Source organism: Saccharopolyspora sp. 6V (genome assembly GCF_020176785.1).
Lineage (GTDB): Bacteria > Actinomycetota > Actinomycetes > Mycobacteriales > Pseudonocardiaceae > Saccharopolyspora_C > Saccharopolyspora_C gregorii.
Genome location: NZ_JAIUKB010000069.1, coordinates 1 through 56,402, shown reverse-complemented (window position 1 = coordinate 56,402; position 56,402 = coordinate 1). Strand labels below are relative to the sequence as shown.

Here is a 56,402-nt window from a genome sequence, read left to right as displayed (position 1 = left end):
CTGAACCGGCTCACCGGTGAGCAGCGCGCGGTCGTCGACGACGTCGCGGGCACCACGGTGGACCCGGTGGACTCGCTGGTGCAGCTGGACGGCGAGGTGTGGCGGTTCGTCGATACCGCCGGGCTGCGCAAGCGGGTCCGCACCGCCAGCGGCACCGAGTACTACGCGTCGCTGCGCACCAAGGCCGCGATCGAGGCGGCGGAGGTGGCGGTCGTGCTGATCGACGCCTCGGAGCCGCTGACCGAGCAGGACCTGCGGGTGATCGGCATGGTCATCGAGGCAGGCCGGGCGCTGGTGCTGGTGTGCAACAAGTGGGACCTGGTCGACGAGGACCGCAGGCATCGGCTGGACAAGGAGCTGGACCGCGAGATGGTGCGCGCCCGCTGGGCGGAGCGCGTGAACGTCTCGGCGGAGACGGGGCGTTCGGTGGCGAAGCTGGCGCCGGCGCTGCGCACGGCGCTGGAGTCCTGGGACACCCGGATCCCGACCGGGCGGCTCAACTCGTGGCTGTCGGACCTGGTGGCGGCGAGCCCGCCGCCGGTGCGCGGTGGCAAGCAGCCGAAGATCCTGTTCGCGACGCAGGCGCACCCGCGCCCGCCGACACTGGTGCTGTTCACCACCGGCTTCCTGGAGGCCGGTTACCGCCGGTTCGTGGAGCGCAGGTTCCGCGAGGAGTTCGGGTTCACCGGCAGTCCCGTCCGGATCTCGGTGCGGGTGCGCGAGCGCAAGGACGGGCGCAAGGCACGCGGCTGATCGGACCAACGGCCGGGTACTGCACGCAGACCAAGATTGCCTTGCCGATAACCTTCGGTCGGCCCTTTGTACAGGGGGAGGTGACCCAGGGTGCGTGCTGACTCCGCTGCGGAAGGTTCCGCGGTGCGGCCGATCCGCTTGGTCTTGGCCGATGACGAGGTGATGCTGCGGCGCGGCCTGCGGGTCCTGCTGGAGCACGACGGCCTGATCCGGGTCGTCGCCGAGGCCGGTACCGGTGAGGAGCTGCTGTCGGTGGTGCGCACGCACCAGCCGGACGTGGCGCTGATCGACGTGCAGATGCCGGGCAAGGACGGGCTGGCGGCGTTGCGGGAGCTGCGTGGCCTGCCCCGTCCTCCGGTGTGTGCGATGTTGACCACCTTCGACCTGGACGACTACGTGTCGGAGGCGTTGCGCCTGGGGGCGCACGGGTTCCTGCTCAAGGACGCGGAACCGGGCGCGCTGGTGCGGGCGGTGCAGGACCTGGCCGCGGGTGGTGCGGTGCTGGATCCGCGGATCGTGGTGCGGTTGCTGCCGCGGTTCCGCTCGATGGGCGATTCGACGCACGAGGTGCGGTTGGTGCGAAGCCTGTCCGCGCGGGAGCGGCAGGTGCTGGAGCTGCTCGGCGCCGGTCGGTCCAACGCGCACATCGGTGACCGGCTGGGGTTGACCGAGGCGACGGTGAAGAGCTACGTCTCGACGGTGTTGAGCAAGCTGGGTGCGGAGAACCGGGTGCAGGCGGCGTTGATCGCGCAGCGCGTCGCGGGGACGGGTGAGGGCGAGCTGCGTTGAGCGGGCCGGCCGGGTTCGGTCGCGAGCGCCTGCTGCTGGACGTGCTCGCGGTGCTGGTGCCGGTGGTGGTGGTGCTGCTGTCGGAGACCGACCAGGCGTGGGCCCTGCCCGCGGCGCTGGTCGCGTGCGCCGGTCTGGTGCTGCGGCACCGGTGTCCGCTGTTGTCGTTGCTGCTGTGCCTGCCCGGGTTGGTCGGTGGGCTCGCGTGGGCGCCGACGTGCGTGGCGCTGTTCCGGTTGGGCCGGGCGTGGTCGAACACGTGGTGGCTGCTCTGCTGGGCGCTGCTGGCGGCGTCGTCCGCGTTCCTGCCGGTGGCGGTCCAGCAGTGGCGGCTGTTGTCCGCGGCGAGCCTGACGATGGCGGCGGTGACGGCGCTGGTCTGCGCGGGCGTGCCGACGGCGATGGGCACGCTGCTGGCGACGCGGGCGCAGTTGACGGCGAGCCTGGACCGGTTGCGGGCGGCGACCGAGTCGGAGCTGCTCGCGAAGGAGGGTGCTGCGCGCGCGGAGGAGCGGTCCCGGATCGCCCGCGAGATCCACGATGCGGTCGGGCACCACGTCACGTTGATCGCGGTGGAGGCGGCGGCGCTGCACGCGAGCAGCGAGCAGGCCGAGGTTCGCGCCTCGGCGACCCGGGTGCGGGAGCTGGCGAAGGAGGCGTTGGGCGAGATGCGTTCGACGCTGGGCCTGGCGGCCGATCAGCGGGACTCGACGAGCGCGCGGGCCATTCCGGAGCTGGTGGCGCGGGCCCGGCGGTCGGGGATCCGGGTGACGCTCAGCGATGAGTGCTCGCAGGCGGTGCAGTTGTCGCCCGGGGCGAGCCGGGCCGTGTACCGGGTGGTGCAGGAGGCGCTGACGAACGTCTCGAAGCACGCGCCGGGCGCGGCGGTCGTGGTGGAGCTGACCGGGGACGACGAGCTGCTGCGGGTCGTGGTGCGCAACGGTGCTCCGGTGCTGGGGGCTCGCGCGGGGGTGCTGGGCGCTCGCGCGGGGGCGGTGGGCGACGCGCCGGACGTGGGGTGCGGCGGTTCGGGGCTGGCCGGGTTGTCGGAGCGGGTGCGGATGCTGGGCGGCACGCTGGACGCGGTGCCTTCGGACGAGGGGTTCGAACTGCGGGCGGAGATTCCGCTCTCGCCGGCGGCGTGAGCTGCTCCGGTTCGACGTCCGGAGCTCGTGGTGCCGCGTCGTTCCGCCCGTTGCGGGGCCGCCGGCGGGCGGTCGTCGTCGTGGGAGGAGCGCTGCGGACGCGCCGGTGATCATGTGCCCGGGCGGGTCCGGCTCGTCGCGTTCCGGTTGGTCGTGCCGGGATCGTTCAATTCTTGCGCGCTCGCGATTCGATCGCGCTGGGGAACCGGATCAGCGCCGCGGTGGAACGGTCGCCCCCGTGATCCAGCTCCCGGGTTTCGACGAGCTGTGCGCCCGGCATCAGTGCGAGGTAGTCGTCGGCGGAACGCAGTCGGGACCATTCGCTGACCGGGATCGCCGCCTCCGCGTATTCCACGAGCACGAAGTAGTGGCAGGATCGCGAGATCGATCGGCAGATCCGGGCCAGCGCCTCTTCGTCGAGCACGTGCATGAGAACCCACACGGAAACGGCGACGTCGAACTTCCGGCCGTTCCACGGGAGGTTCTCGGCCCGGGCCAGCTCGAAATCCACGTTGGTCAGATCGGCGCACGATTCGCGTGCCGCCTCCAGCATTCCGGGGGTCATGTCGAGCGCGGTGATGTGGTCCGCGTGCGCGGCCAACGTCGGGGTCAGGCGGCCGATGCCGCAGCCGACCTCCAATGCGGTGGCGAGCGGGCGGCTCAGCTCTCGGGCCGCGGTCCGCAGGCCCTCCGCCACCGCTTTCCGGGTCCGTTCCGTCGTGTCCGCGTTGTGCTCGGCGGGCTGGGAGGCGCGCATGACGCGGGCCAGCCCGTCCCGGCGGGCCCGCTGCCGCCACTCCTCCGTCACTTCGTCGGTGGAAGCGATGTGCGTGTTGTTCTGCACGGGAGGATCCCCTCGGGGTCGGAGTTCGCCGCGGATTCCGCTTCGGCCCGGCGCACGGCCGGCGGGCGTGCGGTGCCGAATGGTGGAGTGCGGTGCCGGTGGTCGCGATGGAGTGCGACCCGATTCGTGGCCGGGACTCTAACCGGGGAGGGAACGGGAGCGGAAGTCATCGATAATCGGGGAGGATCATGTTCACTCATTCTGATGAAGCGTGAAATGGTGCCGTTCGTCGGCGGTGGTCGAGAACCGGATCCGCGACGGAAACCAATTCGTCGGCAGCCGGAAGCGGCAACGCGGAAGAATTGTTGAGTTCGCAAAAAGGGCCTTCGCGGGGCAGCCCGCGAAGGCCCTTTCCGGACGACCGGTTCGGGGTCAGGGTTGGGCGCGGCGATCTCCGCCGAGAGCGGCGCGGAGGAATTCGACCTGGATGAGCAGCAGGTTCTCCGAGGTGGTCTCGTCGGTCGGCATGTGGCTGACGCCGGGCAGCGACAGCATGGTGTGCGGTCGGGCCGCTGCCTGCAGCGCCGCGGACAGCCGCAGCGAGTGCGCGGGGAACACGTTGTCGTCGACGGTGCCGTGCAGCAGCAGCAGGGGCCTGCGCAGGCCGGCGGCGTCGTCGGCGAGCGAGCTCGCCGCGTAGGCCTCCGGGTTGCGCGCCGGGTCGCCGAGGTACCGCTCGGTGTAGTGGGTGTCGTACAACCGCCAGTCGGTGACGGGTGCGCCGGCGATGGCGGCGTGGAACACGTCGGGGCGGCGGAGCACCGCGAGCGCGGCGAGGTAGCCGCCGAAGGACCAGCCGCGGATCGCGACGCGGCCCAGGTCGATCTCGGGGTGCTGCTCGGCGAGCGCGTGCAGCGCGTCCACCTGGTCCTGCAGCGGTGGCTCGGCGAGGTCGCCGCTGATCGCGCGGTCCCAGGACGGGCCGCGGCCGGTCATGCCGCGGCCGTCGACGACGACCACCGCGTACCCCTGGTCGGCGAACCACTGCGAGGTGAGGAAGCCCTGGCGCCGGGCGAGGACGCGCTGCGCCTGCGGGCCGCCGTAGGGGTCGAGCAGCACCGGCAGCGGGCCGTCGTCGGGGGTGTGGTCGCGGGGGAGCAGCAGCGCGGTGCGCAACCGGCGTTCGCCGAGCCGCAGCAGCCGCACGTTCGGCACGATCGACGGGTCCTCCGGGTGGGAGGAGATCTCGCCGAGGGCGCGGTGGCCGTCGGTGACCTGGAACCGGGTGTGCTGGGAGTCGAGTCCGGAGTGCGCGTGCAGCAGGGTGCCGCCGGCGCGGGTGGCGCCGTGCACGCCGGGTTCGGTGCTGAGGCGTTCGGCGCCGTCGGCGTCGCACCGGTAGAGGTGGATCTCGGCGGGGTCGTCGGCGGAGGCGGTGATGAGCACGTCCTCGCCGATGTCGACGATGGAACGCACCTGCAGGCCCTCGGGGGTCCACGGGGCGTCGCCGACGAACAGCCGGTAGCTGTCGCCGTCGACGCCGATGCGCACCAGGTCGCCGCCGGGGTGCCAGGCGGGCCAGCCGGGCTTGATCTCGATCCAGTGCTCGTCGGTGTCGCGGTGCACTTCGCGGGTGCCGCCGGTGGCGGGGTCGACGGCGAGCACCAGCTGTTCGCGCTGGTCCCGGCTCTGCACCGCGATCAGCGGCGGACCGTGGTGCGTCCAGTGCGCGGTGACCAGGTAGGGGTGGCTGCCGCGGTCCCACCGGACTTCGACGGGTGCGGTGTCGACGCCGAGCACGGCGAGCCCGACCTCGGCGTTCGCGGTGCCCGCGGCGGGGTAGCGCAGTTCGCGCGGTGGTCTCGCCGGGTCGGCGGGGTCGGCGAGGTACCAGTGCTGAACGGGTTCTTCGTCGACGTGGGCGGCGAGCACGGCGGTGCCTTCGGGCGACCACCAGTAGCCGCGGTAGCGGGCCATCTCCTCGGCGGCGATGAATTCGGCGGCGCCCCAGGTGGTGGTGGCGTTGCCGGGTTCGGCGAGCGCCCGGTCCCCGCTGCCGTCGGTACCGATCAGCCGCAGCGCGCCGCCGGAGAGGTAGGCGATCCAGCGCCCGTGCGGGTCGGGTCGCGGGTCGGCGGCGGGTTCGCGCGCGGGCAGCTGCTGGACGGCGCCGGTGCCGAGGTCGGCGTGGAAGAGCTTGCCGGAGAGGGTGAACGCGAGGTGGGTGCCGGTGGCGTCGGTGGCGTAGCCGGTGATGCCGGTGGCGCGTTCCCGGGACCGCTCCCGCCGGGCCTGCTCCTCGTCGGAGACCTCGTCGTCGACCAGCAGCGCGCCCGGGTCGGCGACCTGGGTCTCGGCGCCGGTCGTGACGTCCCAGCGCCACAGGGCGTTGCTGCGGTCGGTTCCGCTGGCGGAACGCAGGAACAGCACGGTCCGGCCATCGGGGGTGATGGTGAACGTGCGCGGCACGCCGAGGGTGAAGCCCTGGGTGCGCGCGCTGTGGCGGGGGAACGAGGGAACGGTGGGCATACCTGCACTTTGCCAGCTTTCGGGGCGTGCTCGGCAGCCAGGTGGTGCGGGCGTGTCGGCCCTTGACAACTCGTGTTGATCAGGGGAAGTGTCACCGCTGGTGCCCGGCTGGGTTCGGTGCGTGACGAGGAGGACCGAGTGTCGGTCAGGTGGTCGCGAGTGCGCGGGGTCCTGTTCGCGTTGCCGATCCTGCTGGCGTCGGCAGCGCACGGCGCGGTCGCCCAGCCGCGCCCGGTGAGCGACGCGACCTACTTCAACGATGCGGCGTTGCCTGCGGCCGATCCGTTCGTGCTGCGCGATCCGGGCAGCGGCGACTACTTCGCCTACTCCACCGACGGCGCCGACCCGGGGTACGCGTTCGCGATCTACCGCTCGCCGGATCTCGTGACGTGGCAGCGGATTCCGGGCGGGGCGCTGGACATGGGCGACGGGACGCAGTGGGGCCGGGACTGGTTCTGGGCGCCGGAGGTCTACCACAACCCGGCGACGGGCCGGTACTTCCTGTTCTACTCGGCGCGGTTGCGGGACGGGATCGCCGAGCAGTTCGGGTACGCGGACTTCGAGGAACCGAGCAAGGTCGGGGTGGCGGTGTCGGATTCGCCCGCCGGGCCGTTCCGCAACATCGAACCGGGTCCGATCGACTACCACCCGTACGACCCGGACTACCACGACGTGAACCTGCTGATGGACCCCGAGCAGAAGAAGCCGCCGGAGACGTTGGAGGAGGGGATGACGGCGCCGCTGGGCACCTACATCCCGTTCATCGATCCGAACGTGTTCTTCGACGACGGGCGGATCGTCCTGTACTTCTCCCGCAACGCCTACCGGAACTGGGTGTGGGACCACGGCCTCGGCAAGTACGTGGAGGAGTCGAACGTCCTCGCGGTGGAGCTGACCTCGGAGTGGTGGGACGACCCGGCGGGAGCCACGATGCCGCGGATCGCGCCGGAGCACGTCGACGCCAACCGGGATCCGGCCGATCCGCCGGGGGTGCGCAAGGACGGCTACGTCCCGATCATCGATTACGCCTCCGACCCGCAGCAGTGGGAGAACGCGCACGTAGACGACTACGCGGAGACCGGTGGCGCGGAGAAGGACCGGCGGTGGTCGGAGGGGTCGACGGTGGTGCGCGCGACGGCCCGGGACGGTCGGGCGCGGTACTTCCTGACGTACTCGGCGAACAACTTCGCGAACTCGTTCTACGGGGTCGGTTACGCGGTGGCGGACGATCCGCTGGGGCCGTGGCGCAAGAGCCCGGCGAACCCGGTGCTCGCGCAGGACGCGGGGCAGGGGTTGTACTCGACCGGGCACGGCAGCGTGATCGCGTCGCCGGATTCGACCGAGCTGTACTACGTGCACCACGGGCGGCCGTCGGCGGAGGTCGACCGCAGGCTCTACACCTCGCGGCTGCGCATCGACCCGGACCGGGACGAGCTGCGCATCGACGGGACCACCGAGGACCGGCCGGTGCCGTCCGGGGTGGCGCCGTACGCGGTGCGCGCGGACCGGCCGGTGGTGGAGGTGCGCGACGGCGAGGGGGAGGTCGGCTGGCGGGTCGGCACCGCGTCGGGTTCGCCGATGCCGTTGGGGAATCCGCTGAACCGGGTGCTGCCGCGGCTGGATCCGGGCAGCGCGCTGGAGGTGGTGGCTGCCGCCGACGGCGCGGTGCTGCGCGGGACGCCGCGCGGGGTGGAGGCGCTGCGGCTGACCTACCAGCGGGCGCGTTCCGGCGGGGGCCAGGTGGACGTGCACCAGGGCGGTGCTCCGGTGGAGGTGGTGCTGCCGGTGGCGGCGTGCGGTTCCGCGGTGACGGGGCGGCACGACGAGCTGGTGGTGCCGGAGGGCGTGACCTGCCTGCGGGGCGCGGAGGTGCGCGGTTCGGTGCGGGTCGAGCCCGGGGCCTCGCTGCTGGTGCTGGATTCGACCGTCGGGGGTTCGGTGCTGGCGGACTCGCCGGGTTCGGTGTGGGTGTCCGGCGGCCGGATCGGCGGTTCGGTGCGGGTGCGCGGCGCGACCGGTCCGGTGCGGCTGGACGGGACCGAGGCCGGCGCGTCGGTGGTGCTGGTCGACGGCGCGGCGCCGGTGGTGGCGGGGCCGTCGCTCGGTGGCGGGGTGCGGTGCCGGGGGAACGCGTCGGCGCCGGTGGACGAGGGGCGGCCGAACTCGGTCGCCGGGTCGCGGGCGGGGGAGTGCGGCGCGGTGTAGCCCAGGTCGGCAGCACCGGTGTTATCAGCTCTGGTGTTAAACCGACCAGGGAGCGTGTGATGCCCGCCGGGGTGGTCAGCCGACCGGGACCAGCCGCACCTCGGAGTGCTCCCGCATGGAGTCGACGAGCGCGGCGTCGAGCTCTCCGGCCAGCAGCGCGTGGTCGAAGTCGGCGACCGGGGCCAGCCGGTGCAGCGCGGCGCGCCCGACCTTGCTGGCGTCCATCATGAGCACCCGGGTCGTCGCGCAGCGGATCATCGCGCGCTTCACCAGCACGATCTCCTGCTCCTGGTGGAAGGTCATCTGCGCGTTCATCGCCGAGGTGGACAGGAACATCAGGTCCACCGACAGCCCGCTGATCATCTCCTGGCAGGGCAGGCCGATGTAGGAGTCGTGGGTGCGGGAGTACTCGCCGCCGATGCTGATCAGCCGCACGTCCGGCGCCTCGCGCAGCACCTCGTGCACCTGCCGGTAGTTGCTGACCACGGTCAGCGGTCCGACGTCGGGCAGCAGCCGGGCGAGGGCGAGCGCGGTGGTCGAGTCGTCGAGCAGCACCGACATGCCGGGGCTGATCAGCGGCAGCGCGGCGGCGGCCAGCGCCTCCTTCTCCCGGGTGTGGGTGTGCAGCCGGAAGTCGGAGCTGCTCTCGAACACTGTGGACGGTTGTGCGGAGACGCCGCCGTGGAACTTGCGCAGCAGTCCGCGCCCGGCGAGGTCGTCGATGTCGCGGTGCACCGTCATGAGGCTGACGCCGGTGAGCGTGGCGAGTTCCGCTGCGCTGGCGAAGCCGCCCTGCACGACGTGGTCGATGATCCGCTGCTGGCGCAGGAGCCGGGGGGACTGCTTCTTCGGTGCGGACGCCATGGCCGACATCTTGCCTCCTGGAGGTGCGCGCCCGAGCGCGGCGGGGCCGGAACGGAGCACTTCATATCACCGCGCTGGTGACATTTAACTATCTCACTGTTAATTTGAACGTCAACGTTGAGCGGGTGGGAGGTAGGCCGATGACGCAGCCCGACGGTTCGCCGGGGGTGCACCGCGCCGTCGTGTTCGACATGGACGGGGTCCTGGTCGAGAGCGAACACCTGTGGGAGCGGATGTGGGCGCGGTTCGCGGCCGCCCGCGGCCGCGGCTGGACCGCGGCGGAGACCGCCCAGGTGCAGGGCATGAGCGCCCCCGAGTGGGCCGCGTTCCTCGCCGCGCACACCGGCGGCCCGGAACCGGTCGCCGAGGTCGAGCGGATCGTCGTCGACGACATGATCGCCGCCCTCGACGCGGACGAGGTCGCGATGCTGCCCGGCGCCGAGCGGATGGTGCTGGAGGTCTCGGCCCGCGCCCCCATCGCGCTGGCCTCCTCCGCGCCGCGCCGGGTCATCGACGCCGTGCTCGACCGGCACGCGCTCGTCGAGCACTTCTCCGCCACCGTCTCCAGCGCCGAGGTGCCGCGCGGCAAGCCCGGCCCGGACGTGTACCTGGCGGCAGCGCGCGGGCTGGCGGTCGACCCGGTGGCCTGCCTGGCGGTGGAGGACTCCAGCAACGGCCTGCGCGCCGCGGCGGCCGCCGGGATGACCGTGCTGGCCATCCCCAGCCCCGACTACCCGCCGGCCGCGGACGCGCTGGCCGCGGCGTCCTTCGTGGCATCGGACCTCGACGAGGTGCGGGTCCGGCTGCTCGAATCGTTGACGACGCCCGTAGCGGGCTGATCGCATCGGACAAAGGAGTCTGCAGCAATGACCGAGGTCCTGGCCGCGGGGGACCGCTTCGTCGGCCCGCAGCTGTTCGTCGACGCGCTGACCGAGCAGGCGCCCGGGCACGAGTTGAGCTTCCGGACCCTGGCCACCGGCTGGCCGGTGGAACCGTTCGGCCCGGTCGGCGGGGTGCGGGAGGCCAGCGGGACCGAGCAGCAGCTGCTCGACGCCCTCGGCGGCGCCGAGGTCCTGCTGACCCAGATGGCGCCGGTGACGGCCGGCGTGCTGGCGAAGAGCCCCGGCCTGCGGTTCGTCGGCGTCGCCCGCGGCGGCCCGGTGAACGTCGACTTGGCCGCCGCGACCGAGGCCGAGGTGGTCGTCGGCTTCACCCCGGCCCGCAACGCGGCCGCCGCCGCCGAGTTCGCCGTCGGGCTGGTCCTGGCTTCGCTGCGCCGCATCGTCGACTCGGACGCCGAGCTGAAGGGCGGCCACTGGCGCGGCGACTACTACGCCCACGAGAACGCGGGGCTCGAACTGGAGGGGGCGACCGCGGGCCTGGTCGGCTACGGCGCGATCGGGCGCAGGGTGGCGCGGGTGCTGTCCGCGTTCGGCGCGGAGGTGCTGGTCGCCGATCCGTTCGCGGACCCGGAGCAGGTGGCCGCGGACGGCGTGCGGCTCGTCGAGCTCGACGAGCTGCTGCGCGCCAGCTCGGTGGTGAGCCTGCACGCCCGGCTCACCCCGGAGACCGAGCACCTGCTCAACGCGGAGAACCTGGCGCTGCTGCCGAAGGGCGCGGTGCTGGTGAACTCGGCGCGCGGCGGGTTGCTGGACTACGCGCCGCTGCCGGAGATGCTGCGCTCGGGGCACCTGGGCGGACTGGCGCTGGACGTCTACGACGTGGAGCCGCCGCCGCGCGACTGGCCGCTGTTCGACGCCCCCAACGTGATCACCACGCCGCACCTGGCCGGGGCGACCCGGCAGACCGCGGACCGCGCGGCGGCGATCGTGGCCGCCGACGCGGCGCGCTACCTCGCGGGCAGGCGGCCGCGGCACGTGGCGAACCCGGAGGTGCTGGGGCGGCTGGAGGACCTGCGACCATGATCGTCGGAGTCGATGTCGGCACCTCGGTGACGAAGGCGTCGCTGCTGGGCCGGGACGGCTCCGCGCGAGTCACCCGCAGCACGCGCAGCACCCTGCACCGCTCGCCCGGCGGGCGGGTGGAGCAGGACCTCGACGAGGTCGTGGATTCGGTGATCAGCGTGGTGCGCTCGGTCGCCGCCGAAGCGGACGTCCCGGTGCAAGCGCTGGCGATCACCGGGCAGGGCGACGGGTTGTGGCTGCGCGACGCGGCCGGGCGGCAGGTCGGGCCGGGACTGTCCTGGTTGGACGCGCGGGCGGCGCCGGTGCTGGACCGCTGGGAAGCGCGGGGCGTGCTGCGCGAGGTGCACGCCCTGACCGGTTCGGGCATGTTCCCGGGTTCGGCGGCGCCGCTGCTGGCGCACGTGGCCGAGCACGAGCCGGAGCGGCTGGCCCGCGCGGAGGTCGCCGGCTACTGCGTGGACGCGATAGTGCAACGGCTCACCGGGCGGATCACGGTGGACGCCTCGGACGCTTCGCAACCGTTCTTGGACGTGCCGACCCGCACCTACAGCACGGCGGCGCTGCGGGCGTGCGGCCTCGCCGAGTTCCGCGGGCTGCTGGCCGAACCGGCGCCGCCGGGTGAGCTGTTCGCGCTGGACGCGCGCAGCGCCGCGCAGCTCGGCCTGCCCGCGGGCCTGCCGGTGTCGGCGGGCCCGTTCGACCTGCCCGCCTGCGCCTTCGGGTCCGGCACGCGCGACCTGGGCGACGGGGCGCTGGTGATCGGCACGACGCTGGGCTGCCAGGTGCTGGGCGACCAGGTCACGATCGACCCGGCCGGGGACGCCGCGGGCATGTGGCTCGCCACGCCCAGCCCGGACCGGGTGCTGCGGGTGATGCCGGCGATGGTGGGCACCGCGAACCTGGACTGGGGGCTGCGGATGGTCGGGGCGAGCGTCGCCGACCTGGAGGGCCTGCTGGCGGCGAGCCCGCCGGGTGCCGGTGGGGTCGCCGCGCTGTCCTTCCTGTCGTCCTCCGGCGAGCGGGCCCCGTTCGTGGAGCCGCGGGCCAGCGGCCAGTTCACCGGGCTGTCGCTGGACACCTCGCCCGCGGACCTGGTGCGGGCGCTGTGCGAGGCGGTGGCCTACGCGGCGCGGCACAACCTGGAGGCGGCCGGGCTGACCGGTGAGGTCGCGGCCTGCGGCGGCGGGGCGCGGTCGGCGTCCTGGAGCCGGATCTTCGCGAGCGTGCTCGGCAGGCCGCTGCACGTCCCGAAGGAGGAGGGCGTCGGCGCGCGGGGCGCGGCGATGACGGCGTGGGATTCGCTGGGCGAACCGGTGGATCGCGAGGAGTGGGCCACCGCCCGGCACGTGGTCGAGCCGGATCCGGCGGTGGCGGAGTTCTACGAGCGCGGATATCGCGCATACCTGGAATCGATAGAGCGGGCCCGGCCGGTGTGGCGGTCGGGGGGAGGAGTGACCCGATGACTCGTCTGTACGACGATCCGGCGACGTTCACCGAGGACGCGGTGGCGGGGTTCGTCGCCGCGAACCCCGGTTACGTGCGCGAGGTGCGCGGCGGGGTGGTGCGGGCGCGCCGGGCTCGCCGCGGCAAGGTCGCGGTGGTCACCGGTGGCGGATCCGGGCATTACCCGGCGTTCTGCGGCGTGGTGGGGCCGGGTTTCGCCGACGGCGCGGTGGTGGGCAACATCTTCACCTCGCCGTCCGCCGAGGACGCCTACTCGGTGGCGAAGGCCGCCGACACCGGTGCCGGTGTGGTGTTCTCGTTCGGCAACTACGCCGGGGACAACATGAACTTCGGCCTGGCCGTGGAGCGGCTGCGGCGGGAGGGGATCTCGGCGCACAACGTGGTGGTCACCGATGACGTGGCCAGCGCCCCGGCCGACGAGGCGGGAAAGCGGCGCGGGGTGGTGGGCGACTTCGTGGTGTTCAAGGTCGCCTCGGCCGCCGCGGAGGAGGGCTACTCGTTCGACGAGGTGGTGCGGGTCGCCGAGCACGCCAACGCCCGCACCCGCAGCCTCGGGGTGGCCTTCGCGGGCTGCACACTGCCGGGCAGCGGACAGCCGCTGTTCGAGGTGCCCGCGGGCCGGATGGGCCTGGGGCTGGGCATCCACGGCGAACCGGGTGTGTCCGAAGTGGACATGCCCTCGGCGTCGGAGCTGGCGCGCGAGCTCGTCGAGGGCGTGCTCGCCGAAGCTCCCGAGTCGACCGGGGAGAAGCCGCGGGTCGCGGCGATCCTCAACGGGCTCGGCGCCACCAAGTACGAAGAGCTGTTCGTGGTGTGGAAGACCGCGTCCCGGCTGCTGGCCGAGGCTGGCGTGGAGGTCGTGGAGCCGGAGGTCGGTGAACTGGTCACCAGCCTCGACATGGCCGGGTGCTCGCTCACCCTGACCTGGCTGGACCCGGAGCTGGAGCGGCTCTGGCACGCCCCGGCCGATTCCCCCGCCTACCGCAAGGGAAGCATCGTCGAGTCCGATGTGGACGACGACGTCGTGGCCGAGGCGACCGAGGTCGTCGAAGCGGCGACCGCGGTCGCCCCGCAGGCCGGGCAGGACACCGCGGCGCTCGTGGTGCGGGGGCTGCGCGCGATCAGCGACCTGCTGCACGAGCACGAGGACGAGCTGGGCAGGCTCGACGCGGTGGCCGGCGACGGCGACCACGGCCGCGGCATGTCCCGGGGCAGCGGGGCCGCGATCGAGGCGGCGGAACGGGTCGCCGCCGACGGCGCCGGACCGGCCGCGGTGCTGGTCGCCGCCGGGGACGAGTGGGCGGCGAAGGCCGGGGGCACCTCCGGCGCGCTGTGGGGCGCGGGCCTGCGCTCCTTCGGTGACCTGCTGCCCGACGACCGGGAGCCCACCGCGGAGGACCTGCTGGCGGGTGCCCGCGCCGCCCTCGACTCGGTGCAGCGCTTGGGCCGCGCCGAAGCGGGCGACAAGACGCTGGTGGACGCGCTGATCCCGTTCGTCGACGAATTCGCGGCGGCGGTCGGCGACGGTGCCGGCCCCGCCGACGCGGTGGGCCGCGCGGCCCGGGAGGCCACGGCCGCCGCCGCGCGCACCGCCGAGCTGACCCCGCGGACCGGGCGGGCGCGCCCGCTGGCCGAGCGCAGCGTCGGCACCCCCGACCCGGGGGCGACCTCGCTGGCGATGGCGCTGAACAGGGCGCTGGAAGTCCTCAGTGGACGTGAAGTGGAACTCGACGCGACAGAGGTGAAGTGACGATGACCGAGAACGCGACCGGCTGGCGCATCGTCGTCGGTTCCGACGACGCAGGGCTGGACTACAAGGACGTGCTCAAGGCCGACCTGGAGCAGGACCCGCGGGTCGCCTCCGTGGTCGACGTCGGGGTCGGGTCCGACGAGCACACCGACTACCCGCACGTGGCGGTGAACGCGGCCCGCAAGGTCGCCGCGGGCGAGGCGGACCGGGCGCTGCTGGTGTGCGGCACCGGGCTCGGCGTGGCGATCAGTGCGAACAAGGTGCCGGGCGTGCGGGCGGTGACCGCGCATGACAGCTACTCGGTGCAGCGGTCGGTGCTGAGCAACGACGCGCAGGTGCTGTGCTTCGGGCAGCGCGTCGTCGGGCTGGAGCTGGCGCGGCTGCTGGCCGGGCAGTGGCTCGACCTGCGCTTCGACGAGACCTCGGCGTCGGCGAAGAAGGTCGCCGCCATCGGGGAGTACGAGTCCGGGACGGCGTGTTGAGCCCTGTCCTCGAAGCGGAGCGCGCGGAGGTCATCCGCATCGCGCGGAAGATGGTCGACGACGGTCTGGTCGTGGGTACCTCGGGCAACGTGTCGCTGCGCAGCGGTGAGCTGGTCGCGGTGACACCGTCCGGAGTGGACTACGACGTGCTGACCGTCGCCGACGTCCCGGTGGTGCGGCTGGACGGTGCGGTCGTGGACGGCGAACGGGCTCCGAGCTCCGAGCTGCCCATGCACCTGACCGCCTACGCCGATCACGGCGCCGACGCGGTGGTGCACACGCACTCGTTGCACGCCACCGCGTTGTCGCTGCTGCGCGACGACGTGCCCGCGGTGCACTACCAGCTCGCCGAGATGGGCGGGGCGGTGCGCGTCGCCGAGTACGCGACGTTCGGCACCGACCGGCTGGCCGCGAACATGTCGGCCGCGCTGGAAGGGCGCGGGGCGTGCGTGCTGCGCAACCACGGGACGGTCGCGATCGGCTCGACGCCGGCTGCTGCCTACAACCGGGCCCGGCAGCTGGAGTGGCTGTGCCGGTTGTGGCTCACCGCGCAGCAGGCCGGGCGGCCGCGGTTGCTGGACGACGAGGAGCTGGATCGCTGCGCGGCCCAGTTCGGGCACGTCGCGAGGCGCTGAAACCCGTTCTCCCGCACGACGAACGGCCCGTTCGACCCGGTTCCCGGGCGAGCGGGCCGTTCGGCCGTCAGCCGCGGAAGGACGCGTAGTAGGCGGCGGCCATGTCCTGGGAACCGTGCCCGGCCTCGGCGGCGCGGGTGAAGCGGGCGCGGACCGCTTCGGCGACGTCCAGGCGGAGTTCGCCCGCGGCTTCGGCGATCAGCCCGGCGTCCTTGCGGGCACCGTCCACTGTGAACGCCGGGGTGAAATCACCGTCGAGGATGGCGGAACCCTTCAGGTGCGCGTAGGGCGAATCGACCGCGCCGCCCTCGATGGCCTCCAGGAACCGGTGCGGGTCCACGCCCAGCGCCTCGGCGAGCGCGATCGACTCGCCGACCGCGTTCGTCAGCGACAGCACCCAGTTGTTGGCCGCGAGCTTCACCCGCGTCCCGTCGCCGCGCACCGCGTCGGTGCCCAGCCACAGGGTGCGTCCGCCGACCGCGTCGAACACCGGCCGCACCCGGTCCCGCACCTCTTCGGGGGCCGCGGCGAGCACGGTCAGCGTGCCCTGCTCGGCGGGGGCGCGGGTGCCGAGCACCGGCGCGTCCACGAGCGTCGTGCCGCCCGCGACGGCGGCGACCTTCGCCAGCCCCTCCAGGCCGATCGTGGCCATCTGCACCCACGGCGTCCCGGCCGGGAGCGCGGCCGCGGCGGCACCGCCCGCCTCCACGGTGGCGTCCGCGTCCAGCAGCATCGTCACCAGCAGGTCCGCGCCGTCGGCCGCTTCGGCGGGGGTGTCGGTGACGGTGGCGCCCTCGGCGGCGAGCTCGTCCGCGCGGGCGCGGGTGCGGTTCCACGCGCGCACCGCGAAGCCGTGCGCGAGCAGGTTGCGCGCCATCGGTGCGCCCATCGTGCCGGTTCCGAGGAAGGCCACGGTCGTCATCGCTGCATCCCAACATGTCGCGGATCGTCGGAGGGGCGGTCGAGCCCGCCCGGCGCCGATTCTGCCCGCCGATGCCGCCGCCGTCCGCGCGGGCGGCACGGCCTGTGGCGGAATCTTGTCGAGATGTGGCGCTACCGCCACTCGAACCGGCGGGTGCCGCGCAGCATGCTGGTGGCAACCCACCGATCAGGACTCGACAAGGAGCCCGTCATGCGCGCTTTCCTCCTCGCCTGCTGCAACATCGCCCGCGACGTCGCCTGCGGTGTCGACGCCGCGCACGCCATCGAGCACGGCGCGACCCCGGCGCCGCAGCCCGCGCCGCTGGTGGTGCGCGACCGCCGTCCGCGCCTCGTCGTCCGCCCCCGGGTGCGCCGCCCGGTCGGTGGCGGGCTGAGCATGGCCCGCTGATCCGGACGGCTCGCGGAATGGTCCGCGTGGAGATGAACGACATCGGCGGGATCGTGCTGCGCACCGCGGAACCCGTGCCCGTCGACGGCCTACGCGGCTTCGCGGGCGACCGGGTCGCTGCTGCTGATCGACCCCGGCGACGGGGCGACGCGCACCGCGGCGATGGCGCTGCCGTGATCCGGGGTTCCCGCTCGCGCGCGGCCCTCCGATCGAAGCTGAGTCGATCAAGACGAATCGAGAGGGAGCCTCCGTGCAGGAGTGGGAACTCGGTCGAGTCCACCGCAGCAGCGCCGGTGACGTCCGCTGGGACGTGCTGGGCGAGGAGGGGGCGGAACCGGTCGTGCTGCTGCACGGCACGCCCTTCTCCTCCTTCGTCTGGCGGGGCGTCGCCAGAGCGCCCCCCCCCCACTACCGGGTGCACGTCTGGGACATGCCGGGGTACGGGACGTCGGAGAAGTGCGACGGGCAGGACGTGTCGCTCGCCGCGCAGGGCCGGGTCTTCGCGGAACTGCTGGAGCACTGGGGGCTGGAGCGGCCCGCGGTCGTCGCGCACGACTTCGGCGGCGCCGTCGCGCTGCGCGCGCACCTGCTGCACGGCGCCGAGTACGAGCGGCTCGCCGTCGTCGACCCGGTCGCGCTGGCCCCGTGGGGGTCGCCGTTCTTCCGGCTGGTCGGGGAGAACGTCCCGGTCTTCGAGCAGCTGCCGCCCGCGATGCACCGGGCGCTGGTGCGCGAGTACATCCGCTCCGCCGGCCACCGCGGGCTGGACGACCCGCTGGTGGACGCGCTCGCCGAACCGTGGCTCGGCGAGCACGGGCAGCCCGCGTTCTACCGGCAGATCGCGCAGGCCGACCAGCGCTTCACCGACGAGGTGCAGGGTTGCTACGACCGGCTGCGGATGCCGACGCTGGTGTGCTGGGGCGCCGAGGACACCTGGATCCCGGTGGGCAAGGCGCACGAGCTCGCCGGCCTGATCCCCGGCTCGGAGCTGCGGCTGATCCCCGGCGCCGGCCACCTGGTGCAGGAGGACGCCCCGGCGGAACTCGCCGCGGCGCTGTTCGCCTTCCTGCAGCAGGCGGACTGATCGCGGGCGCGTCCCGGGCCTATCCGGTCCGGGGCGCGAGCGCGCCGGCCGGAGCCGCGGCGGGCGCGCGGTGGAACAACCTGCGGTAGGCCGTCGGCGAGGTCCGCATGATGCGGCTGAAGTGGTACCGGTAGGTCACGACCGACTCGAACCCGACCGCCTCGGCGACCTCGTCCACCGGGTCCTTCGTCTTCTCCAGCAGCGCCAGGCTCGCCCCGATCCGCTGCGCCGCCAGCCAGCGCATCGGCGAACTTCCCGTCGCGCGGGCGAAGTGGCGCAGGTAGCTGCGCTCGGACATGTGCGCGGCACCGGCCAGCACCTCGACGGTCAGCGGTTCGGCGAGGTGCGCCAGCGCCCACTCCATGCTGCGCGCCACCCCGTCGTCCTCGGACGATCCGGCGACCGGCGTCTCCACGTACTGGGCCTGCCCGCCTTCGCGGTGCGGCGGGATCACCAGCCGGCGCGCCACCGTGTTCGCCAGCGCCGGACCGAGGTCCTTGCGCACCAGGTGCAGGCACAGGTCCAGGCTCGCCGCGCTGCCCGCGCCGGTCAGCACGTCGCCTTCGTCGATGTACAGCGGCGCCGGGTCGACCTCGACCCGCGAGTACCGGGTGCGCAGCAGGTCGGCGTAGCGCCAGTGCGTGGTGGCCCGGCGCTCGTCGAGCACCCCGGCGGCGGCGAGGGCGAACGCGCCGGTGCAGGTGGACACCAGCCGCGCGCCGCGCGCCCCGGCTTCGCGCAGCGCCGCGACGAGCTCCGCGGACGGCGGCTCGTGCGGGTCGGCCCGGCTGGTGACGATCACCGTGTCCGCGGTGGCGAGTTCGGCGAGCCCGTGCGGGGTGCTCATCACCGCCCCGCCCGCGAGCGGCACGGCGGCGGACCCCTCCGCGCACACCGCGAGGTCGTAGTGGCGGGGGATCAGGTCCGGCAGGTAGTGCCCGAACACCGCCGAGATCACGCCCAGCTCGAAGGGCGCGGTGCCGGTGGTCGGCAGCACGGCAACCCGGTGCGCGGACGCGCTCCCAGTCGTCATGGCGTGACCTTATCGACGTGCCGGGTTCCCGCCAGGGCTGTTCGGGTTAACGGCGTCGTCACGCCGCCGCGGGCCGGGGGAAACATCTCGCGGGCAGGGTCGGGGCATGACCCAGCACCGCGGAACTCCGGCAGCGGCCCCGACCCGGGGCGGCTGGACGCGCGACGTCGTCGAGCTCGCCCTGCTGTGCGCGGCGGCGGGCACCGCCCACCTGCTCGCCACCGGGGCGCCGACCACGGCGTCGGTGCTGCTCCTCGCGTTCGGCGCGCTGCTCGCGGCGGGTGCCGCGGTGCGGTGCGCCCGGGTGCGGCGCCCGGCCCCCGCCGCGGAGGTCGTGGCGGAACCGGACCTCGGTGAGCTCGCCGAACCCCGCGCGCTGTGGCGGCTGCGCGCCTCGGTGACCGACGACCCGGGCCGCCTCGCCGGGATCGCCGCCGGGCTCGCCGGTCTCGGCGGCGACATCCGCACCGTGCACGTGCACCCGGTCGCCGGCGGCGCGGTGGACGAGGTGCTGGTGCACGTCCCCACCTCCGCGAGGGAAACGGACCTGGTGCGGGCCGTGGTCGACGCGGGCGGGCGCGAGGTCACCGCTCGCCCCGCGGACGTGCGGGAGCTCGACGACGTGCCGACCCGGACGCTGCACCTCGCCGCCGACCTGGTGCGCGGGCGCGGCGACCTGGTGCGGGCGCTGCGCGGCACCCTCGGCCCGGTCGAGGTGCGCTGGCAGGAGGACGCGACCGGACCCGATGGCGCCGACGGCCGGTGGCTGCGGCTGACCGCCCCCGGTGGTGGCGCGCTGGTGCTGGAACGGGCGGGCGCGGCGTTCACCCCGGCCGAGTTCGCGCGGGCGCGGGCGATGGTGGACCTGGCTGCGACCTGCCGGGAGCGGCTGCGCCCCGACGTGCGGGAGCTCGTCACCACCGGAGGGGAGGCGCTGACCCTGCGCGCCGCCGACCGCGCCGACCTGGAGCTCGTCGCCGAGTTCCACGCCCGCTGCTCGGCGGCCACCCGCTACCGCCGCTACTCCAGCCCCGGCCCGGCCGGTGGGGAACGCGGCCTGCTGCGGTTGCTGACCCCGGCGCTGGGCCGCTCGCTGCTGGTGCTGGACGCCGACGGGCAGGTCGTGGCGATGGGGAACCTGATGCGCGACGGCACGACCGCGGAGCTCGCGCTGCTGGTGCGCGACGACCGGCAGCGCGGCGGCATCGGCACCCGGCTCGCCGCGGAACTCGTCGCGCAGGCCGAGGCCGACGGGACGACCGCGGTGTGGGCGCACACCCGCGTGGACGACACCGCGATCGCCCGCACCCTGCGCGCGGCGGGCCTCAAGCTGGTGGGCGTCCCCGAACCGGGGGAGTGGAGCTGGTCCCGCACCCTCCGGCCTGCCGCCGGCCGGACCGCCGCCGCGTAGTGGCCGGGGCGGAACCGCTCCGCCCGCCCCGCGACCACCGGCCTCCCGCGTCCGCCGGTCCGCCGCCGTCCGCGACCACCGCGGCCCGGCCGGAGCGGTGCGATGCTGGGGCGATGGACGAGGACGTCATCCCGGTGCTGCGCGTGGAGGCCGCCGACGTGGCCGTGAAGTGGTACCGCCTGCTGGGTTTCACCCCGCAGTGGGAGCACCGGTTCGAGCCGCACCTGCCCGCGTTCGTGGAGGTGGTGCGCGGGCAGGTGCGCCTGTTCCTGTCCGAGCACGAGGCCGACGCCCGCCCCGGCTCGCTCATCTACCTGCGGATGGAGGACGTGGACGCGATCGCCGCCGAGTTCGGCATGCGGCCGGAGACGACGCCGTGGGCGCGGGAGGTCGAACTGCGCGACCCGGACGGCAACCGGCTGCGCATCGGGACTCCGCTGGCGTAGCGCTCAGCGGCCGGTCTCGCGGCGCCGCAGTGCTCGGGACCGGCGCAGTGCTCCTCGGGATCGGCGCAGTGCTCCTCGGGACCGGTGCGGCGTTCGGAACCGGCGCAGCGCTCCGGCACCGCCCGGGTTCACCGGTTCCGGTCGGTGGCGGCGGTGAGCAGTTCGGTGAGCGTGCTTCGGACGTGCTCCGGCACCCGCATCCCCGCCAGCGCCCGGTGCGCGGATGCCGCGCGGGTGCCGATGAGGCGCTCGACCTCGGCCAGCGCCCCGCACTCCACGATGATCGACTGCACCCGCCGCACCCGCTCGTCGTCGAGGTCCCCGGCGGCGAAGGCCCGGTCGAGCTCGGCGAGCTCGGCGGTCCCGGCGCGGCGCCGGGCGGCGGCCAGCAGCACGGTCGGCTTCCGGGTGCGCAGGTCGTCCCCGACGGGTTTGCCGGTGACCGCGGGATCGCCGAACGCGCCGAGCACGTCGTCGCGCAGCTGGTACGCCTCGCCCAACGGCAGCGCGTAGGCCGTGTAGGAGTCGAGCAGGTCCGAGTCGGCCCCGGCGAGCAGCCCACCCAGGTGCAGCGGTCGTTCGACGGTGTACTTCGCGGTCTTGTAGTGGATGATCGTGCAGGCCCGCTCCACCGAGTGCGTGGCGAGGGCCTGCTCGGTGACGTCGAGGTACTGGCCGAGCACCAGTTCGGCGAACGACTGCGCCACCAGCGGCTGCACGGCGGCGAGCCGTTGCGGGGGAAGTCCGCTGGCGCCGAGCAGCTCGTGGAACCACGCCAGGCACAGGTCCCCGAGCAGCAGCGCCACCGAGGTCCCGAACAGCTCGGAGGATCCCCGCATCCGCTGGTGCTGGTGCAGGTCGGTGTGCTGGCGGTGCAGCGACGGCGCGCCGCGGCGGGTGTCGCTGCCGTCGATGATGTCGTCGTGGATCAGCGCGAACGCGTGCAGCAGTTCCAGCGCGGCGGCCGCGGCGATGATGCCCTCGTCGTCCGGGTCGCCGCCCGCGCCGCGCCAGCCCCAGAAGCAGAACGCGGGCCGCAGCCGCTTGCCGCCGGCGAGGAACGTGCGCAGCGTGTCGATCGCCGCCGCCCACTGGGCGCGTCCCGCTTCGTCGGCGGTCATCCCCCGGTACCGGTCCTCCTGCACGTCGAGGAACCGGGACAGGGCCGCGTCGACCCGCTCGCGGACCCCGTCGGCGTCCACGGGGTGGCTCGGAACGGGGAACGTGGTGGTCATCTGGGCTCCCTGGGGCGGGGAACCGCGCGTGGTTCCCGGTGCTGGACTGGTTCCCACGCTAGGGACCGCGCCGCGTGCGGGCATCGGCCGTTCCGCCCGAGATGATCTCCGCCGAACGGCCGGGGTCGCCCGGGTTTTCCCGACCGTTCGGCCGAGGGGTCAGATCCCGTGGCGGGCGGCGGCGCCGTCGAGCAGCGCGGCGAGGCCGTCGGCGAAGCGCTGCCGCGCGCTGGTCGTGCCGGTGAGCCGGGCCCAGGCGGTGCTCGGGTCGCCGTCGCCGACGAGGGCGCGCAGCTGCGGCAGGTCGCCGCCTTCGAGCTGCTCGCGGACGAACCGGGCGGTGTCGGCGCTGAGCCCGCCGTGCTGCGGGTCGTCGGTGCGCAGCACGTTGCCCTGCACGTAGTCGTCGACCGCACCGAGCAGGGCGATCTTCGCTTCGACGTCGAGCGGGGTGTGCGCGAGGGCGGCGAAGGACTGGTCGGCGTGCCGCAGCGCGTTGGGGCCGAGCCGCGCGCCGCGCAGCGCCTGCATCGACCACGGGTGGCGCAGCAGCACGTCGCGGGTGCGGTGCGCGATGGCGGTGAGCGCGGCCCGCCACTCGGTGGGCAGCTCGTCGGCGGGCAGCAGCCCTTCGGCCATGACGGCGTCGTCCATGAGCGCGACGAGGTCGTCCTTGGTGCGCACGTAGTGGTAGAGGGTCATCGTCCCGGCGCCGAGCTCGGCGGCGACCCGGCGCATGGAGACGGCGTCGAACCCCTCGGCGTCGGCGAGGGCGAGCGCGGCCGCGGCGATCTGCTCGCGGGTGAAGCGCGGTTTGCGGGTTCCGGGGGCGGGCGCGGCCCAGATCGGCTCGGTTGCCATGTGGTACACCGTACCGCTAACGTTGTTCGTGCGGCGTACGAACATGGGGTACGCCGTACTGACAGAGGGAGGTGGGCATGAGCGCCCAGCACGACACCGACGTCCTCATCGCCGGAGCCGGACCGACCGGACTGGTCCTGGCCTGCGAACTCGCCCGGCGCGGCATCGCGTTCCGGCTCGTCGACAAGGCCACCGAGCACTTCGGCGGCTCCCGCGGCGACGGCATCCACCCGCGCACCCAGGAGGTCTTCGCCGACCTCGGCGTGCTCGACGACCTGCACGCCGCGGGCGACGGCGGCATCCCGATGCGCAAGTACGAAGCCGGACGGCTCGTCTGGGAGGGCCACCCCGGCGAACCGGTGCCCGCCACACCCGGCGTCCCGTACCCGAACGCCTGGTTCGTCCCGCAGTTCCGCACCGAGGAGGTCCTGCGCAAAGCGCTCGCCGGGTACGGCGGCCAGGTCGAGCTCGGCGTCGAGCTCCGCGCGCTGCGCCAGGACGACCGGCAGGTCACCGCGCGGCTCGCCGACGGCACCGAGATCCGCGCCCGGTACCTAGTCGGCGCCGACGGCGGGCGCAGCACCGTGCGCCGCACGCTCGGCATCGAGTTCCGCGGCGAGACCGACGAGACGACCAAGGCGCTCATCGCCGATGTCCGGCTCAGCGGCCTCGGCCGGGACCGGGCGCTGGCCTGGTCCCGCGACGGCGAGCTCGCCTCGGTGCAGCCGCTGGCAGGAACCGACCTGTTCACCGTCACCGCGTCCCGCGACGACGTGGAACCCACCCCGGACGGGCTGGGGGAGTGGCTGAACCGGCTGAGCGGGCTCGACCTGCGGGTGCACGAGGTGCACTGGAACTCGGTGTGGCGGGCCAACGCGCGCCTCGCCGAGCGCTACCGCGACGGCCGGGTGCTGCTCGCGGGCGACGCGGCGCACGTCTGCCCGCCCACCGGCGGCCAGGGCATGAACACCGGGGTGCAGGACGCGCACAACCTCGGCTGGAAGCTCGCCGCCGTGCTGCGCGGTGCGGACGAGGCGCTGCTCGACAGCTACGAGGCCGAGCGGTACCCGGTGGCGGAAGGGGTGCTGCGGCTCAGCGGACGGCTGCTGGACCTGCTGCGCGAGGACGATCCCGAGGCGCACGTGCGCGGACCGGAGCTCAACCAGCTCGGACTGCACTACCGCGGCGGGCCGCTGGCCGAAGAGCGCCGCGCCGAACCCGCGGCGGTGCGCGCCGGCGACCGGGCCCCGGACGCCCCGGTCCTGCTCGACGGGGCGGAGGTGCGGTTGTTCGAGCTGTTCGCCGGGCCGCACTGGACGCTGCTGGACTTCGGCGGCACGAGCGCCGGCCTCGCCCTGCCCGGGCTCGACGCGCACGCCGTGCTCCGGGAACCGCGTCCCGGCGCGGTGCACGACGTGCACGGCCACGCGCACGACGGTTACGGCGTCGACCGGCCCGCGCTGCTGCTGGTCCGGCCGGACGGCTACCTCGGCTGGGCGGGTGCGCCCGGAGATCTCGCGGACCTCCGGGCCTACCTGCTGCCGAAGCTGGGGAGCTAGACGAGCATCCCGGCGATGGCGGCGCTCATCAGGTTCGCCAGCGTTCCGCCCGCGATCGCCCGCATCCCGAGCTCGGCGATCAGCGACCGCCGCGACGGCACCAGCCCGCCGAGCCCGCCGAGCAGGATCGCCAGCGAGGAGAAGTTCGCGAACCCGGTCAGCGCGAAGGTGATGATGATGGCGGTGTGCGGCGAGAACGACGCCGCCTGCGGGCCGAAGTCGGTGAACGCGACGAACTCGTTGAGCACCAGCTTCTGGCCGACGAAACCGCCCGCGGTCACCGCGTCCTCCCACGGCACGCCGATCACCCACATCACCGGTGCGAAGACGTAGCCGATGATCTGCTCGAAGGTGATGCCGTCGAGGCCGACCAGGCCGCCGACGGCGCCGAGGACCAGGTTCAGCAGCGCGATCAGCGAGACGAACGCGAACAGCATGGCGCCGACGTTGAGCGCCAGCTTCAGCCCGTCCGAGGCACCGGTCGCGGCCGCGTCGATCACGTTGCGCGGCTTGGTCTCCAGCGCCTCGTCGTCGTCCACCGCGGTGGTGGTGCCCGCCTTCTCCGGTTCGGCGCTGTCGGTCCCGTCCTCGTCCGCGGCGGCCGCCGGTTCCGGGGTCGTCGTGGCCGCGGGCTTCTTCGCGAACCACGCGAGCACGCCGCGCCGCCCGCCCTCGGACTCGGCGGCCTTCGCGGCGTGCTCGGCGTCGCCGGTGACCGCCTCGGTCTCCGGCACGATGATCTTCGCCATCATCAGGCCGGCGGGCGCGGCCATGAAGCTCGCCGCGATGAGGTGGTCGAGGCTCGCGCCCAGCATCGCGTACCCCACCATCACCGAACCGGCCACGGTGGACAGACCGCCGACCATGACGGCGAAGAACTCCGAGCGGGTCATGCCCGCCAGGTACGGCCGCACCACCAGCGGCGCCTCGGTCTGCCCGAGGAAGATGTTGGCCGTGGCGTTCAGCGACTCCGCGCGCGTGGTCCCCAGCACCTTGCGCAGCCCGCCGCCGACGATCCGCACCACCCACTGCAGCACGTTCCAGTGGTAGAGCACCGCGGTCAGCGACGCCACGAACACGATGATCGGCAGCACCTGGAAGGCGACGACCGTCGCCCCGTTCGTCGGCATCACCGGGCCGAGCAGGAAGTCGATGCCCTCCTTCGAGGAGTCGATCACCCGCTGCACCCCGGCGGAGACGGCGCTCAGCGCGGCCTTGCCCGCGTCCCAGCGCAGCACCACGAAGGCGAACACCAGCTGCAGCGCCAGCGCGCCCAGCACGGTGCGCGGCCGGATCGCCCGGCGGTCGGTGGACAACGCGAACGCGATCAGCAGCAGCACGACCATCCCCGCCGCGCCCCAGAGCACCTGCACGTGATCCACCTTCCCTCGATGCGACTCGCGGAATGCTCGCATCCCCGCGGCCCGGGCGTGCGCTCGGCCTCACCACGGGAAAGGTGGTGAAACGGGACTCCGCGACCGGCTCGCGGCGGGCTTCGGCCGAAAGGCGGGCCGGATTCCGCCGAAACGCGGCATCGGCGTGAGCACGCCTCGCCGGCCTGGGCGCTCCGAGGTCACGCGCGGGGGTCGCACGGGCACGCGGAGCAGCCGGGCCTACTTCGGCGCCCCGCGCGAGGTGGCCTGAGCGCGGGGGCGCCGGACGTCGATCTGGTCGTCGACGGGAGGGCGGAGACGCGGGCCGCGCAGCGCACCGACGGCCAGTTGCGGCTCAGCGGTCTCGGTGGCCACTACGCGGCGGTCCGCCGGTGGGGGACCGCTGGAAGCACCCGGACCCGGTCGTCCGCATCGGTGCGGGGAAGTGCGGGAGGGACGACGCCGTGGGGTCGGTGCGCTGTCCGGAACCGGGGCCCCGGACGAGATCCCCGTCCACATCGGAACGGGAACGGCGAACTCCCCGCGGTCGCTGGGGATTCCGCTCGGAGCGCGGGACGGGACCGACGAACGCGGACTGGACGTCGACTCCGCCGATCCGCAGGACGGGGCGCTGGTGGTGACGTCGTTCGGCCGCGGAGCGGGCGATCCGGACGACGGCCCCGGCCTGCTCGTCACCGATCGCTTCCGCTGCAACGGGAACACCTTCGACCGAGGAGGACGAGATGTCGAACCCGGGTGGTGGATCAGCCTTCGAGGCCGCGCTGTTCGTCGTCTTCGCGGGCGCGGCGGGCGGCGATGCGGATGCAGCGCATGCACGGCATCCCGGTGGACTCCTCGACGAGCGACGGGTCGAGCGGCATGCCGCACAACGTGATCAGCACATCGCGCGGGGTCCAGGTCGCGGCGTGCACGACGCGGGCCCGTTCGCCGACGATTCCCGCGCGGTAGCGGACGTTGAGCACCGCGGGCTCCTCGGGCGGTGGCGGGAGGGGGACGGCGTCGATCACCTCGGGAAGCGGCGCCGTGCCGGGCTCGGAGTGGCAGTCGTGGAAAGCAGGCATGGTTCTCACCTGACTAGCTAGCGGTGGGTGAGCGCTTGTCCTGTCAAGTTACGACCGCGCCGCGTGGCGGAGTGACAGCCATGTGACAGTGCGACAACAAGCTGCTCGCACCAACGTGTGTCACCTAGTCTGGTGGTTCCATGGCCCTACGTGGAAGGAGCCCCGTGCCACGGCCTGAACAGGGATCGGCCCTCGGCGAACGCGTCGCGATGGCTCGAAAAGTCGCGGGACTCAACCAACAGGCCCTGGCGCAGCGCGCCAATTACAGCATCAGCATGCTCCGAGCGGTCGAACAGGGACGGGAACCCGGCTCGCCCGCGTTCGTCGCGGCCGTCGCCCGCGCGCTCGGCATCGAAGCCGAAGAGCTCTACGGGCAGCCGTACCGCGAAACCCTCGACGACGACGGCGGAATCCCGCCCGGCCTCACCGAACTCCGCACCCTGTTCGCCGAGGGCCGCTACGCCGCCGCGCTCGAACCCGGTGCCACCGAGGAGATCGAGGCCGACCTCGCCAAGGTGCGCGACCTGCGGCACTCCGACCGCGCCCGGCAAGCCATCGAACTGACGCCGGTGCTGCTCCGCCGGATGGCGGGCGCGATCCGCCAGGCGAGCACCGACTCCGCGCGCGAACGGGGGTACCGCTACCTCGCCCAGGCCTACGGCAACACCGCGCAACTGGTCTACCGCTTCGGCTGGATACCGCTCGCCACCCAGGCCGTCGACCGGATGGAGATGGCCGCCGAGCGCAGCGACGATCCGCTGCTCGCCGCGCACGCCGTGCAGCACCGCGCGCTCATCCTGATGTCCTGCGCGTCCTACGACACCGGCACCCGGCTGGTGCAGCACTCGCTGGACCTGCTGGAGTCCAGACCGGACAGCGAAGAGGTGCTGGCGCTGCGCGGTTCGGCGCACCTGCGCGGCGCGATGATCGACGCGCGCGCGTGCGAACTGGACCGGGCTCGCGAGCACATCGCCGAAGCCAGGGCGATCGGCGCCCGGCTCGGCCGCTCCTCCGCCGCCTACGACACGAACTTCGGGCCCGGCAACGTCGAGATCCACGACGTCGCCGTCTCCCTCGAAGGCGGAGACCCCGGCCGCGCCGCCCGGGACGGTTCCGAACTGCGGTTGCCCGACGACATGCGGGCCAACCGCGTCGGCCACCACTGGCAGGACGTCGCCCGCGCCTGGGTGCTCGCCGGCGACCACGCCAACGCGCTGCGCGCCCTGAACAACGCGCGCCGCGTCGCCCCACAGCAGACCCGCTACCACCCGCAGGTGCGGGAGACCGCGCGCGCCATCGCGATGGCCGAACGCCGCAAGTCCGACAGCATCGCCCACTTCACCAACTGGCTCGGCCTCAAGGTCTGACCGCGCGATTCCTAGGTGTGCCGCGGCCTGGGTCGGTGGCGTCCGAGCGCGCAGAGTCGTCCTCGACGGCCCGCAGGGGGCCGGGTTCGGGAGGACCAGTGGCGAACGGCAAGACCATCTTGATCACGGGCGCGAGCAGCGGCATCGGCGAAGCGGCCGCCCGCGTGCTCGCCCGGCGCGGGCACCGGGTGTTCCTCGGGGCCCGCCGCACCGAACGGCTCGAAGCGCTCACCGCCGAGATCACCGCCGCCGGTGGCACCGCCGCGCACCGCAGGCTCGACGTCACCGACGCCGCCGACGTGCACGCCTTCACCGCCGCCGCCCGCGCCGAGTTCGGCCGGGTCGACGTCGTCGTCAACAACGCCGGTGTGATGCCGCTGTCCCCGATGGCGGCGCTCAAGGTGGACGAGTGGGACCGGATGATCGACGTCAACGTGCGCGGCGTGCTGCACGGCATCGCCGCCGCGCTGCCCATCATGCGCGAGCAGGGCGGCGGGCAGTTTGTGAACGTGGCCTCCGTCGGCGGCTTCGTGGTCAGCCCCACCGCCGCCGTGTACTGCGCCACCAAGTTCGCCGTGCGCGCGATCTCCGAAGGGCTGCGCCAGGAATCCGACGGCGGCATCCGGGTCAGCGTCGTCTCGCCCGGTGTCGTCGAATCCGAGCTCGCCGGGACCATCACCGACGAATCCGCGCGGGAGGTGATGCGCAGCTTCCGGTCCATCAGCATCCCGGCGTCCGCGGTCGCCGACTCCATCGCGTTCGCCGTCGAGCAACCGGCGGAGGTCGACGTCAGCGAGATCGTGGTGCGGCCCGCGGCCGGGGCGCTCTGACCGCACGGCCGTCCCCGCCGGGAGCGGGTGACTCCCGCCCCGGTGCGGCCGCCGGTCGCCGCGATCGCACCGCCCGCGCGCGGCGGCCGCCGGGGATCGGTGGCGATGAGGCCACTTCGGTGCGCGGCGGCCGCACCGGGCACCCTGGAGGCATGGTCAGCATCAAGGACGTTGCCGAACGCGCCGGAGTTTCGGTGGCCACCGTGTCCAACTCGCTCAACCGGCCGGACCGGGTCTCGGTCACCACCAGGGCCCGGGTGCTGTCGGTGATCGACGAACTCGGCTACGTCCGCAGCGAATCCGCCCGGCAGCTCCGCGCCGGGCACAGCCGCATCCTCGCGCTGCTGGTGCTGGACATGGGGAATCCGTTCTTCGTCGACGTGGCGCGCGGCGTGGAGGCCGCCGCCCGCGATGAGGGGCTCGGCGTGATGCTGTGCAACTCCGGGCAGGACCCGGAAGCCGAAGCGTTGTACCTGTCGCTGTTCGCCGAGCAGCGGGTCCGCGGCGTGCTCGTCACCCCGTCCGACGTCAGCGGCGCCAACCTCGATTCGCTGCGGCGGCAGGGGATTCCGTCGGTGCTGGTGGACCGCAAGGTCGACAGCGGGCAGGCGTGCTCGGTCGCGGTGGACGACGTGGCGGGCGGAGCGCTCGCCGTGCGCCACCTGCTGGAGCGCGGGCACCGCAGCATCGGCTTCGTCACCGGGCCCGGTTCGCTGACCCAGTGCCTCGACCGGCGCACCGGCGCGCGCACCGCGCTGCACGAGCACGGGCTCGACGACGACGCGCTCAGCGTGCTGGAGGTGCCCGCGCTGGACGTGGCCTCCGGCCGGGACGCGGGCGCCCGGCTGCTCGGCCTGCCGACCCGGCCGAGCGCGGTGTTCTGCGCCAACGACCTGCTCGCCCTCGGCCTGCTGCAAGCCCTGTTCGCCGCCGGGGTGCGGGTGCCGGAGGACATCGCGCTGGTCGGCTACGACGACATCGAGTTCGCCGCCGCGGCCGCCGTACCGCTGACCTCGGTGCGCCAGCCCGCGTTCCGCATCGGGCGCAAAGCGGCCGAACTGGTGCTCGCCGAATCCGACCCGGGCGCCGAGCACGCCCACCAGCAGGTGATCTACGAACCCGAACTCGTGGTGCGCAGGTCCAGCCTCCCCGAAGCCCGCTGAGCCGCCCTGCTCCTGTCGGGGTGGCGCGACCTCAGCGGTGCTGCCCGCCTTCCCGGGGCGGCCGCGATCGCCGATGCACCGGTCCGTGCACGGCGGATCTCGCGGGGGAACCGCTGAGCACCCGCGGGTGGTCCGGCCGCTCAGCGGCTGTGCCGCTGACGAGGAACCGGCACGACCGGCCGGCGGGTTCCTGGACGGGCCGGGCGGGTGCTTCGTCCGGATCGGACGTCGCGGGTGCGCGGAACCGCACGGACGGAGGTTCCCCGCCGCCCGGCCGGTTCGGTAGACCGTGCGGCACCGGTGCCCGCCCGGCGGGGCGCGGGCACCGGCGGCGGACGGGGAGTGCCATGGAGACCACCGGGGCGGGACTCGATCCGGACGCGGCGGAACCGACTCGCAGGCAGTGGAAGTGGGCGGTGCTCGCGTCCATGGCGTCCTACATCGACGCCGGGTCCATCGTGGCCGCCGCGGCCGGGCTCCCGCTGTGGGAAGCGTTCCTCGGGCTCGACTCCACCACCGTCGGACTGCTCACCGCGTTCAGCTCCAACGCGATCTCCGCGGCCGTCGGCGCGCTCATCGGCGGCAGGCTCGGCGACCGGTTCGGCCGCAAGCGGATCTACGCGTGGGACCTGCTCGTGTTCGCCTTCGGCGTGCTGTGGATCGTGTGCGCCGTCAACCTGCCGATGCTGTTCCTCGGCTACGTCCTCGTCGGGCTCGCCGTCGGCGCCGACCTGCCGACCTCGCTGGCGCTGGTCGCCGAGTTCGCCCCCGGCCGGTCCCGCGGCAGGCTGATCGGGCTGACCCAGGTGGCGTGGTGCCTCGGGCCGCTGGTCACGTTGCTGCTGGCGTTCGCGCTCGCCCCGCTCGGGGTGCTGGGCGTGCGGATCGTGTTCGCGCACCTGGCCGTCGTCGCCCTCGTCACCTGGTACCTGCGCCGCGGCATGGTCGAATCGGCGCGCTGGACGCGGGCCCGGCGCGCGGCCCGCGACGGCGGGAACCCGCTCGCCGCCGGGCGGCTGCGGGACCTGATCACCGGGCGGAACCTGCGGGCGCTGCTGTTCACCGGCGGGCTCTACGCGCTGTGGAACACCGTCGCGGGGACCAACGGCGCGTTCCTGCCGTACCTGCTGGTCCACGCCGGTGGTGTGGACCGGGCGACCAGCGTGGCCATCCAGGCGTTCAACTCGCTGGTGACGCTGCTCGCCGTGGTGCTGGTGTTCATGCCGCTGGCCGACGGCGCCCGGCGGAGACCGCTGTTCGCGATCGGCGCCGTGCTGCAGATCGCCGCGTTCGGCTGCTTCGCGGTGCTGCCGATCGGAGTCGGGGTGGCGGTCGCGAACGTGGCGCTGTTCGGCGTCGGCGCCGTGCTCGCCGGGGAATCGTTCTACAAGCTCTGGTCGCAGGAGATGTTCCCGACGATGCTGCGCGCCACCGCGCAGGGCGTCACGTTCGCGTTCGCCCGCATCGTCCTCGGGGTCTGGAGCTTCGTGGTCCCCGCCATGATCGAATCCGATTTCGGGGTGCCGGGAATGGCCGTGATCATGATGGTCCTGCTGGTGCTGTTCGCCGTCATCGGGCTGGTCGGCATGCCGGATTCCGCGGGCAGATCGCTCGATTCGCTGGAGCAGGTTCCGCCTGATTCGGGCACCGCCGGAAGAGTCGATCGCGATCCGGGTTTCGGCGGCGCTGAGTAGTCGAAATTCCGGTGATTGCTCCTGATCGGGGAAGCGTCCGCCAATATCGGGTGAGATCCGAATGATTCGGCCGGAATTCGCGTGGCGTCAATTCGCCAACGCGGCGCATGTGGTCCATTCGGGACGTTCAATCGATCTCGGCCGGGACATTCGCGTTCTGGGGTCGAGGACTTCGTTCGGAGGATCCATGCGTCACATTCGGGGAGTCGCGCGTGCCGTCGCAGCGACCGTCGTCATCGGAACGTCTCTCACCGCCGGGACGGCGCACGCCGCGCAAGCGGACGAGAACTACGCGGCGCTCGGCGACTCGTTCGCCTCCGGCACCGGGACCAGGGACTACTTCGAGGACAGCGGGGACTGCCTGCGCAGCCCCAAGGCCTACCCGCAGCTGTGGGCCGACGCGCACGGCGCGGCCACCTTCAGCTTCGACGCCTGCTCCGGAGCGACCACCGACGACCTCAACGCCGACCAGCTCGGCTCGCTGAGCGCCGACACCACCCTGGTCACGGTGCAGATCGGCGGCAACGACATCGGGTTCGCCGACGTGATCCAAGGCTGCCTGCTCGGCACCGACGAGAACTGCGACTCCGCCGTCGGCGACGGGGAGGCCGCCACCCGCGACGAACTGCCCGCCAAGCTCGACGCCACCTACGAGGGCATCCGCGCCGCCGCGCCCAACGCCGAGATCGTGGTCGTCGGCTACCCGCGCATCAACTCGACCGGCGACTGCGGCATCCCCGGGTTCACCGAGACCAAGCGCGAGCGCATCAACAAGGGCGCCGACGTGCTCGCCGAGGTCATCTCCGAACGGGCCGAAGCCGCCGGGTTCACCTACGCCGACCCGCGCAGCGCCTTCGACGGCCACGGCGTCTGCGGCGACCCGGAGTGGATCAACGGGCCGAGCACGCCGTTGCAGGAATCCTTCCACCCCAACGTGACCGGGCACGCGGAGGGTTATCTGCCGGTCGTCGAATCCGCGATCGGCTGAGTTTCGCTCCGGCGGTCTAGCGCGGAACCTCGGCTCCGCCGCGGGACCTCTCCGTCGGCTCCGCGGCGGGGGAGAGCGCTTCCCCCACGAGGAGACCGCGGAGGACCCGCGGCGGTCCGCTGCCCGGGTGGGCCGCCGCTCGCCGGTTCCCGGCGGGCCCGCCACCCGGAGCGGATCCGGGGTGCGGTCAGGACAGGCGGGAGCGGTGGATCGTGGTGAGGCCGCCGTCCTCGTCGGCGCGCTGCAACGCCACCACCGCGTGCTCGCCGTCGGCGTCGAGCACGCCGACCGCGTTGCCGAAGTACGGTCCCGCCGTCTTCCGCCAGGTCAGCGGCAGCGGCGGCACTCCGAGCCGCCTGCCCAACGCGCGGAACAGCGCGGCCAACGGCCGCGCCCACGCCATCCGCAGCGGTGCCACCAGGTGCGGGGGAGCGGCGTTGTGCAGCGGGGAGCACGTCACCTGCACGACCCGGGACCGGGTCGCCGGGGCGTACGCCGCTTCGGCGACGTAGCTGTGGTGCACGTCCCCGGACAGCACGGACACCGAGGCGGAGCCGGGCCGGTCCGCGGCGGCCCGCAGCAGCTCGGCGAGCCGGTCGAAGGACTCGCCGAACGCGGCCCAGTGCTCCAGGTCGCCCGCCTGCCGCGCCCGTTCGGCGAGCTTCGGCCACCGGCCGCGATCGGTGCACGCGGCCTCGTTCCACGCCTGCAGGTGGTGCACCGCGTGCGGGAGCAGCCAGGGCAACGAGGAGGCGATCACGACGTGTTCCGATGGCTCCGCGGCCCGCCCGGAGGCGTTCGCCCCGCCGCCGCGCCGGGACTCGTCGGCCGGGCCGGGTCCGTCCCGCCGGGTGTCGAGGCCGTGCGTCGATCCCGCACCGCTCGCCGTCGCGGCACCGCCCCCGATCGCCGCCGGGCCGCCGCTCCCGGTGGCGCGGGCGTGCTCCGGTCGCGAGCCGTGCGCCGGATCGAGCCGCAACTGGGTGCGCAGCCAGTCGAAGTCGACGTCCGAGAGCATCGCCCGGCTGCCGCCCTCCAGGATCCGGCCCGCCCGGGTGTCCAGCACGATCAGCCGCAGCGCGCCCAGGTCTCGCCGGTAGCTCCACCGCACGTCCTTGTACCGGCCGCGCGGACCGCCGACCTCGTCCGCGGTGCCCGGGGTGCGCAGCTCGGTGTCGGCGGCCGCGGCGAACTCGCGCAGCACCGGTAGCGCGTCCCCGGCGCGACCCGCGGCGAGCACCGCCCGGTAGGTGGGGTCCGCGTCCAGGTCGTCCGGGGAGAGGTTGCCGATGTGCTGGTACACCCAGTAGCCGACGAGGGCGCCGAGCAGGCGTTCCCGCCACCAGGGCTGCGCGGCCATCGCGGTGCGCCACTCCAGCGAGGTGTTCCAGTCGTCCCGGACGTCGTGATCGTCGAAGATCATCATGCTGGGCACGGTGGACAGCAGCCAGCGCACCAGCGGATCGCCCCAGGCGTGCCGGTACAGGACCGCGTACTCCTGGAAGTCGACGATCTCCTCGCCGGGCGGCTCGGTGAGGTCGCGGTGCGCCGCGATCTCCCGCTGCACCTGCGGTGCGGTCTGGTCGGCGTACACCTGGTCGCCGAGGAACAGCATCGCGTGCGGCCAGTCCCGCTCCGGGGTGTCCATCAGCCTGCGGGCGCAGGACTCCAGCGCGTCCGGCCCCAGTGCTCGGCGGCGGCCCGCGTCCTCGGTCGGGCCGAACCGGCAGGAGCCGAACAGCAGCCGCGCCTTGGCGGCGGGCGGCACCGTGCGGATCCTGCTCGGCGGATGGGTGTCGCCCGCGGCGGGCCACAGCACGGCACCGCCCACCCGCACGTCGTAGGGGGTCGAGGTGCCCGGCCGCAGCCCGCGCACCGCGACCAGCGCGTAGTGGTGCCCGCCGACCTGGAACGTCGCGGCCGTGGTGCCGAGCACCTCGACCGTGCAGGCCTCGTCCAGTTCCAGCCACACCGTCGCCGAGGTGTCATCGGTGTAGCGGAGGATCGGCCCCAGCACCACATTCGTCACGCGCCCTGCATACCGCACGGGGCGGCCCGGTGAAAGCGGTCGTGCGCCGGGAGTTCCGCGCTGATCGCCGAACGACGTGCCCGCGGCCGCGAACCACGCCACCGGGCCGTCCGGCCGGGCTCGCGGCGGTGCGCCGGCACCGCCCGATCAGCCGCGGGCCCCCGCCGCGGTCGCCGGGCGCCGCAGGTCCGTTTCGAGCTCCTCCAGGCTGCGCCCCCTGGTCTCCGGGACCAGCCGCACGCTGAACACCAGCGCGCCGACGTTGAGCGCGGCGAACACCCAGAACGTGGCGCTGCCCCCGATCGCCGCCACCATCGGCGGGAACACCAGCGCCACCGCGAAGTTCGTCAGCCACAGCACCAGGACCGCCACGCCCATCGCGAAGCCGCGGATCCGCAGCGGGAACAGCTCGGTGATCATCAGCCAGGTCACCGTGCTCACGCTGCTCTGCTGGAAGGCCATGTACACCACCATGATCGCCAAGATCGCGTAGCCCGCGCGGTTGCCGCCGGCCGGGAGCAGGAACGCCAGGCCCAGCAGCACCAGGCAGCTCGTCACCCCGGCCTGCCCGGTGATCAGCAGCGGTCGCCGACCGACCCGGTCCATCAGCAGCAGCCCGACCACCGCCGCCAGCACCGAGATCACGCCGATCGAGATGGTCGCCGCGATGGAGGCGACCTCGCCCAGCCCGGTCCGGGCCAGCAGCATCGGCGCGAAGTAGACGATCGTGTTGACGCCGGTGATCTGCTGCAGCACCGCCAGCCCGATGCCGATGAAGAACACCCGGCGCAGCCACTTCGAGCGCAGCTCGCGCCAGCCCCGGCCGGTCGCCCGCTGCTCGTGGGCGGCGGTGATCTGCGCGAGCTCCCGCTCGGCCTCCTCGGGCGACCGGCCGCGGTGCAGCACGGCGCGGGCCTGCTCCAGCCGCTGCTGGCCCGCGTACCACCGCGGGCTGTCCGGCAGGAACAGCATGCCCACGCCCAGCAGCACCGCGGGGATGGTCGCGAGCCCGAGCATCCAGCGCCACGCCCCGGCTTCCGCCAGCAGCGCGTTCACCACGTACGCCAGCAGCTGCCCGGTCACGATCATCAGGCCGTTGAACGTGACCAGCCTGCCCCGCACGCGCGCCGGAGCCATCTCGGAGATGTACAGCGGCACCACCACCGAGGCCGCACCGACCGCCAGCCCCAGCACCACGCGGGAGAGCACCAGCACCGGCACGTCCGGGGTCAGCGCCGAACCGAGCGTGCCCACCACGAACACCACGGCCGACCCGATCAGCATCGGCCGCCGACCGGCCCGGTCCGCGATCCGGCCGCCGGCCAGCGCGCCCGCGGCGGCGCCCAGCAGCAGCGCGCTGGTCACCAGGCCTTCCAGGAACGGCGTCAGACCGAAGTGCGGGGTCATGAACAGCAGCGCCCCGGAGATCACCCCGGTGTCGTAGCCGAACAGCGCGCCGCCGAGCGCCGAGACGGCCGCCACCAGCAGGACGAACCGCTTCGCCCTGCGCGTCCCGGCGAGTTCCGCCTGCTCGTCGTCCGGAACCATCGCTCTCCGTCCTCACCGTCGGGCCGAGTGCTCGGCGGCCTTCCTCCCCACGAACACCGAGGATCCGCGGGCTCTCGTGCTCGCCCTCGCGAACACGGTCATGGTGCCGTTGAAGCCTTGGTCGCGGAGCGCGGCCCGCCGATCGTGCTGCCGACGTCCCGGTGCCGGTGCGCCCGGGATGGGTTGACGGGGCGGCCCGGGCCGGCGGCCCGGCACGGCACGGTGCGGGCTCCCGCACGCGCGGCGAGGTCGGCACCGCCCCGCCGACCCGGTGCGAGCGCCGGAGCGGCCCGGGAGGATCCCGCGGAGCACCCGATTTCCGCGGAACGTCCGGTTCCGGTGCGGTGAAGTGCCGCGAGTCCTGGGCTTTCGTCACCCGTAGCGGTTACCGTGGACGGCAGCACGGTGCGCCGGCGATGAGCTGGCCGTGCCGGTCCCAGGGCGCCACCTAGGCCGAGCACGGCTGTTCCGGATGGCCACAAGGGAGGGGCGGTTCGCCGCCTCGGCCATCCGCGTGGAAAGGCCCGCTGACTCCAGAGTCAGCGGGTTTTTCGCGTTCCGGGCCAGGTCACCGGTGGTGCCCGGACCGCGGGTTGCTCATTGCTTGGGCATCACGACCCACAGCGCCACGTAGATCAAGAACTGCGGCCCGGGCAGGATGCAGGAGACCACGAACAGCAGCCGGACCAGACCGACGTTCCAGCCGAAGCGCTGCGCGATCCCCGCGCACACCCCGGCGATGAGAGCCCCGTTCCGGGGACGTTGCAGAGCGGTCGTCATACCGGTGGGGTTCCCCGTCGGGCCCGGCACCACGCCTCGGGTTCGGGTGCGCGTCGGCGGGACGCGTGCTGGGCTGGGCTGATGGCCGGTGAGCAGGTGTCCGAGGAGCTGCTGCAGGAGCTCTACCAGGGGGATCCGGCGGAGTTCGTGGCTGTTCGCAACGAGCGGGTGCGGGCCGCCCGGGAGGCCGGTGACGAGGAGCTCGCTCGGTCGATCGGTGGGTTGCGCAAGCCGACGACCGCGGCGTGGGCGGTGAACCGGGTGGCCGCCGAGCACCCGCGTCGCGTCGCGGAACTGGTCGAGCTGGGCGACGAGTTGCGCGCGGCGCAACGCGAACTGCGGGGGGAGGAGATCCGGCGCCTGGGCCGGCGGCGCGCGGACCTCGTCGCGGACCTGACGGCGCGCTCGGCGCAGGTGGTGGAGCGCGGCGGCAAGCAGCTGGCGGAACAGGCCCGCAGGCAGGTGGAGAGCACGTTCGCGGCGGTCGTCGCCGAACCGGAGTCGGCGCGCCGGGTCCGGGCGGGCACGCTCAGCGGCGCACTGGAGCACAGCGGGTTCGGCTTGGACGAGCTGTCCGTGGCGGCGATGCGCAGCACCACGGCACGGCACCGAGGCGGAACCGGTCCGCGACGCGGCGGTGCGCAGCGCGCCGCCGACCGCCAGGGGACCGCGGGTGCCCCGCGCCGGACCGAGGGGCGGTCCGGTCCGGGAGGAGCGCGGGACGCGGCGGCGGATCGGCCGGACGCCCGCACCGCGGACCGCGCGGCCGGTGATCAGGACCGGACGACGGGCACCCGGAAGAGGCGGGGCGGCGCGGCGCAGGACCGCCCGGCGGAGGAACCCGCGCCGAAGCGCGGCGGCCGGACGGGGCGCCGGGCGAAGGGCGTTCCGGCGGAGGAGACCACCCCGGAGCGCGGCGCGGCGGAGGGCGGCACGAAGCGGCCGGCCTCGAAGCGCGCACCATCGCGGGGCGGATCGGCCGAGGCCGTCACCGCGGATTCCGCGGCGGAGGCCGGCCGCGACGACGTCGACGCTGCCCCCGAGGAACGCGCCGCGCCACGCCACCGCGGACGCCGTACGGGACCGAGCCGGACTCCGCGGGTCGAGCACCGCGCCCGGGGCGGCTCCGCGAACCGGCCGTCCTCCGGCGCGGACACCGGCACCACGGCGGATCGGGAGGAAGCCGGTGGTACCGGTTCGGAACGTGCCTCGCGCCCGCAGCGGCGGGCGTCCGACCGGGCGACTTCGACGCGGAGCACGGCGGACCCGGCCGACCCGACGCGGCAGGCCGGGCAGGACCAGCGCCGGTCCGAGGACGACAAGCGCCGGTCCGGGGACGAGCAGCGCCGGTCCGGGGAGGACCAGCGCCGGTCCGAGGACGAGCAGCGCTGGGCCGAGGACGACCTCCGCCGGGCCGAGCAGGACCGGGACCGGCTGGAACGCCGCCGGGACGAGCTCCGCGCCGAGCTGGAGGAGCTGACGGACCGCCTGCGCGACACCAAGCGGCGGGTGACCCGCGCTCGGCGGAAGCGGGACGCGACACGCCGACGCGGCGCCGCGCACCGAGATCGCTGAACAGGGGCAGTGGTTTCACCGGGACGGTGGGGGAACCGCGCGATGCCCGACACGTTTCGTGATCGTTCCGGGCGCCTCGCCCGGGCATCGCGACGCCCCTCGTCCCGAGCTCCGCGCCCATCGCGTCGCGGGCACCTCGGTGCCGGGTTGAGGTGGACGCCGCGCACGTTCCGGTCGTTCGGCACCCGACCGGCGCTGCTGACACCCTGACCCGGTGCCTTCCCGTCGGCTCCGGGTCGCGGCGGCGCTGCTGGTGGTGGCGGCGGTCGCCGCGCTGGTGTGGGCGAACCGCCACGAGCTGCCCGCGGCCGGCCGGGCGTTGCGGGACGCGGACCCGCGGTGGCTGGCGGTCGGTGCGGGAGTGCTGCTGGTGTGGATCGCGAACTGGGTACTGCTGCACGTGGCGGCGCGGCGCGTCACGGGGGCGGGCGGCTACCACGAGTTCGCGGGGCTGCTGCCGGTGACGGTGGCGTCGATCGCGCTGAACCTGGCGGTGAAGTCGGGGAACGTGGCGGGTGTGGCGGCGTTCTCGTTGCACGCCCGCGGGCGCGGGACGGGCGACCAGGGGCGCGTCACGGGTGCCTACCTGGCGGCCGCGCAGACCGCCGAGGTGGGTTTCGTGGTGACGCTGGCGGCGGGCCTGGCGGTGGTGTGCTGGGACGGCAGGCTGGAGCGCGCGGAGGTCGTCGCCACCGTGCTGTTCTCCGCCGGGCTGCTGGCCAGGGTGGTGGCGCTGGTGGCGGCGGTGCGCAGCCGGGAGGTGCTGCGCCGGGTGTGGGCGTGGCCGGGGCGGTTGCTGGACCGGGTGCTGCGCCGCGAGCCCCGGGCGCGGGACACCGAGGCCGCGGACGACTTCTACGCGGCGGTGGCGGCGATCCGCGCCCGGCCGTGGACGGCGCTGCCCGCGGTGTGCTTCGCGGTGCTGATCGACGTGCTGGGCGCGGCGGTGCTGTGGGCGTCGATGGTGGCGGTGGGCGCCGGGGACCGGCCGCTGGTGGCGCTGGTCGCGTACGCGGTGTCGACGTTGTTCGGGATCGTCGGCGTGCTGCCGGGCGGGGTGGGGTTCGTGGAGGTCGGCGCGGCCGCGGCGCTGGCGTCGTACGGGATCCCGGTGGGCGTGTCGGCGGCGGCGGTGCTGGTGTTCCGGGTGTTCGTGTTCTGGTTGCCGTTGGCGCTGGGCGGGGTGCTGGCGTGGCGGCTGCGGTCGTCACCCGGTTAGCCGAACCGGTCGCGCAACGCGGCCCGGAGGGGCCGACTGGCTGATCTTGAACGGGCCCGTGCACTTATCATGTCCGCGCGGTCGTGGCCGGCCGATCGCTTACGGTGGACGGAGTTTCGTGCGCGGGGTCGACTACTACGAGCTGCTGGGCGTGGAGCGCTCGGCGTCCAGCGCCGAGATCAAATCCGCGTACCGGACGTTGGCGCGGACCATGCACCCGGACGTCGGCGGCACCGCGGGCACCTTCCGGTTGTTGCAGCAGGCGTACGAGACGCTCAACGACCCGGTGCGCCGCGCCGACTACGACGGCGGTGGTGACGGCGAGGAGGAGCAGCAGGAGCCGCGGCCGGGACCCAAGCGCACGCCGTCCCGGCGCTGGGTGTACCGGCCGGGGCAGCGCCGCGACTTCGGCGACGACCCGGACTTCGCCCCGGCCGCCCCGGACCTCAGTCCCGCGGACATCCCGTGGTGGGACGAGGTGGACCCGGCGGAGCGGGTGGTGTACCTGCCGGTCACCGCGCCGGACCGGACGGCGGCGCTGGCGATGGCGGGCGGCTGGGTGCTGCTGGCGGCGGCCGGCCTGCTGGTGGGGCTGAGCGGGGTGTTGCTGGGCGTGTGGCTGGCGCTGCTGGTCTCGGCCGGGGTGGTGGTGCTGGTGCTGCTGCGCCGCCTGCTGGAGGCGCACCGCACGGACCGGTTGTTCGAGGCGGAGAACCGGGGCCGGGTGTTCGGCGGCACCGCCGAGGAGGAGGTCGCCGCGGACGCGGTGGTCAAGCAGCGGTCCGCGGAGTTGCTGGCCGACCACCTCACGCGGCTGCCGGGGGCGCGGATCTTCCACGGCGTGGCCTGGCCGGGTTCGGTGTTCGCGGACGTCGACCACGCGGTGCTCTGCGGCAGGCGGCTGGTGCTGGTCGAGTCGAAGCGGTGGCTGCCCGGCCACTACGAGGTGGACGAGGACGGCGAGGTGTGGCGCAACGGCCACGTGTTCCGCGGCGGCACCACCCGGCTCGGCGAGGGCGTCGCGGCGTTCGAGGCGCTGCTGCCGGAGGTCGAGGTGCGCGGCGTGCTGCTGCTGTACCCGAACCGGGCCGGCGAGGTGAGCGTCGGCGAGTCGGACGCGGAGGCGCCGGTGGAGCCGCTGACCCCGGAGGGCTTCGTCCGCGAGATCGGGGAGTGGCTGGCGGCGGAACCGGCCGCGGTGGACCGGGACGCGTTCGCGATGGTCCTCGCCCAGGTGGTGACGCGCTGAACCCCACCGCCCCGGATTCGCCCTGATCAGGCGAAGTTCATCGCGGCGTGGGGTGCGGTTCGTTGCCGGGCGGCGCGGGTACCTGGAACGTGGAGCGCACGGTCCCAGCTCCCGCCAGATTCGAGGTTCTCGCGCGATGGTCACCACCGAATCCACCGCCCACCAGGAACGGGCTCCGCTGCTGGCCGGGCGCCGGGGTTGGGCGCCGCAGCTGTCGGTGTACGTGTTCATCCTGCTGCCGTTCCTGGCGCTGCTGGCCGCGGTGCCGCTGGCGTGGGGCTGGGGGCTGAGCTGGTGGGACGTGGGGTTGGCGGCCGGCTTCTACGTGTTCACGATCCTCGGGGTGACGGTGGGCTTCCACCGGTACTTCACGCACGGCGCGTTCCGGGCGAAGCGCTGGCTGCGGGTCGCGCTGGCGGTGGCGGGCAGCATGTCGGTGCAGGGCCCGGTGATGCACTGGGTGGCGGACCACCGCAGGCACCACGCGTTCTCGGACCGGGAGGGCGATCCGCATTCGCCGTGGGCGTTCGGCACGTCGCCGTGGGCGTTGGCGCGCGGGTTCTGGCACGCGCACATGGGGTGGCTCTTCGAGCGGGATCTGACGAACCGGGAGCGGTTCGCGCCGGACTTGATGGCCGACCGGGACATCGTGCTGGTGCACCGGTTGTTCGGGCCGCTGACGCTGCTGACGTTGCTGCTGCCCGCGGTGCTGGGCGGCGCGGTGACGGGCACCTGGTGGGGGGCGTGGACGGCGTTCTTCTGGGCTGGGCTGGTGCGGGTGGCGTTCCTGCACCACGTGACGTGGTCGGTGAACTCGATCTGCCACCTGATCGGGGAGCGACCGTTCAAGAGCCGGGACAAGGCGGCGAACTTCTGGCCGCTGGCGCTGCTGAGCATGGGTGAGTCGTGGCACAACCTGCACCACGCGGATCCGACGTGCGCGCGGCACGGCGTGCAGCGCGGGCAGATCGACGTCTCGGCCCGGGTGATCTGGTTGTTCGAGCGGTTCGGCTGGGCGTCGCACGTGAAGTGGCCGACGCCGCGGCGGCTGGCCCGGCTGAGCCGGGGCGCGGCGGACTGATCGACTGCCCGGCCGGAGGGCGTGCCGGGCGGCGGCATTCCCGGTTCCGCGAGTTGGGATTCCCGTCCCGGCTGGTTGACACCCCGTTCGAGCCGGTGTTGCGATGGTTCCGTGCTCCCGGCCCTGTTCACCAAGCGACGCCACGTGGATCTGCTGCGTGTCGCGGCGCAGGGGTGTCGTTCCCGCAGCTGAGCCGGTCGTGGCGCCCCACCGCGGATGACTGATCACTCCACTGTGGACTGCCCCGGCTCGATTCCCACCTCGAATCACCGGTCACTTCCGTGAGGAGAACGCGCGTGTCCACCGTCCTGGTCATTTCCGGCAGCCCCTCGAAGACCTCCAAGACCGAACGCGTCGCCGAGCACCTGGCCCGCAGGCTCACCGCGTCGGGACGCCGCGCCGAGCACCTGCGGCTGCGCACCCTGCCCGCCGAGGCGCTGCTGAGCGCGGACACCGCCCACCCGGAGATCGCGGAAGCGGTGGCGAAGGTCGGCCGCGTCGACGGCATCGTGCTCGCGACGCCGACGTACAAGGCCGCCTACTCCGGGCTGCTCAAGGTGTTCCTGGACCTGCTGCCGCAGTTCGGGTTCACCGGCAAGGCGGTGCTGCCGCTGGCCACCGGCGGCAGCCTGGCGCACGTGCTGGCGCTGGACTACGGGCTGCGCCCGGTGGTGAGCTCGCTGGGCGCGCGGCACGTGGTGCAGAGCTTCTTCCTCATCGACAAGCACCTGACCGTCACCGGCGACGACCTGGCGATCCACGAGGACAGCTCCGGCCCGCTGGCCGACGTCCTGGAGCAGTTCGAGAAGGCGCTCGACGGCGTCCCCCACGGCACCGTCCTCGGCCGGACCGCGTAGTCCCGCCCGGCGGTGGGGCCCTGCGCGGGGCGAGGGCGCGGACCCCCGATGAGCGGGGATTAGGATCGCAGTCCTTATGAGCGCCACACTCGTCGCGAAGGGGCTCGCCGCAGGTCACGGCGAGCGCGTCCTGTTCTCCGGCCTGGATCTGGTCGTCGCCCCTGGCGACGTGGTGGGCCTGGTCGGGGTGAACGGCGCGGGCAAGTCGACGCTGCTGCGGATGCTGGCCGGACTGGCGCCCGCGACGGACGGCTCGGTGCGGCTGAGCCCGCCGACGGCGACGATCGGCTACCTGCCGCAGGAACCGGACCGGAACCCCGGCGAGTCGGTGCAGGCGTTCCTGGCGCGGCGCACCGGGGTGGCGGCCGCGCAGCGCGAGCTGGACGCGGCGACGGAGGCGCTCACCGAGGGCGCGGCGGGTTCGGACGACGCCTACAGCACCGCGCTGGACCGCTGGCTGGCGCTGGGCGGCGCCGACCTCGCCGAGCGCGCCGAGGACGTGGTCACCGAGATCGGCTTGGACGCGGCGCTGGAACAGCCGATGACGAGCCTGTCCGGCGGCCAGGCGGCCCGCGCGGGCATGGCGTCGCTGTTGCTGAGCCGCTACGACGTGTTCCTGCTCGACGAGCCGACGAACGACCTGGACCTGGGCGGCCTGGAACGGCTGGAGCGCTTCGTCGCCGAGCTGCGCGCGGGAACGGTGCTGGTCAGCCACGACCGCGAGTTCCTGGCGCGCACCGTCACCCGGGTTGTGGAGCTGGACCTGGCGCAGCAGCAGGTGCGCTCGTTCGGCGGCGGTTACGCGGCCTACCTGGAGGAGCGCGAGGTCGCGCGCAGGCACGCCCGCGAGCAGTACGACGAGTACGCCGACACCCGCGCCGCGCTGGAGTCCCGGGCCCGCTCGCAGCGCTCGTGGATGGAGAAGGGCGTGAAGAACGCCCGCCGCAAGGCCTCCGACAACGACAAGGTGGGCCGCAAGTTCCGCAGCGAGGCCACCGAGAAGCAGGCGGCGAAGGCGCGGCAGACCGAGCGCCTGATCGAACGCCTCGACGTGGTGGAGGAACCCCGCAAGGAGTGGGAGCTGCGGATGAGCATCGCCGCCGCGCCCCGCTCCGGCTCGGTGGTGGCGACCCTGCACGGCGCGGTGCTGCGCCGCGGCCCGTGGTCGCTGGGGCCGGTGGACCTGCAGGTCGACTGGGCGGACCGGGTGGCGATCACCGGCGCGAACGGCGCCGGGAAGTCCACGTTGCTGGCCGCGCTGCTGGGCCGGGTGGCGCCGGACGAGGGCCGTGCCGCGCTGGGCTCCGGCGTGGTGGTCGGCGAGGTGGACCAGGCGCGCGGGCTGTTCTTCGGCGGCGAGGCGCTGCTGGACGCGTTCGCCGCGCAGGTGCCGGACTGGCCGACGGCCGAGGTGCGCACGCTGCTGGCGAAGTTCGGGCTGGTCGCCGCGCACGTGCTGCGTCCGGCGGACACCCTCTCGCCGGGGGAGCGGACGCGGGCGGCGCTGGCGCTGCTGCAGGCGCGCGGGGTGAACCTGCTGGTGCTGGACGAGCCGACGAACCACCTGGACCTGCCCGCGATCGAGCAGCTGGAGTCGGCGCTGGCGTCGTACACCGGCACCCTGCTGCTGGTCACGCACGACCGCCGGATGCTGGACGCGGTGCACGTGACGCGGCGGTTGCAGGTTGACGATGGTCGAGTCGTGGAGCTCTGAGGCGGCGGAACCTCACTGCCAGTCGTTCCACTTCTGCCGTGTAGCACGGGTGTGGCGGAACCTCAGCTGCTTCCTCGCTGCGGGATCGTTTTCACCGGTGGCTCCGCCACAGGAGAAAACGCTGTCCTCGCGAGGAAGCCGCTGAGAACCCGCGGGTGGTCGGGCTGCGTGCGTGGTCGGCGGCTCAGCGGCTGCGCCGCTGACAGGAGAACGACGAGGTCCGCTGCAAGATCAGCTCAGTTCGCGGTGAGCCGGGATCGGTTGGCGGCGAGGACTTCTTCGGAGAGTTCGGGGTCGGCCGCGGCGACGGCGCGGGAGACGACCAGGGCGCCGACGAGCTGGCAGAACAGGGCGACCGCCTGCTCGCGGGATTCCGCCGGGTCCGGTTCGGTGCCGGCCTCGTGCGCGGATTCGCGGACCAGGTCGGTGATGGTGTCGAAGTAGCCCGCGAGTCCTCGCTGGTACTGGGCTTGGGCCGCGGCGCCGTGGCGTCCGGCGTCGGCGGCCAGCGCGGCCGAGGCGCAGCCCGTTTCCGGGTGGTCGCGGTGGTCGGCGGTCAGGTACTGCTCGACCACGGCGTCCAGGGCGGCGCCGGCGGCACCGGGATGGGACTCGCGGATGGCGTCGAGCGCGGCCAGCGAGTCGGTGAAGCCGCGGGCGAAGACCTCCAGCGCGAGGTCCTCCTTCGAGGAGAAGTGGTTGTAGAACGCCCCGTGCGTCATCCCGGCGGCCTTCATCAGCTCGTCGATGCCGATCCCGTCGATGCCGCGCAGCCGGAAACCTTCGCCCGCCGCGCCGACGATCCGTTCGCGGTTGAGCTTCTTCTGCTCCTGCGTGATGCGTGGCACCTGGGCCTCCTCGGCGCGCGGGGCCCGTGTCGCGCGGCCCCGGTCGGCATGTCGCCCGGTCGATGATACCCGTCATCAAAACGAGCTCGACGTGCCTTGACAAGTATTGATGCGGATCGTCATCATTAATTTTGATGGCGATCGTCATCAAAAACTGGTGGGGCCGCACGCCCCACGCGCTCCGGGAGGACTCGTGCACTTCGGAACCATCGGAGCCGGCGCCATCGGGCAGGCCATCGCCGGTCACCTCGTCGCGGCAGGCCATCGCGTCGTCCTCAGCAACGGCCGCGGTCCGGCCTCGCTGCGCGGTGTCGTGGCACGGCTGGGCCCGTCGGCCACCGCGGGCACCGTCGCGGAAGCGGCCGCGGCCGACGTGGTGTTCCTCGCCGTGCGGTGGTCGGACATCCCCGCCGCACTGGCGGAACTGCCCGCGTGGAACGGCCGGATCCTGGTCGACACGACCAACCAGATGACCGGCGTGACGCCCGCTGACCTCGTCGACCTCGGTGCGGACACGGGCAGCGAGTTCGTCGCCCGGCACGCGCCGGGCGCGCGGGTGGTCAAGGCGTTCAACACGCTGTTCGCCGAGCACATCGCTCCCGACCCCCGGCACCCGGAAGGCCGTCGGCTGCTCTTCTACGCCGGGGACGACGCGGCCGCGAAGGCCGATTTCCACGCGGTCGCGGACGAGATCGGGTTCGCGCCGGTGGACATCGGGGCGCTGCGCGACGGCGGCCGGCTGATGCAGGTCGGCGGTCCGCTGTCCGCGCTGCACGCGCTCAAGCAGGGTTGAGGGGGAGCTGATGCAGGCACTCGCCTACCGGCAGGCCCATCCGCTGGACGCGTTCGCGATCGAGCCGGTCGAGGTCGCCGAACCGCGGCTGCGGGACGCGGACCTGCTCGTGGAGGTCCACGCCGTCGGGATCAACCCGGGTGAGGCGGCCGTCCGGCGGACCCGCAGCGCCGAAACCGGTGGACGGCTCGTCCTGGGCTGGGAATTCGCCGGGGTCGTGCGCGCCGTGGGACCGGCCACCGCGGGCTTCGCGGTCGGCGACCGCGTCCTGGGCACCGGGGACATGGCGCGCGACGGCGCCTGGGCGGAACGGGTCGCGGTGGACCACCGGGTGGTGGCGCTGATCCCGGACGAATTGCCCTTCGCCGACGCCGCGTCGCTGCCCATCGCCGGCCTCACGGCGTGGGAGGCGCTGTTCCGCGAGCACGACGACCTGGCAGCGGGAATCGACCGCGTGCTGGTCGTCGGCGGTGCCGGCGGGGTGGGCACGCTGGCGACGCGGCTGCTGAAGAGCAGGACGTCCGCGCTGGTCGCGACCACGGCCTCGCGCCCGGAATCGCGCGAATGGTGCACGGCGATGGGCGCGGACGTGGTCGTCGACCACACCGGGGACGTGCCCGCCCAGCTCCGCGCCGCCGGGATCGACCGCGTCGACCTGGTGCTGTCCACCGCGGGCACCGCGGGCAACCTCGGCTGGATCGCGGAGGTGCTGCGGCCGTTCGGCCACCTCTCCGCCGTCGACCTGACCGGCCCGCTCGACCCGATGCCGCTCGCGGCCAAGTCCCTGTCGCTGCACACCGAGATGGTGTTCAGCCGGATCACGGCCGGACTCGACGGGCAGGGCCGGATCCTCGCCGCGCTGGTGCAGGACGTCGTCGCGGGCCGGTTGCGCCCCATCGCCACCACGGTGCTGGACGGCCGCACCGCGGCGGCGATGCTGCGGGCCCACGAACTGGTCGAGAGCGCGCGGACGGTCGGCAAGACCGTGATCAGGTTCTGAGCTCGGCCCGCGCCGAACGATCACCACCGAACGATCACCACCAAACAGGAGACGGGAACGATGGGAAAGTTGATGGTGACCGGCGCGACCGGCCATCTCGGTCGGGCCGCCCTGCACCAGCTGCTGCGCAGCCAGCCCGCGGAACGGCTGGTCGGGCTCGCCCGCGACCCGTCCCGCGCCGCGGACCTGGCCGAGCGGGGCATCGAGGTGCGCCGCGGCGACTACTTCGACCACGGGTCGCTCGTCCGGGCCTTCGCCGGGGTGGAGCGGCTGCTGCTGGTCTCGGCCGTCGCGCTCAGCGACCGGAACGCGCAGCACTTCAACGCGATCGCCGCGGCGAAGCAGGCCGGGGTCGAGCACGTGGTCTTCACGGCCGTCCAGCGCGACGAAGGCTCGGACGTCCGGCAGCCCGGTGTCACGGACTCGGACGTCTTCGCCGAACAGGCGTTGCAGGCCTCGGGGTTGACCTGGACGGTCCTGCGGCAGCCGATCTTCCTCGACGTGCTGGGCACGAACCTGGGGGCCGACCCCTACCGGAACGGGGTGCGGGTGCCCGACGGCGCGGGCGCGGTGGCGCCGGCCCTGCGGCGCGACCTGGCGGCGGCGAGCGCGGCGGTGCTCACCGAGGACGGCCACGAGAACACGACCTACACGCTCAGCGGCAGCGAATCCGGCTCGTTCCGCGAGATCGCCGCCGCGCTGAGCGAGGTCCACGGCGCGCCCGTGCCGCACGTGCCCGTCGCGCCGGAGGACTACGTCGACGGCTTGATCGCCGAGCTGGGCGTGCCCCGCTCCCTCGCCGAGTTCATGGCGGAGTGGACCGCGGCGATCAACCGCGGTGAGTTCGGGGCGAGCACCGGTGATCTGGAGCGCCTCATCGGCTACCGTCCGACCGGTTACCGCGAGTTCTTCGCGCGGCACTACCCGCTGGTCGTCCCGGACGCCGAGCAGGCGGTCGCGGACTAGCGGCCGCGCCGGGAGCGGGAGCCGTCGAGCACGGCGGTGGCCTCCGTTCCCGGCGGTGGCATGAAGAAGGACTCATTGACAGCGCACAGGGCCTTTGCTCGGATAGAAAAGTGATCCCGCCGCTGCTGACCCGACGCCGCCACGTGGACTTCGTGCGCGTCGCGGCGCAGCGCTGTCGCGGCTGACGCCACTGCCCCGCGCGCGGGGTTCCGCCGCCGGGTTTCCGTCCCGTCGCGGGCGGTTCCTGCCGCAGCGCGCCCTGACGTCCTCCTTCGCACCCGTTCCGGAGAAGCCCGATGCCGCTCACGTTCCACTGGTTCCTGCCCACCTACGGCGACAGCCGCTACCTCGTCGGCGGCGGTCACGGGGTGAAGACCTCCACGGCGGGCGGGGCTCGCCCGGCGACGCTGGCCTACCTGGGGCAGATCGCGCGCAGCGCCGAGCAGCTGGGCTTCGAGGGCGCGCTGACGCCGACGGGCGCGTGGTGCGAGGACGCGTGGCTGTCCACGGCGATGCTCACCGAGGTCACCGAGCGGCTGAAGTTCCTGGTGGCGTTCCGCCCCGGCCTGCTGTCGCCGACCCTGGGCGCGCAGATGGCGGCGACCTACCAGCGGCACTCCGGCGGCAGGTTGCTGCTGAACGTCGTCACCGGCGGGGAGAGCCACGAGCAACGCGCCTACGGCGACTTCCTGGACAAGGACGGCCGTTACGCGCGCGCCGACGAGTTCCTGCACGTGGTGCGCTTGTTGTGGCGCGGCGAGCGGGTGGACTTCAGCGGCGAGCACGTGCGGGTGGAGGGCGCGGAGCTGACCCGCACGCCGGACCCGGTGCCGGAGGTCTACTTCGGCGGTTCCTCGCCCGCGGCGGGTGCGGTCGCCGCGAAGCACTCGGACGTGTACCTGACGTGGGGCGAGCCGCCGGCGAAGGTCGCCGAGAAGATCGCCTGGATCAAGTCGCTCGCCGCCGAGCAGGGCCGCACGCCGCGCTTCGGCATCCGGCTGCACGTGATCAGCCGGGACACCTCGGAGCAGGCGTGGGCGGAGGCACGGCGGCTGCTGGACGCGCTGGACCCGGCGACGATCGAGCAGGTGCAGCAGGGCCTGTCCCGCAGCGAGTCGGAAGGCCAGCGGCGGATGCTGGAGCTGCACGGCGGCAAGTCCGACGACCTGGAGATCTACCCGAACCTGTGGGCCGGGGTGGGCCTGGTGCGCGGCGGCGCGGGCACCGCGCTCGTCGGCAGCCACGAGGAGGTCGCGTCCCGCATCGAGGAGTACGCGGCGCTGGGCCTGGACGAGTTCGTGCTCTCCGGGCACCCGCACCTGGAGGAGGCGTACTGGTTCGGCGAAGGCGTGCTGCCGATCCTGGAGCGCAAGGGCCTGTGGCGGCACCCGGGCGCCCCGGAACCCGTTGCGGCGCAGGCGATCCCGTTCGCGGAGTGACCCCTTCGCCGGGTGATCTGCTCGGCCGGTGATCCCCTTCGCCGGGTGATCCCTTCGGCGCGTGATCTGCTCGGGCGGGTGAGCCGGTCGCCGGATGATCTTGTTCGGTGGGTGATCCGCTCGGGTGGTTGATCGGCTTCGCCGGGTGATCCCCTTCGGCGGGTGGTCTGCTTCGCCGCGCGATCCGGTTCGCCGAGCGCCGGATTTCGCCGGGAGATCCGGACCCGCACGGCAGATCCGGCGCGGACGCGTGTTCGTGCCGGACGTTCCTCCGTACGGTTCGAACATCGGGCGCGCGGAGGTGTTCGCCGTGGACTCGCCCGCTCGTTCTGGGGAGGACGTCGTGGGGTTGCTGCACGCCTACTACATGTCGAAGCTCGTGTCGGAAGCGAGGCGGGACCACGAGGCGGGGAGGCCGGTGTTCGTCGCCGGTTTCGACGTGAACCTCCGGCGAACGTCGATGCGGCAGGTGCGCCGCGAGATCGAGCGGATCGAGAAGGCGCTCGCCCCGATCGGCTGGCAGCTGGCCGACGTCGAGCAGTTCTTGGCGTCCGTCGAGCTCTCCTTCGTCCGGAGCTAGCCCGGAACCGCTGCACCGGGTCGTCGGAGATGTGGCCACGATGAGCGCCCAGCTGGATGCCCTGCTGGAGCACGCGGCGAAGGACAACGTCGTCCTTCAAGTGCTGGCGTTCGACGCCGGTGCGCACATCGGTCCGCAGGGGTCTTTCGCCGTCGTGCGATTCCCCGCGAACACCGGCGACATCGCATTCGTGGACACACCGCTGAGCGGCCGGATCGTGGACAGTTCGAGGGAGACCTCAGAGCTGTCCAGGCTGTTCGGCGAATTGCACCACTCTGCTCTGGATGTTGATCAATCGGTGGCGTTGGTGCGTGAACGGGCCGACGAGTTCCGACGTCGTCAGTGAGGAGCAGGGCGTGTCCGACGCGGGGTGGAAGAAGTCGTCGCGGAGCGCTCAGGGCAGCAACTGCGTCGAGACCGCTCGACGGGGTGGGTTCCCGGCGGTCCGCGACTCCAAGGACCCGGCGGGAGCGCACCTCCGGCTGTCCGATGCGGTGTTCGGCGGCTTCATCGAGCGCGTGAAGCAGGACGGCTTCCGCCGCTGATCACCGCCCGGTGGTGAAGTGGAGGTCTTCGCGGCGGAGCAGCAGGGTCGCCGTCGCTCCGATCGCGCCCGTCGCGACCAGGTAGCCGCACGCCAGCCACGGGGTGCCGTCGCCCGCCGCGAGCAGCGCCGTGACGATCAGCGGCGTGAGGCCCGAGGCGTAGATCCCGGAGAACTGGTAGATGAACGACATGCCGGTGTAGCGCAGCCGCACCGGCGACAGCTGGGCGTAGAACGTGCCCTGCGGCGCGTAGATCACCGAGTGCACCACGCCCAGCACCAGCACGATCACCACGCCGGTCAGCAGCGGGCTGCGCAGCTGGAACGCCAGGAACGCCGGGTACACCGACAGCGCGAACAGCGCCGAGCCGAGCGCGTACAGCAGCCGCGGGGAACGCCGGTCGCCGATCCGCCCCACCACGGGGATCAGCACGGCCAGCACCAGCGCCGCCGCCATCACGCCGATGAGCACGTCGTTGCGCGGCAGGCCGAGCGTGCCGGTCGCGTAGGTCAGGAAGAACACCGCCCAGGTGTTGAACGCCGCGCCCTCCGAGTACCGCGACAGCAGGCCCAGCACCGTGTTGCGGCGGGTCGCCCGGTCCCGGAACAGCTCCAGGAACGGCACCCGCGCGGTGCCCTGCAACTCCCGCATCTGCTGGAACGCGGGCGTCTCCGCCACCCGCAGCCGGATCACCAGGCCGACCAGCACCAGCACCAGGCTCAGCCCGAACGCGATCCGCCAGCCGTAGCCGAGGAACTGCTCGTCGTCGAGCACGTTGCCCAGCAGCGCGAACAACCCGGTGCCCAGGCCGAGGCCGAGCGCGAGGCCCACCTGCGGCCAGGAACCGTAGGACGAACGCTTGCCGGGTGGCGCGTACTCGACGGCCATCAGCACCGCCCCGGCCCACTCGCCACCGATCGCCAGGCCCTGGAACAGCCGCAGCAGCACCAGCAGCAGCGGCGCCCACATGCCCACCTGCTCGTAGGTCGGCAGCGCGCCCATCGCCGCCGTGGCCAGCCCCATCACGACCATCGTGGTGACGAGGGTGCGCTTGCGGCCGATGCGGTCGCCGATGTGGCCGAACAGCACGCCGCCCAGCGGCCGGGCCACGAACCCGACGAAGAAGGTGGTGAACGCCAGCATCGTGCCGACGGCCGGATCGGCGGTCGGGAAGAACAGCTTGTCGAACACCAGGCTGGCGGCGGTGCTGTACAGGAAGAAGTCGTACCACTCGACGGTCGTGCCGATGAGGCTCGACGTGATGACGGTGCGGACGTTCTTCGCCGACGAGCCGTGCTCGGCCGGCTCGGTCAGGGCGGTGGTCATGCTCGGCGGACTCCTGGCTGCGGCGGGGTGCGGCGCGCGGGCGCGGCCGGTGCGGGGGCGGTCAGGAGTCCGGACAGGCCGCGGACGCCACCCGCAGCAGATCCACGTGGTGGCGCGAGGTGAGCAGGGCCGGTCGCACGCGACGACGCTAGGAACGGCCGACACCGCTGTCAACGAACCGGTGTCGATGCCCACCTCGTCCCGGATGCTGGGATGCGGTCGCGTCCCCGCTCGCCGCCGGGACGGGGCGGAGGTCCCCGCGGGCCAGCGGGTTCGGGCGGATGCGGTGCGCGTCTGGGCGGACCGGACCACGTTGTGTCCACTGTGGATGGTCACTGTGGCGGATTCCACGCTTTCGGGCGCTAACTTCTCGCGCTCGGCCGACGACGATGAGTGCGGAACCGGAAAAAGCGCGGAAGGGGCACGACGTGGCAGGCGACCGACCGGAGAGTCGGCAATCGGACGACCGTGATCGCAGCGGCGGGGCACCGCCACCGATCACCCGAGTGGCCGCCACCTCGGCGAACCCGGGCAGCACCCCACCGCCGTCCCGATCAGCGGAAAGCGGGGCGCGGCAGGCGTGGCTGATCTGGGGCGCCGCCGTCCTCACCTACCTCGCGGCCGTGTTCCACCGCGGAACGCTCGGCGTCGCCGGCCCGCTCGCCATCGACCGGTTCGAGGTCGGGCCCGCCGCGTTGAGCGCGTTCACCGTGCTGCAGGTCGGGATCTACGCCGCCATGCAGATCCCCACCGGGCTCCTGGTGGACCGGTTCGGGTCCCGCCGCGTGCTCACCGCCGCGGTGCTGCTGCTCGGCTGCGGGCAGCTGCTGTTCGCCCTCGCCACCTCCTACCCGATGGGGCTGCTGGCGCGCGGCGTGCTCGGCGTCGGTGACGCGCTGACCTGGGTGAGCATCCTGCGGCTCGTGGCCACCCGGTTCTCCGCCCGCCAGTACGCGCTCGTCGCCACCTTGTCCGCCGCGGCGGGCGCGCTCGGCGGCGTCGCCGCCACCTTCCCGCTGACCGCGCTGCTCGGGGCCCTCGGCTGGACGTGGACGTTCCTGCTCGTCGGCGCGATCACCGCCGCCTACGCGGGCGTGACGACCGGCGTGGTGCGCGACGTGCCCGGCACCACCTCCGGCGCCGAGGACGCCGGCGCCATCCTGCGGAAGGTGCGGTCCGCTTGGTCGATCCCCGGCACCCGGCTCGCGTTCTGGGCGCACTTCGGCACCATGTTCGTGCCCAACGCGCTGAGCCTGCTGTGGGGTTACCCGTACCTCGTCGAAGGCGTCGGCGTGCCGCCCGCCACCGCGAGCGTCGTGCTCAGCCTGCTGATCATCGGGCAGGTCGCGGGCGGGCCGCTCGTCGGCGCGATCATCGGGCGGTTCCCCGCCTGCCGGATGCCGCTCGTGCTCGGCTACCTCGCGGCCAACGGGCTGACCTGGCTGGTGCTGCTGAGCTTCGCGCGGCCGCCGCTGGCCGTGGTGTGCGGGGCGTTCCTGGTGTTCGCGATGGGCGGGCCCGTCTCCAGCGTCGCGTTCGCGCTGGTCCGCGACTACAACCCGATCAGCCAGGTGGGCACCGCCACCGGCATCGCCAACGTCGGCGGGCACAGCGCCACCGCGCTCAGCGTGCTCGCCGTCGGCCTGGTGCTGCAGCTGGCGGGCGGCGGGTACCGGGTGGCGCTGCTCGCGCTCGTCGTGGTGCTGCTGCTGAGCGCGTTCCGCACCGCGGTGTGGTGGCGCCGGGTGCGCGCGGCCGTGCTCACCGCGCAGGACCGCGGGGACCAGGTGCCGGTGGTGCTGCGCCGCCGCCGCTGGGACCTCCAGGACGACCCGGCCCCGGTGGTCGCGACGCGCTGATCACCCCGGCTGAACGGCCCGCCCGACCGGCCGTGCGAGCCGTCCGGCCTGCTGATCGCCGCAGGTGATCGGCCCGAGCGGGGACCGCCTCCGGCGAGCGGTCCGTTCGGCAGGGAGGCGGGCCGTTCACCGCGTGCGGGTCGCGCGCCACGTGGTGGGGGAGACGCCTTCGCGGCGCAGGAACGCGCGGCTCAGCGCGGTGCCGGTGGGGTGGCCGACGCGCACCGCGATCTCCTGCACGCTCAACGAGGTCTCCCGCAGCAGCGCCTTCGCGCGGTACGTCCGCCACGCCGCCAGGTAGCTCAGCGGCGTGTCGCCGGTCCGCTCCTTGAACAGCGCCGCGAACGCCGACCGCGACATCCCGGCCACCTGCGCCAGCGACCGCACCGTCCACGGGTGCGCCAGGTCCGCGTGCAGCGCCCGCACCGCACCGGCCAGCCGCGGATCCCGCAGCGCCGCGACCCAGCCGACGGTGCCGCCGCCGACGTCCGCGCAGCAGGCGCGCACCGCCTGCACGAACAGCACGTCGGACAGGCGGCTCGTGACGAACCCGGAGCCGAGCCCCGCCGCCGCGGACTCCCGCGCGATCAGGTCGAACGTGCCGCGCAGCAGCTCGCCGGCCACCGTGTCCAGGCGCAGCCGGAACAGCGGCGGCAGCAGCCCGAACAGCGCGTCCGCGGCGACCGCGTCGAAGCTGAACCGGGCGGACACCAGTTCGGTGAGCTCCCCGTCCCCGCCGAACCGGACCGCGCCCTCGCAGTCCACCAGCGGGCGCCCCGGCTCGTCCTGCAGCGCGAACTCGGTGCCCGCGCGCACCAGGACGCAGTCGTCCGCGGTCAGCCGCACCGGCTCGGGCAGGCTCGCCCCGGTCAGCCAGCACGATCCGGTGGTGATCAGCACCAGCCGCGCCACCTGCCGGGAGCGGAACGCGATGCCCCACGGCGCGCGCGCCGCCATCCGCACGTACCGGGACTCCTCGATCCGCATGGTGGCGAGGAGGTCGTCTACCGGGTCCACGCGCCGCCCCTGGACGAACTGCACCGAATCACGGACGGAAGGGTACGTGCCGTCCAGCAGTGCCGGGCTACGGTCGAGGGCATGGGACGACTGATGCGCACGTTCGAGGTGTCCGGGGACGGCGGACCGCTCCGGCCGCGGGAACGCCCGGTGCCGACCCCGGCCGCCGGGGAGGTGCTGGTGCGGGTCCGGGCCCGCTCGATCAACGCCCGCGACCTGCGGATCGTGGCAGGGCGCTACTCGATGCCGGTGCCGCCCGGGCGGATCCCGCTGTCCGACGCCGCGGGCACCGTCGACGCGGTCGGCGCGGGCGTGCGCGGCTTCCAGGTGGGGGACCGGGTGATGAGCACCTTCCACCCGGAGTGGCTGCACGGGACGCTCGACGGCTGGGGCGAGCTGTACGGGGTGCAGCGCGACGGATGGCTCGCCGAGCACGTCGCCGTCGCCGAGCACTCCGTGCTACCGGTGCCGGAACACCTGTCGTTCGAGGAGGCCGCGACGCTGCCCTGCGCCGCGCTCACCGCGTTCTCCGCGCTCGACGGCATCGGCGCCGGTGACTCGGTGCTGCTGCAGGGCTCCGGCGGCGTCTCCATGTTCGCGCTGCAGTTCGCCCGCCTGGCCGGGGCGCGGGTGCTGATCACCACGTCCGGCCCGGTGAAGGCGCGGTGGCTGCGCGAGCTCGGGGCCACCGAGGTCGTCGACCGCACCGCCGTCCCGGAATGGGGCGACGAGGTGCGGGCGCGCACCGGGGGACGCGGCGTGGACCGGGTGGTGGAGATCGGTGGGGCCGGGACCATCGGGCAGTCGCTGCGCGCCCTCGCCCACGGCGGGCTGATCTCGCTGGTCGGGAATCTCGCCGACGGGGCGGGCCTGGACCTCGGGGCGTTCCTGGGCCGCGGGGCGACGCTGCGGGCCATCGCGGTCGGCAGCCGCAGCGACTTCGAACGGATGATCCGCGTCCTCGAACAGCACCGGCTGCACCCGCTCATCGACCGGGCCTTCCCCTTCGACGAAGCCCCCGACGCGTTCACCCACTTCGCCACCAAGGACACGATCGGCAAGGTCATCATCGGGGACTGAACTCGACTGTTGCCGAACTCGGTTCGCGGAGCACCGAGGTGGCGGAACCTCAGCGGTTCCCTCGCTGCGGGATCTTTTTCCCGAGTGGCTCCGCCACGAGGGAAAAAGCTGTCCTC

The 56,402-nt window shown here is 73.6% G+C and carries 51 protein-coding genes (1 of these 51 running past the window's edge); 35 read left to right on the top strand and 16 right to left on the bottom strand.

Annotated features, from left to right (window positions below; all coding sequences use genetic code 11):
- From der to LCD35_RS14855, 3 genes are all read left to right on the top strand, one after another.
- Positions 1–753, top strand: the 3' portion of a protein-coding gene (gene der / locus LCD35_RS14865; RefSeq protein WP_224958175.1) for a ribosome biogenesis GTPase Der. Its footprint begins 714 nt before the window's first position; only the last 753 of its 1,467 coding nucleotides appear in the window; the start codon falls outside the window, past its left edge; its stop codon occupies positions 751–753.
- Positions 754–897: 144 nt separating this feature from the next.
- Positions 898–1,542: a response regulator transcription factor gene (locus tag LCD35_RS14860; protein WP_255614961.1), complete on the top strand. Its 645-nt coding sequence runs from the start codon at positions 898–900 to the stop codon at positions 1,540–1,542.
- Positions 1,539–2,687 carry a sensor histidine kinase gene (locus LCD35_RS14855; RefSeq protein WP_225044344.1) on the top strand — a complete coding sequence of 383 codons (1,149 nt, stop codon included), beginning with the start codon at positions 1,539–1,541 and terminating at the stop codon, positions 2,685–2,687. Before LCD35_RS14860 ends, LCD35_RS14855 begins: the two co-directional genes overlap by 4 nt.
- A 166-nt stretch (positions 2,688–2,853) precedes the next feature.
- On the opposite strand, the gene LCD35_RS14850 is transcribed toward LCD35_RS14855, so the two are convergent.
- Together LCD35_RS14850 and LCD35_RS14845 are read right to left on the bottom strand one after the other, a co-directional pair.
- The gene (locus LCD35_RS14850; RefSeq protein WP_308016917.1) at positions 2,854–3,495 is read right to left on the bottom strand and encodes a class I SAM-dependent methyltransferase; all 642 of its coding nucleotides are present in this window, start codon (positions 3,493–3,495) and stop codon (positions 2,854–2,856) included.
- A gap of 408 nt (positions 3,496–3,903) precedes the next feature.
- Positions 3,904–6,000, bottom strand: a complete 2,097-nt coding sequence (locus tag LCD35_RS14845) for a prolyl oligopeptidase family serine peptidase (RefSeq protein ID WP_224958181.1) — start codon at positions 5,998–6,000, stop codon at positions 3,904–3,906.
- A 159-nt stretch (positions 6,001–6,159) separates the two neighbouring features.
- Between LCD35_RS14845 and LCD35_RS14840 the strand changes: the two genes are divergently transcribed.
- Positions 6,160–8,205 carry a glycoside hydrolase family 43 protein gene (locus LCD35_RS14840; RefSeq protein WP_225044342.1) on the top strand — a complete coding sequence of 682 codons (2,046 nt, stop codon included), beginning with the start codon at positions 6,160–6,162 and terminating at the stop codon, positions 8,203–8,205.
- A gap of 75 nt (positions 8,206–8,280) precedes the next feature.
- Here the strand turns inward: LCD35_RS14840 and LCD35_RS14835 are convergent, their stop codons facing one another.
- Positions 8,281–9,069: a DeoR/GlpR family DNA-binding transcription regulator gene (locus tag LCD35_RS14835; protein ID WP_224958185.1), complete on the bottom strand. Its 789-nt coding sequence runs from the start codon at positions 9,067–9,069 to the stop codon at positions 8,281–8,283.
- Positions 9,070–9,209: 140 nt separating this feature from the next.
- Between LCD35_RS14835 and LCD35_RS14830 the strand changes: the two genes are divergently transcribed.
- The 6 genes from LCD35_RS14830 to LCD35_RS14805 are packed head-to-tail and all read left to right on the top strand — an operon-like array spanning position 9,210 to position 15,325.
- Positions 9,210–9,908 carry an HAD family phosphatase gene (locus tag LCD35_RS14830; protein WP_224958188.1) on the top strand — a complete coding sequence of 233 codons (699 nt, stop codon included), beginning with the start codon at positions 9,210–9,212 and terminating at the stop codon, positions 9,906–9,908.
- A gap of 27 nt (positions 9,909–9,935) precedes the next feature.
- A complete protein-coding gene (locus tag LCD35_RS14825) occupies positions 9,936–10,994 on the top strand; it encodes an NAD(P)-dependent oxidoreductase (protein WP_225044341.1) in 1,059 nt (352 codons plus the stop codon).
- A complete protein-coding gene (locus tag LCD35_RS14820) occupies positions 10,991–12,457 on the top strand; it encodes an FGGY-family carbohydrate kinase (RefSeq protein ID WP_224958190.1) in 1,467 nt (488 codons plus the stop codon). Before LCD35_RS14825 ends, LCD35_RS14820 begins: the two co-directional genes overlap by 4 nt.
- Positions 12,454–14,208, top strand: a complete 1,755-nt coding sequence (locus LCD35_RS14815; RefSeq protein ID WP_224967235.1) for a dihydroxyacetone kinase family protein — start codon at positions 12,454–12,456, stop codon at positions 14,206–14,208. The genes LCD35_RS14820 and LCD35_RS14815 overlap by 4 nt, the downstream gene beginning before the upstream one ends.
- A gap of 2 nt (positions 14,209–14,210) precedes the next feature.
- Complete coding sequence (locus tag LCD35_RS14810) at positions 14,211–14,690, top strand: ribose-5-phosphate isomerase (RefSeq protein ID WP_224958192.1); 480 nt, start codon at positions 14,211–14,213, stop codon at positions 14,688–14,690.
- Positions 14,684–15,325, top strand: coding sequence for a class II aldolase/adducin family protein (locus LCD35_RS14805; protein WP_224958193.1), 642 nt, complete (start codon positions 14,684–14,686; stop codon positions 15,323–15,325). Before LCD35_RS14810 ends, LCD35_RS14805 begins: the two co-directional genes overlap by 7 nt.
- Positions 15,326–15,392: 67 nt before the next feature.
- On the opposite strand, the gene LCD35_RS14800 is transcribed toward LCD35_RS14805, so the two are convergent.
- A complete protein-coding gene (locus tag LCD35_RS14800) occupies positions 15,393–16,247 on the bottom strand; it encodes an NAD(P)-dependent oxidoreductase (protein WP_224958194.1) in 855 nt (284 codons plus the stop codon).
- A gap of 210 nt (positions 16,248–16,457) precedes the next feature.
- Between LCD35_RS14800 and LCD35_RS14795 the strand changes: the two genes are divergently transcribed.
- Positions 16,458–16,655, top strand: coding sequence for a hypothetical protein (locus tag LCD35_RS14795; protein WP_224958195.1), 198 nt, complete (start codon positions 16,458–16,460; stop codon positions 16,653–16,655).
- Between the two features lie 250 nt (positions 16,656–16,905).
- Positions 16,906–17,739, top strand: a complete 834-nt coding sequence (locus tag LCD35_RS14790) for an alpha/beta fold hydrolase (protein WP_224967233.1) — start codon at positions 16,906–16,908, stop codon at positions 17,737–17,739.
- Between the two features lie 19 nt (positions 17,740–17,758).
- On the opposite strand, the gene LCD35_RS14785 is transcribed toward LCD35_RS14790, so the two are convergent.
- The gene (locus LCD35_RS14785) at positions 17,759–18,772 is read right to left on the bottom strand and encodes a helix-turn-helix domain-containing protein (RefSeq protein ID WP_224967232.1); all 1,014 of its coding nucleotides are present in this window, start codon (positions 18,770–18,772) and stop codon (positions 17,759–17,761) included.
- Between the two features lie 106 nt (positions 18,773–18,878).
- Here LCD35_RS14785 and LCD35_RS14780 point away from each other — a divergent pair, with 106 nt between their 5' ends.
- Both LCD35_RS14780 and LCD35_RS14775 read left to right on the top strand, forming a co-directional pair.
- Positions 18,879–20,183: a GNAT family N-acetyltransferase gene (locus LCD35_RS14780; RefSeq protein WP_224977895.1), complete on the top strand. Its 1,305-nt coding sequence runs from the start codon at positions 18,879–18,881 to the stop codon at positions 20,181–20,183.
- 113 nt (positions 20,184–20,296) lie between these two features.
- The gene (locus LCD35_RS14775; protein WP_224958202.1) at positions 20,297–20,629 is read left to right on the top strand and encodes a glyoxalase superfamily protein; all 333 of its coding nucleotides are present in this window, start codon (positions 20,297–20,299) and stop codon (positions 20,627–20,629) included.
- Between the two features lie 128 nt (positions 20,630–20,757).
- Here the strand turns inward: LCD35_RS14775 and LCD35_RS14770 are convergent, their stop codons facing one another.
- Positions 20,758–21,864 (bottom strand): polyprenyl synthetase family protein, encoded by a 1,107-nt coding sequence (locus LCD35_RS14770; protein WP_224958204.1) that lies wholly within the window; start codon positions 21,862–21,864, stop codon positions 20,758–20,760.
- A 159-nt stretch (positions 21,865–22,023) separates the two neighbouring features.
- Positions 22,024–22,725 (bottom strand): TetR/AcrR family transcriptional regulator, encoded by a 702-nt coding sequence (locus LCD35_RS14765; protein ID WP_224958206.1) that lies wholly within the window; start codon positions 22,723–22,725, stop codon positions 22,024–22,026.
- A gap of 77 nt (positions 22,726–22,802) precedes the next feature.
- Between LCD35_RS14765 and LCD35_RS14760 the strand changes: the two genes are divergently transcribed.
- Positions 22,803–24,284, top strand: a complete 1,482-nt coding sequence (locus LCD35_RS14760) for an FAD-dependent monooxygenase (protein WP_224958209.1) — start codon at positions 22,803–22,805, stop codon at positions 24,282–24,284.
- Here LCD35_RS14760 and LCD35_RS14755 read toward each other — a convergent pair.
- Both LCD35_RS14755 and LCD35_RS14750 read right to left on the bottom strand, forming a co-directional pair.
- Positions 24,281–25,657 (bottom strand): NupC/NupG family nucleoside CNT transporter, encoded by a 1,377-nt coding sequence (locus LCD35_RS14755; protein ID WP_224977894.1) that lies wholly within the window; start codon positions 25,655–25,657, stop codon positions 24,281–24,283. The genes LCD35_RS14760 and LCD35_RS14755 overlap by 4 nt on opposite strands.
- 764 nt (positions 25,658–26,421) lie before the next feature.
- Complete coding sequence (locus tag LCD35_RS14750; protein ID WP_224958213.1) at positions 26,422–26,739, bottom strand: hypothetical protein; 318 nt, start codon at positions 26,737–26,739, stop codon at positions 26,422–26,424.
- A 140-nt stretch (positions 26,740–26,879) separates the two neighbouring features.
- Here LCD35_RS14750 and LCD35_RS14745 point away from each other — a divergent pair, with 140 nt between their 5' ends.
- From LCD35_RS14745 to LCD35_RS14725, 5 genes are all read left to right on the top strand, one after another.
- Entirely contained in the window at positions 26,880–28,106 is a 1,227-nt protein-coding gene (locus LCD35_RS14745; protein WP_224958215.1) for a helix-turn-helix domain-containing protein, read from the top strand.
- A gap of 98 nt (positions 28,107–28,204) precedes the next feature.
- On the top strand, positions 28,205–28,936 hold the full coding sequence (locus LCD35_RS14740; protein ID WP_224958217.1) for an SDR family oxidoreductase: 732 nt from the start codon (positions 28,205–28,207) through the stop codon (positions 28,934–28,936).
- A 152-nt stretch (positions 28,937–29,088) separates the two neighbouring features.
- Positions 29,089–30,099, top strand: coding sequence for a LacI family DNA-binding transcriptional regulator (locus LCD35_RS14735; protein WP_224967229.1), 1,011 nt, complete (start codon positions 29,089–29,091; stop codon positions 30,097–30,099).
- A 347-nt stretch (positions 30,100–30,446) separates the two neighbouring features.
- On the top strand, positions 30,447–31,793 hold the full coding sequence (locus LCD35_RS14730; RefSeq protein WP_224958221.1) for an MFS transporter: 1,347 nt from the start codon (positions 30,447–30,449) through the stop codon (positions 31,791–31,793).
- A gap of 187 nt (positions 31,794–31,980) precedes the next feature.
- A complete protein-coding gene (locus LCD35_RS14725; RefSeq protein WP_224958223.1) occupies positions 31,981–32,781 on the top strand; it encodes an SGNH/GDSL hydrolase family protein in 801 nt (266 codons plus the stop codon).
- Positions 32,782–32,968: 187 nt separating this feature from the next.
- Here the strand turns inward: LCD35_RS14725 and LCD35_RS14720 are convergent, their stop codons facing one another.
- From LCD35_RS14720 to LCD35_RS14710, 3 genes are all read right to left on the bottom strand, one after another.
- On the bottom strand, positions 32,969–34,810 hold the full coding sequence (locus tag LCD35_RS14720) for an alkaline phosphatase D family protein (RefSeq protein WP_224958225.1): 1,842 nt from the start codon (positions 34,808–34,810) through the stop codon (positions 32,969–32,971).
- A 147-nt stretch (positions 34,811–34,957) separates the two neighbouring features.
- A complete protein-coding gene (locus tag LCD35_RS14715) occupies positions 34,958–36,358 on the bottom strand; it encodes a sugar porter family MFS transporter (RefSeq protein ID WP_224958228.1) in 1,401 nt (466 codons plus the stop codon).
- 597 nt (positions 36,359–36,955) lie between these two features.
- A complete protein-coding gene (locus LCD35_RS14710) occupies positions 36,956–37,138 on the bottom strand; it encodes a PspC domain-containing protein (protein ID WP_224958229.1) in 183 nt (60 codons plus the stop codon).
- An 81-nt stretch (positions 37,139–37,219) separates the two neighbouring features.
- Here LCD35_RS14710 and LCD35_RS14705 point away from each other — a divergent pair, with 81 nt between their 5' ends.
- From LCD35_RS14705 to LCD35_RS14680, 6 genes are all read left to right on the top strand, one after another.
- Positions 37,220–38,713, top strand: a complete 1,494-nt coding sequence (locus tag LCD35_RS14705) for a hypothetical protein (protein WP_225044340.1) — start codon at positions 37,220–37,222, stop codon at positions 38,711–38,713.
- A 214-nt stretch (positions 38,714–38,927) separates the two neighbouring features.
- On the top strand, positions 38,928–39,932 hold the full coding sequence (locus tag LCD35_RS14700; RefSeq protein WP_224977891.1) for a lysylphosphatidylglycerol synthase transmembrane domain-containing protein: 1,005 nt from the start codon (positions 38,928–38,930) through the stop codon (positions 39,930–39,932).
- A 118-nt stretch (positions 39,933–40,050) separates the two neighbouring features.
- Positions 40,051–41,181 carry a DnaJ domain-containing protein gene (locus LCD35_RS14695; protein ID WP_224958232.1) on the top strand — a complete coding sequence of 377 codons (1,131 nt, stop codon included), beginning with the start codon at positions 40,051–40,053 and terminating at the stop codon, positions 41,179–41,181.
- A 136-nt stretch (positions 41,182–41,317) separates the two neighbouring features.
- A complete protein-coding gene (locus tag LCD35_RS14690; protein ID WP_224958233.1) occupies positions 41,318–42,262 on the top strand; it encodes an acyl-CoA desaturase in 945 nt (314 codons plus the stop codon).
- A 296-nt stretch (positions 42,263–42,558) separates the two neighbouring features.
- Complete coding sequence (gene ssuE, locus LCD35_RS14685; protein ID WP_224958234.1) at positions 42,559–43,119, top strand: NADPH-dependent FMN reductase; 561 nt, start codon at positions 42,559–42,561, stop codon at positions 43,117–43,119.
- 76 nt (positions 43,120–43,195) lie between these two features.
- Positions 43,196–44,833, top strand: coding sequence for an ABC-F family ATP-binding cassette domain-containing protein (locus LCD35_RS14680; protein ID WP_224958235.1), 1,638 nt, complete (start codon positions 43,196–43,198; stop codon positions 44,831–44,833).
- Between the two features lie 236 nt (positions 44,834–45,069).
- Here LCD35_RS14680 and LCD35_RS14675 read toward each other — a convergent pair whose 3' ends face one another.
- Positions 45,070–45,681: a TetR/AcrR family transcriptional regulator gene (locus tag LCD35_RS14675; protein ID WP_224958236.1), complete on the bottom strand. Its 612-nt coding sequence runs from the start codon at positions 45,679–45,681 to the stop codon at positions 45,070–45,072.
- 193 nt (positions 45,682–45,874) lie between these two features.
- Between LCD35_RS14675 and LCD35_RS14670 the strand changes: the two genes are divergently transcribed.
- The 7 genes from LCD35_RS14670 to LCD35_RS14640 all read left to right on the top strand — a co-directional run bounded on the left by LCD35_RS14670 (position 45,875) and on the right by LCD35_RS14640 (position 51,004).
- Positions 45,875–46,474, top strand: coding sequence for an NADPH-dependent F420 reductase (locus tag LCD35_RS14670; RefSeq protein ID WP_224958237.1), 600 nt, complete (start codon positions 45,875–45,877; stop codon positions 46,472–46,474).
- Between the two features lie 10 nt (positions 46,475–46,484).
- Positions 46,485–47,474 (top strand): alcohol dehydrogenase catalytic domain-containing protein, encoded by a 990-nt coding sequence (locus tag LCD35_RS14665; protein WP_224967953.1) that lies wholly within the window; start codon positions 46,485–46,487, stop codon positions 47,472–47,474.
- Positions 47,475–47,534: 60 nt separating this feature from the next.
- Positions 47,535–48,440 carry an SDR family oxidoreductase gene (locus LCD35_RS14660; RefSeq protein WP_224958241.1) on the top strand — a complete coding sequence of 302 codons (906 nt, stop codon included), beginning with the start codon at positions 47,535–47,537 and terminating at the stop codon, positions 48,438–48,440.
- A gap of 296 nt (positions 48,441–48,736) precedes the next feature.
- On the top strand, positions 48,737–49,879 hold the full coding sequence (locus tag LCD35_RS14655; protein ID WP_225044339.1) for an LLM class flavin-dependent oxidoreductase: 1,143 nt from the start codon (positions 48,737–48,739) through the stop codon (positions 49,877–49,879).
- 256 nt (positions 49,880–50,135) lie between these two features.
- Positions 50,136–50,459, top strand: a complete 324-nt coding sequence (locus LCD35_RS14650) for a hypothetical protein (protein ID WP_224958245.1) — start codon at positions 50,136–50,138, stop codon at positions 50,457–50,459.
- A gap of 10 nt (positions 50,460–50,469) precedes the next feature.
- Positions 50,470–50,805: a Scr1 family TA system antitoxin-like transcriptional regulator gene (locus tag LCD35_RS14645; RefSeq protein WP_224958255.1), complete on the top strand. Its 336-nt coding sequence runs from the start codon at positions 50,470–50,472 to the stop codon at positions 50,803–50,805.
- Positions 50,806–50,815: 10 nt separating this feature from the next.
- A complete protein-coding gene (locus tag LCD35_RS14640) occupies positions 50,816–51,004 on the top strand; it encodes a DUF397 domain-containing protein (protein ID WP_224958247.1) in 189 nt (62 codons plus the stop codon).
- Here LCD35_RS14640 and LCD35_RS14635 read toward each other — a convergent pair whose 3' ends face one another.
- Positions 51,005–52,330, bottom strand: a complete 1,326-nt coding sequence (locus LCD35_RS14635; protein WP_224958249.1) for an MFS transporter — start codon at positions 52,328–52,330, stop codon at positions 51,005–51,007.
- Between the two features lie 61 nt (positions 52,331–52,391).
- A complete protein-coding gene (locus tag LCD35_RS30740) occupies positions 52,392–52,469 on the bottom strand; it encodes a putative leader peptide (protein WP_373690084.1) in 78 nt (25 codons plus the stop codon).
- A 445-nt stretch (positions 52,470–52,914) separates the two neighbouring features.
- Between LCD35_RS30740 and LCD35_RS14630 the strand changes: the two genes are divergently transcribed.
- Positions 52,915–54,189: an MFS transporter gene (locus LCD35_RS14630; protein ID WP_224977890.1), complete on the top strand. Its 1,275-nt coding sequence runs from the start codon at positions 52,915–52,917 to the stop codon at positions 54,187–54,189.
- Between the two features lie 126 nt (positions 54,190–54,315).
- On the opposite strand, the gene LCD35_RS14625 is transcribed toward LCD35_RS14630, so the two are convergent.
- Positions 54,316–55,206 carry an AraC family transcriptional regulator gene (locus LCD35_RS14625; RefSeq protein WP_224958251.1) on the bottom strand — a complete coding sequence of 297 codons (891 nt, stop codon included), beginning with the start codon at positions 55,204–55,206 and terminating at the stop codon, positions 54,316–54,318.
- A gap of 81 nt (positions 55,207–55,287) precedes the next feature.
- Between LCD35_RS14625 and LCD35_RS14620 the strand changes: the two genes are divergently transcribed.
- A complete protein-coding gene (locus tag LCD35_RS14620) occupies positions 55,288–56,286 on the top strand; it encodes an NAD(P)-dependent alcohol dehydrogenase (RefSeq protein ID WP_224977887.1) in 999 nt (332 codons plus the stop codon).
- The last annotated feature ends 116 nt before the right edge of the window (positions 56,287–56,402 follow it).

What these genes read in the sequence shown, in the direction of transcription:
- LCD35_RS14835 (WP_224958185.1), bottom strand. Translation starts at nt 9,069, where the DNA reads ATGGCGTCCGCACCGAAGAAGCAGTCCCCCCGGCTCCTGCGCCAGCAG.
- LCD35_RS14780 (WP_224977895.1), top strand. Translation starts at nt 18,879, where the DNA reads ATGACCCAGCACCGCGGAACTCCGGCAGCGGCCCCGACCCGGGGCGGC.
- LCD35_RS14830 (WP_224958188.1), top strand. Translation starts at nt 9,210, where the DNA reads ATGACGCAGCCCGACGGTTCGCCGGGGGTGCACCGCGCCGTCGTGTTC.
- LCD35_RS14795 (WP_224958195.1), top strand. Translation starts at nt 16,458, where the DNA reads ATGCGCGCTTTCCTCCTCGCCTGCTGCAACATCGCCCGCGACGTCGCC.
- LCD35_RS14775 (WP_224958202.1), top strand. Translation starts at nt 20,297, where the DNA reads ATGGACGAGGACGTCATCCCGGTGCTGCGCGTGGAGGCCGCCGACGTG.
- LCD35_RS14660 (WP_224958241.1), top strand. Translation starts at nt 47,535, where the DNA reads ATGGGAAAGTTGATGGTGACCGGCGCGACCGGCCATCTCGGTCGGGCC.
- LCD35_RS14760 (WP_224958209.1), top strand. Translation starts at nt 22,803, where the DNA reads ATGAGCGCCCAGCACGACACCGACGTCCTCATCGCCGGAGCCGGACCG.
- LCD35_RS14665 (WP_224967953.1), top strand. Translation starts at nt 46,485, where the DNA reads ATGCAGGCACTCGCCTACCGGCAGGCCCATCCGCTGGACGCGTTCGCG.
- LCD35_RS14725 (WP_224958223.1), top strand. Translation starts at nt 31,981, where the DNA reads ATGCGTCACATTCGGGGAGTCGCGCGTGCCGTCGCAGCGACCGTCGTC.
- LCD35_RS14820 (WP_224958190.1), top strand. Translation starts at nt 10,991, where the DNA reads ATGATCGTCGGAGTCGATGTCGGCACCTCGGTGACGAAGGCGTCGCTG.
- LCD35_RS14770 (WP_224958204.1), bottom strand. Translation starts at nt 21,864, where the DNA reads ATGACCACCACGTTCCCCGTTCCGAGCCACCCCGTGGACGCCGACGGG.
- LCD35_RS14655 (WP_225044339.1), top strand. Translation starts at nt 48,737, where the DNA reads ATGCCGCTCACGTTCCACTGGTTCCTGCCCACCTACGGCGACAGCCGC.
- LCD35_RS14635 (WP_224958249.1), bottom strand. Translation starts at nt 52,330, where the DNA reads ATGACCACCGCCCTGACCGAGCCGGCCGAGCACGGCTCGTCGGCGAAG.
- LCD35_RS14845 (WP_224958181.1), bottom strand. Translation starts at nt 6,000, where the DNA reads ATGCCCACCGTTCCCTCGTTCCCCCGCCACAGCGCGCGCACCCAGGGC.
- LCD35_RS14800 (WP_224958194.1), bottom strand. Translation starts at nt 16,247, where the DNA reads ATGACGACCGTGGCCTTCCTCGGAACCGGCACGATGGGCGCACCGATG.
- LCD35_RS14705 (WP_225044340.1), top strand. Translation starts at nt 37,220, where the DNA reads ATGGCCGGTGAGCAGGTGTCCGAGGAGCTGCTGCAGGAGCTCTACCAG.
- LCD35_RS14815 (WP_224967235.1), top strand. Translation starts at nt 12,454, where the DNA reads ATGACTCGTCTGTACGACGATCCGGCGACGTTCACCGAGGACGCGGTG.
- LCD35_RS14785 (WP_224967232.1), bottom strand. Translation starts at nt 18,772, where the DNA reads ATGACGACTGGGAGCGCGTCCGCGCACCGGGTTGCCGTGCTGCCGACC.
- LCD35_RS14730 (WP_224958221.1), top strand. Translation starts at nt 30,447, where the DNA reads ATGGAGACCACCGGGGCGGGACTCGATCCGGACGCGGCGGAACCGACT.
- LCD35_RS14620 (WP_224977887.1), top strand. Translation starts at nt 55,288, where the DNA reads ATGGGACGACTGATGCGCACGTTCGAGGTGTCCGGGGACGGCGGACCG.
- LCD35_RS14735 (WP_224967229.1), top strand. Translation starts at nt 29,089, where the DNA reads ATGGTCAGCATCAAGGACGTTGCCGAACGCGCCGGAGTTTCGGTGGCC.
- LCD35_RS14750 (WP_224958213.1), bottom strand. Translation starts at nt 26,739, where the DNA reads ATGCCTGCTTTCCACGACTGCCACTCCGAGCCCGGCACGGCGCCGCTT.
- LCD35_RS14680 (WP_224958235.1), top strand. Translation starts at nt 43,196, where the DNA reads ATGAGCGCCACACTCGTCGCGAAGGGGCTCGCCGCAGGTCACGGCGAG.
- LCD35_RS14715 (WP_224958228.1), bottom strand. Translation starts at nt 36,358, where the DNA reads ATGGTTCCGGACGACGAGCAGGCGGAACTCGCCGGGACGCGCAGGGCG.
- LCD35_RS14810 (WP_224958192.1), top strand. Translation starts at nt 14,211, where the DNA reads ATGACCGAGAACGCGACCGGCTGGCGCATCGTCGTCGGTTCCGACGAC.
- LCD35_RS14690 (WP_224958233.1), top strand. Translation starts at nt 41,318, where the DNA reads ATGGTCACCACCGAATCCACCGCCCACCAGGAACGGGCTCCGCTGCTG.
- LCD35_RS14825 (WP_225044341.1), top strand. Translation starts at nt 9,936, where the DNA reads ATGACCGAGGTCCTGGCCGCGGGGGACCGCTTCGTCGGCCCGCAGCTG.
- LCD35_RS14765 (WP_224958206.1), bottom strand. Translation starts at nt 22,725, where the DNA reads ATGGCAACCGAGCCGATCTGGGCCGCGCCCGCCCCCGGAACCCGCAAA.
- LCD35_RS14745 (WP_224958215.1), top strand. Translation starts at nt 26,880, where the DNA reads ATGGCCCTACGTGGAAGGAGCCCCGTGCCACGGCCTGAACAGGGATCG.
- LCD35_RS14710 (WP_224958229.1), bottom strand. Translation starts at nt 37,138, where the DNA reads ATGACGACCGCTCTGCAACGTCCCCGGAACGGGGCTCTCATCGCCGGG.